Source organism: Streptomyces sp. NPDC014870, from assembly GCF_043081505.1.
Classification (GTDB): Bacteria; Actinomycetota; Actinomycetes; order Streptomycetales; family Streptomycetaceae; genus Streptomyces.
In genome coordinates this window covers 333,610-388,742 of record NZ_JBIBWQ010000008.1, presented here as the reverse complement: position 1 = coordinate 388,742, position 55,133 = coordinate 333,610, and the positions used below count along the sequence as shown (strand labels likewise).

Genomic DNA, 55,133 nt, shown 5'->3' with positions numbered 1-55,133 from the left:
TTGGCCGACGAGCGGCGCACTCCGCTGGCTTTCGAGGAGGAAACGTTCCTCCGAGATCGGATAGGCATGGATCACACACCCATGCCGTACGTGATGGCGAAGATGGTGCCGAAGCTAGCCACGAGGAAGACGCAGGTCAGACCGCCGACCATCATCCCCTTGCCGCGCGAGCTGTCCATCGTGGAGTGGCCCTCGCCGAACCAGCCCTTCGACTTGCCGACACCGGCCAGGAAGGCGCCGGCGCCGACGACGAGGACGACGGCCGCGATGACGCCGAGGATCACCTTCGCCGTGCCGCCGAGCTTCCCGAAGGGGCCCCAGTCCGGCTTCACACCGGACACGACATCGGCACCGGCGGCGAGGGTCGCGTGCAGGGAAGGATCGGCAGCGGCAGACAGGAGGTTGTGCATTTTCGGCCCCTTGGTGCTGTAGGTGTTTGTTTGGGATGTTTTGGCGTGATTAGCCGACGTGCCGCATCGCGATGATCTGCGGCTTCCAATAGCTGAGCGGCTTGATCCGCACCTGAGCCCCGGTGCGCGGGGCGTCGATGACCTGGCCGCCGCCGATGTACATGCCGACGTGCTCAGGCCCGGCGCTGCCGGGAACGGTGAACAGCAAGTCGCCCGGAACGAGTTGGGAGATGGCCTTGAGGGCGGTCCCTGCGTGGACCTGGTCGTACGTGGTGCGCGGCAGGTTTACTCCTGCCGCTGACCAGGCCATCTTGGTGAGCGAGGAGCAGTCGCAGCCGCCCGCGCCCTCGTACGGCATGACACAGCTGCCGCCCCAGCGGTACCAGGTGCCCAGGGCCGTCTTCGCGGCCGAGATCGCGCGGGCGGCACCCTTGCCGGTAGGTGCGTCCGGGCTGACGGCGTCGGCCCATTCCGAGGCCAGCGCGCGGATGTTGCGCACGTACTTACGGGTCTCGGAATACGGCGGGATGCCGCCGTACTTGATCACCGCGCCGCCGCCCGCGTTGTAAGCGGCCAGCATGTTGTCAGTCGAGTCGCCCGGCACCTTCTTGACCTCTTTGGCCAAGGTGCAGTCGTACGCGGCCTGCGCGGCGACGGCGTCGGCAGGGTTCCGGACGTCCTTGACCCCGTCGCCGTCGCCGTCCCTGCCGTGCTGAGCCCAGGTCCCTGGCATGAATTGCGCGATGCCGAGGGCGCCGACGGGTGACGTCGCACCGGAGTTGAATTTGCTTTCGATGTAGAGCTGAGCCGCCAGGAGCGAAGCTGTGACTTGTGGGCACTCTCCCGCGTGCTTGTTGATCAACTCGCGTACCCAGCCCGGTACGGGCGCGTTCGTCTTGATGCCCCCGCCCGGACCGGCTTCCTGCGCCGAGGCGCTGTCGGCCCCTCCGAACGTGGTCAGCATGGCGACACCAGTGATGAGTCCGGCCGAGACGAGTCCCAGGCCAGCTTGCGTGCCCTTGTTCATCGCGGCCCCGTCACGCCCAGGGCAAGGCGGTGACGCGCCAGCCCTCGGAGGTGTGCTCCAGGCGGAGCGCGAGCTGTTCGCTACTGCTGCGTGCGCGCCCGGACTTCGGGGTCGTCGTGAGGGTGTAGCTCACCCGGACGAGAGCGGAGGAGGCCGTGGCCGCAGGTGCACCGTCGGGGACGGCGGCTGACGTGATCCTTGCTGTCTGATGTGCCTTCTCGGCCCGCAGGGCGGCCCAGGCGGTGTCCTGGCTCGGCCGCTTCTGGGCAAGCACGCCAGCGAGTTCTCCCGAGGCGAGCCGGGCAGCCCGAGCGCCGGCATCCGCGTACGAATGGTCGCCTCCGTCGCGGGCGTCGTGTTCCGCGTAGGCCGTAGCGAAGGCCCGAGCCGTCCGCTCAACCTCTGTCGGCAGACGGGTTGTTGACGGGGAGGCGGTGGTGCCGCTGTGCGGCGGAGCCGTATCGGGGATGCCCGCCGAAACGGAGCGCGGCTGCGGGGACGCGGTCGAGGCCGCGGACGTGCCGCTGTTCGAGCTGGAGCAGCCGGCCGACAGGAGAACCAGGGAGCCAGCCAAGCCTATTGTGGCTGAAATAGGTATGAAACGGGTGTATCGAGGCATGCGGGATCCACAACCTTGGTGCAAGAGATTTCGGAAGTGCGAGCGGCGCGGCCCCGCGGGGGCTGGGGGTCGCGCCGCTCCTTCGCAGGAAGAAGGGGATTCCTCCTGCGGGCTTTACCGGCGAATGCCGGGGAAATCGCAAAGCAGGCCGGAGCGTATAGCTCTATCTGCCTGTCTCATCTGCGGAAGAGGTCGATCGTGTTTCGCGTCTGCGAAACGGTTGAGCTGCCGGGCGCGTTACTCATATCAAGGCCATCAGCCCCTTCCGCGATTCGGACGAGATCGTGAACAGACCTCCACGGCCGAAAAATGCCTCGTGGCGTTGGCCGTGCCTGAATCCTTGCAGGGGTTCGCGGACAACTCGAATCACGAAAAAAGCCGGAACTCAATTCCTGGAATTAAGTTCCGGCTTTCGCTTGGCGGGAGGCTTGTGGGCCCTATGCGGCCCCGTGGCGCAGGTGCTCGATCGCCACGCCGAGCCACGGCGCGGCCGGGCCGGCCAGGAGCAGGGGCGCGCACGTGCTGTACGAGAGCACGACGGTGGGCGGTTCAGCGGTGACTCCGGTCAGGAGGGCGTGGTCGAAGGGCATCCACTCGTGAGCTCCCAGCGGCAGGAGCCGTACCCCGGCCGAGGTGAGGACCACCCGGGCGCCGGTGTGATCGCGCCACTGGGGAAGGGCGGCGTCCTCCGCTTCCTGCCGTCGACGGGCGTCGAGGCGACCGTTGCTTACCCACCGCCGGCCGAAGGTCGGGTGGTTCTCGAAATAGCCGGTGGCCGAGGTCGGGTAGTCGACCTCTGCCCCGTAGAAGCGGGCGGCGGAGCACGCCACGTCCGCGAAGGCGACCTCACCAGCCGCCAGGACAAGGCCGTCCGCCTGGATCGGCACAAGACCGCCCCCGCCCTGGAGGTGAGCCGCGAGGGCGGACGCTGCCTGCACGGCATCGGCGCGGGCGGCGTCCTCCGCCCGGTCGCGTGGGCGAGACCACATCGTCTTTCCTTCCTGATCAAGCTGACCGGCCGGGGTCTGTACGGCGTGAGCCGCAGAGGCCCCGGGCCCGTCATGAGATGAGATCACCACAGGGCGCTGGAGGCGGCAGCGGGTGCCTTCGCCGCCTCTTCATCCTCTTCCTTCAGCCGGGCCAGCAGCACGCCAAGACGGTCGTTGCTGATCGCCTGGTGCTTGCGGACGGCGTCCCCGACAACCTCACGACTGGTCCGTCCGGCCCGCTCGGTGGCGGCCCGCGCAATCGGCAGCAGCTCTGCCAACCAGTCGTCGTCCGCCTCCCGATCCTGGGGGCAATCCGCATCGTCCGGGACGGACGGCTTTTCCCCGTCCGCGGGGGTGCGGACCGCCGTGGGCGCAGCGGATTCCTTGCTCTCCGGAGCTGCCGTGGACGGCGCGCCGTCCGCAGGGCCGCCGTCCGGTCCGCCCGCGCTCTTGCCCTCGCTCACCGCTCCGTCCGCTTCCGCGGACGGGTGGGCGGCAGCGTCATCGGCACGCGGTTCTTGCTTGGGTCGGGGCTCGGCTTTCCGCAGGTCAACGGGTGCTGCGGCGGCGTCCTGCTGAGCGGACGGACCGCCCGTCAGCGGCCGTGGAGGCATTGACGCCGGTGCTTCCACCGGACGAGGACCGGGCTGGACTGGGACGCGTTCGAGCGTCGGAGACGTCTCGCGGACTGGTCCGGGACGGGTTTCAGCCCGGTCCGGGACCGATCGCTCAGCCGTCCGCGCCATCAGGATGTAGAGGTGGACCGATCCCGCCAGCGCGAGCGGCGCGAGCATCGACAACACCCCGACGACGCTGTCCGTGAGGTGCAGCGCGGACCGTCCGGCCTGCGGAGAATCGTTCAACGTGATGGCGTGCAGAGCGTTCGCGCCGAGGCTCGCCCCGGTCGCCGCGAGGAACAGGAACCAGGCGTAGAGCCGCGCGGCGAACCGCTGGTGCCGAAGGAGCACGATCGCCCGCACGCCGTAGGCAATGAACCCGTCGATGAACACCGGGAACAGGTAGGACAAGGTCTCCCTGGCGTGGATCGCGAGGGCGATCTGACGCAGTGCGTCGTACGAGAAGGCGAAGCCGGCCGCGCCGAGCAGGATGATCGCACTGCGGTCCCAGGCCGTCATTTCGTGCAGGCTGTAGCTCTCCTGCCGGTCGGTTCCCGCTGCCGTGTCTATGTGCGCGTATGACATCAGAGGGTGCCACCGTCACGCGGGCTGATGTCCTGCCATGCCGGGGTCTGCGAGAGCAACTGCCCGAGCTGCTCCAGGGAGGTCACCTGGTGCACGTGCTGGCTGGGGCAGCTCATGCAGGACACCCGTAGCGTGATGGACTCCGTGCCGCCCTGGTCGGAGTAGTACAGCTCCAGGTGCTGGCCGCCGGTGGTGTCGAGCGGGGCGAACGCCTGGAGGTGCTCTTCGAAGGACAAGAGACCCAGCGTCTGCCACTCCAGCGTGACCGCCTCCGCGCCGAGGAGCTGGTGGGCGAAGTGGGCCGCCGCCTTGGTGGACCGGGGACCCCAGTTGCGGAAGGCGTCTTCCCGAGCAGCGGTGCGCCGCTTCTCGCCGGCCGTGAGGTGTTCGGCCGCAGAGACCATGATCGGGTGGGGCATCGCGGGGCCTTCCATGGAGTTGCTGGTGGAGATCGTGTCGCCGTCGCCGGGGGCGTCGGCGAGACGGAGCAGGACGTCCGCGTGGCACGGCACGTCGAGGGGGCAGGTGCACATGAGGTCCAGGCCGCGGAGCGCGCGGGCGAACTCGTCCGCGTAGCAGCGGCCGACCGGCCCCCGGAGCGTCGCGGCGAACAGGTCCACCGCTTCCTCCGCGCCCATCGGGGGCCCGGCCGATGACGGGCTTCGGTCCCCTGCCGTGAACGGGTTCGCGTACGGGCTGAGGGGCCCGACGTATGCACAGGCTGTGGACAGGGCGGCGTCCGGTGCCGCTCCTTGCAGACGAACGGGCATCAGGCCGCCCTCCCGCCGCGCCGACGGTCCGCACCGACCATCGGGACCAGGCTGGTCACCATCTCGGCCAGTCGGCTCGCCACACGGGCCCCGACGAAGTCGGTCACGTCCGGCCCGCTCTCGTCCCGCGCGGGCAGGTTGGACGTGATGACGGTCGGGAGGCAGTGGTTGTACCGGTAATTGATGAGGCGGTACGTCACCTCCTCCACCCATTCCGACGCCTTCGCCGTGCCGAGGTCGTCCAGCAGCAGGTACTGCACCTCGCTGAGCCGCCGAAGCTCCCGCTCGGCCGCACCCATAACCTGCGAGGGCCGCAGCCTGCCGTACATGTCGGCGCTGTTCACGGTGATCACTTCGAACCGGTCCGGGCCGCCGGCCGCGATCCTCCTCAGCGCGCCGTACGCCTCGTGCGTCTTGCCCGTGCCGGTCTGGCCGGTCAGGAGCAGGGCCCCGGCGGAGGCGTTGTCGGCCAGAGCCCGATCGGCCCAAGCCTGTACCTCCGGGAGGCTCGCGTCGGCGTCGCGGTACCGGGGCGGCGTCGCGGCGCTCCAGCGGCCCAAGGCGTAATCCGCGCGGGCCCGGTGGTGCCACTGCCGGTGTCCCGGGTTCTCCTCCGCCGAGTCGTCGTCAATCGCTTGCGGCACGGCCTGTAGCCCTCTCGCTGCGAGTATCCGTTCCATGGCCCGCAGGGATGCGGCGCTGCCCGCGCGCTCTAGGTTGGGGGCCATGATCAAAATCCGTTCTGGTAGGCGCTGGGCTGGGCGGTGTTCTGGAAGGGGACCCACGTTCCGGGCTGCCGCCGCAGCGGGACGACGTTGGTCCGGGCCGCCGGTTCCGGGGCCTGGTTGGGGAGATCCGCCCAGATGCGGAGCAGGTAGCGGGCGGACAGCGGCGGGCGCTCGGAGTTCCAGCGGCGGGCGACCATCTCGACCAGCTGGTCGTGGCCCCATCGGGCCGCGAGGGCTGTTACCCGGTCCCATTCCGCTCGGGTCAGCCGCCAGCCGACGATCATCCCGGCCCCGGTCATCGCCGCCACCAGCTCCCGGGCGCCTTCCGGGACCTCGACCGAATCTTGTCCAGCCGGAACTTCCCGGAGATTTGAATCAGAAAAGCTAGCTTGCTTGTTGGTGGTAATACTCCCGTAGGGAGTATTACCACCACGTGCGCGCGAGGAAGTAACTTCCGGATCGCCGTGAAGAGACTTCCAGCTTGAAGGGTCCACAGGGGATTTCGGGGAATAATCCTCTTGGAAGTCCCTTCCGGATTGAGGTACACCTGAGCCCGAAGAAGGAAGTTCCGTCCCCTCGTGCGCCGCCGTACCGCCGGCCTGGCCGACGAGGAGGATCGAGTACCTGCTGGGGTTGGACGCCCCTCCTCCGCGTTCGCGGCTCAGCTCCCCGAGCGACGTCAGGTCACCGAGGCACGTCGTGATCGAGCGGACCGTCAGCCCGGTCAGCCGCGATATCTCCTCCAGGGTCAGGGTCGCTTGCCCCTGATCGTCCGCCTCCCGGGCGAGAGCGAGCAGGACGAGCCGCGAGCCCCTGCATGCCTTGGACTCCGACCACACCAGCTCCGTGGCTATCTGGCTCATCCGAAATTCCCGTCTGATATCTCTATTCGCCGTGCCGGTACGAGGCCGAAGGACTGGTCGTCCTCCGGGATGTACCCCTTCTGATGCGGCTCCGGGGTGAGGTAGAGATCCCCGGTCGGAAGGTAGAAGTCATGGGCGACCCGCCAGTCCGCGAGGTTGCCGAAAGTCCGTCGGACCAGCCGCGCCACACCCTCTTCGGTCTTGTGGTCGAGAAATGTGCGGTAGAAATCAGGCTCGAACAGGTAGGTGAAGCCCCGCCGCACCGGAAAGATGCGGACAAGCACCGCATTGGGTGCAACCATCTTGATTTCATCCCCGAGACTTCTCCGCGTCGCGGCAGTGAGATTGTTCTGAGACATGGTTAAGCTCCAGGTCGCAAGGAATTCCTTGCGGGAAGAATCGTTTCCTCGCGGCCGTCAGGCGGCGTCAGCGCTTCGAGCCGGCGGCGGCGCCATTTCGGTCCTGCGCTTCTGCCGGTGGGCCCGTGCCAGTTTCAACAGGTACTCGTGGGTGATTCCGAGTCCCCGAGCCACAGCGGCGGCGTCCATCGCGCGGTCCGCCGAGAACCGGGCGATCACCTCGTTGCGCTCGGCCTTGCTCAACGCTGCGGTTGAGCCGCGCAGAGCCCGCCCCACAGCGTTCGCGTCCATGCGCTTTTGCCAACTGGCACGCAGGGCGGAGCGTTCCGAGGCGATCAGGCCCCCGCGAATCCCGAATTCCTCGTCGTTGCGCAAGGACTCGACCAGGCAGCGGGCGGCGGTCGTCAGCGGGCAGGCCGCGCACAGGTTCAGTGGCCTGACCAGGGAGAGGCCCAGTCGTTCCACCGTTTCCATCGGTTCGGACTGCGGGCCGTCCCCGAGGGGAAAGAACATGTCGGTATCCCGCCCGGAACAGCGGGCATTCTCCGCCCAATGCTTCCCCCGGGCCTTCTCGGATTCCCTGATGAGGGGGCTCCAATCGCCCCGCAAAGCCGCCTCAGAGAGGTCGGATATTGTGGTTCTCATTTCGCCTCATGGTGCTAGCGGCACGCAGCGCCGTATTCGGCCCGGTGCGAGAAAAGGAATCGAGAGCTGTTGGAACTCTCGTTAACGGGGAGGCGCAAGTTACGCGGCTTCGCGGTCGACCGAGATGTCGGTAACAGGCTTAGCGAAGTTGTAGACGCGCGATTCACCGGGGATCGAGAATTCGACGTCGAGGATTTTCCCCAGCGTCTCCCACTTCTCGTGGTCCCAGTCCGGAGAGGCGTCGAGTTGTGCGCTCACCCAGGCGTCAATGGAGGCGTCGAGGTCGTCCGCGTCAGCCACGGCCGCCCTCACGCTTCCAGCCCGCGAAGGGTGGCCGTCCGGAGGTCGAACGCATGGCCCGTCGCCGCCCACGGCGCGTGGGGGAAGGACCTGATGATCCACCGCGCGAGCGTCAGGGCCCGGGCGCGGGGGACTCGGAGGGTTCGGCCGCGGTCGTCCACGGCGGTCAGTCGCAGGTGGGGCCACAGGGTCCGAGGACCCTGGAGCCGGACGTGGACGACGACGGCGCCGGGCAGTATGGCGGCGAGCCGGACGGCGAGCCGCTCAGCCGGCCCCGAAGCGATGTCCTGCTCCGGGTTGCGCTCCGTAGTGGGGGTCATGCGACACTCCTCTATGTGGTACGCCACTCCGTTGATGCCGTGCTAGGAGCACGGAGTGGCTGTGCGTGACCACGCGCCCTCGCGAAGGGAGCAGGTCACAGGCTGTCTGGCGTCCGGGAGGTGCGAACTCACGGGCGCCGATGGCGTTTTGAGGGGAGGGCGCGCACGCCAGCGGCGTGCGGGTTCCTCCCCTCAAACACGCCGGACCCGGACGGGATCGGCGTGTTGGCGACGACGAGGGGGTGCGAATCCCCTCGTTTTTCGCTAAACTGAAGCTATCGCAGTTCCCTGAAAAAGTCAACGTGCCGAGGTTTCTTCGGCTCAGGCAAAAAATGAGGTCAGATGCCAGCCCGTCACTTCGATCGACTCCGGGTGCGCTCGGTGCGTCGAGCTGCCGAGATCCCGCAGTCCGACGTGGCCCAGGGTGTCGGGGTCGGGGACTCGACGGTGGCGGGATGGGAGCTGGGCAGCTCGGTTCCCGACCAGGAGAAGCTGCCGGCCCTCGCGCGGGTGCTCGGGCAGCCGCTCGACGAACTCTTCCCTCGCAGTGGTCCGCCGGACCTCACGGACCTGCGGTGCGACGCCGGCCTCTACCGGAAGGAGACGGCGGCGGTCATCGGCATGAAGAGTGACGGCCCTGTGGCCGGGGCGGAGGGGGGCGTTCGGCGTCTCAAGGACCGCTACGTCCCCCCGCTGGCGGACGCCTACGGCGTGACCGCCGATGAGTTGCTGCGGGCACAGGAACGTTCGTTTGCGAAGCGTTCGGGCGGCGAAGAGGCCAGCGTCGAGGCCGCTCCCGAGGAGGCGCCTCGCACGCTGGCCGAGAAGATCACGCTGATGCTGGAGCGCTCCTACCCGGCGGGGACTGCACCGGGGGACGCGGAGATCGCGGCGGCGGTGAACGCCCACGCGGGGGCCGAGGTCACGTCGGTCGCTGAGATCGAGAAGCTGCGGACCGGCCGGAGCGAGGACGCGGCACCAGTGGTCCTTGAGGGACTGGCCGGGTTCTTCGGCGTCACGCGCATGTACTTCGAGCCGGACGAGGAGGTCGCCCGCCAGGTCTACGAAGGACTCCGGCTGATGGGCGCCGCCAAGCAAGGGAAAGTGGGCCGGGTCCGGGCCCGAGGTATCGGCGCAGAGGGACTGCCGGCTGGGGTCCTGTCGATCCTGAACAACCTCGCCACCGAGTTGGAGAAGGCCGACCCGGACACCGGCACGAAGTAGTGCCTGCCCCGCAGCCGCCAGGGCCGGGGGACAGGCACTAACAACGGTGTGCTTCCTACTCAGCCGCGTCCGGCTGGTAGCGCTGCCCGGCCGCGAGCACGGCCTTGATGCTCCTCAGCGCGGCGAGATCAGCGAGCGGATCGCCCTCGACCAGCAGGAGGTCCGCGCGGAACCCGGGGGCGATGCGCCCGGTCACCGATCCCAGGCCGAGGGCTGCTGCTGCCTCGCTCGTCGCCATGTCGATGATCGAGCTGTTCGTCAGGCCCAGGTGGGAGTAGAACGCCAGGGCCGGGACCAAGCCGTCGAACCCGGCGCGCTGCACGCCGGCGTCAGTTCCGGCCACCAGGCGCACGCCCGCGTCGGCCATCTGCCGAACCAGGTCGAACATCGCGGCGGCCCGTTCCTCACCGAAGATCCGGGGGAGCATCTGCCAGTGCGGGCTGACCGCCGGGCAGACGGCAATCCGCCGGTCGATGATCTCCGCCAGCACATCCTGTCGGAGGTCGAGGCCGCGGTCCGTCATCCACGTGCAGTGCTCGATCGTGTCCACACCCGCCGTGACGGCCGCGGCGATGCCATCCGACCCATGGGCATGCGCGGCCACCGGCACGCCCGCCTGGTGAGCTTCGTCCACCAGGGCGGCGAGTTCGTCAGCTGTGAACTGGCTTTCGTGGCTGGCCGGGCCGCCCTTGGTCAGGCCCCCGCCGGTGACCATGGCCTTGATGACCCCGGCGCCGGCCGCGACGTTGCGGCGGACCAAGTCGCGCACCTCAGACTCGCCAGAGACCTCGCCGCCGAGGAAGTGGCAGTGACCGCCCACCGTCGTCAGCGGGGTGCCCGCAGACACGATCCGCGGCCCGGGAACGTGGCCCTCGCTGATCGCCGCAGCCAGTCGCAGCGCGAGGCCGTTGCGGTCGCCGAGGTCACGGGCGGTCGTGACGCCGCTGTGCAGAAGCTGCTCGGCCCGGCGGCACATGTCCTCGAAAAGGATCTCGTCCGTCGAGCTCTCCAGCGTCGACACCGGGTCCGGGCTGCCGTCGAACGCGAGGTGAACGTGGGCGTCGATCAGCCCCGGCAGCACCGTCCCGTCGAAGGCGAAGCGGGCTACGTCGGCGCCGGCCTGCTGCTCGATCTCCTCGCGTGGGCCGACCGCGGTGATCGAGTCGCCCTCGATGAGCACCGCGCCGTCCTCCAGGTACCGCCCCGAAGCGATCAGCACCCGCTTGCTGGTGATCAGCATTCCGTCTCCTTGATCCTTGCGGGTCACGCCGCATCTCGCAGTGCGTCGGACACCGCAATCAGCTGTTTCACATCCGACTGCCGGTCGCTGCCCAGCGCCATGGCCAGGGGCACGGGCGGCCGCTTTTCGGGGGTACCCTTCCCGATCCGGGCCGAGGCCCGGCGAAGGCGCGCGGCCAGCTCCTTCGCGTCGATGTCCAGAAGACTGCCGTCCTCCCCCTCATCGAGCAGGTGCGGGCTGATGTCCACCAGGCCGTCTCGGCACTCCACGATGCGGCGGTGGTAGCGCCGGTGGGTGCCGCGAGCCCGCCAGCGGTCCAGCGCCGCGGGCGAGGCCGGCCGCAGTACGTTTTCGGGGTACGCCTCGCTCAGCAACTCCCACAGCGGGGCGAGCCGCCTGTGGTCGCGCCGGTGCCGGAGCCAGAGGCGAAGGGAGGAGATCCGGGCCCGCGCTGCCGAGTACGTGATCCCGGTCGCGAACAGCAGGATCGAGGCCACCAGGAGGAAGGCCACGGGTGCCATCACCGGCTTGGGGATGCCGACGCCGGTCCAGCGGACCGCGACGATGACGGCACGAATCGCGCAGGCTGCGGCCATCGCGCCCAGACCCACCGCCGCCATCCACAGGCCGGTGGAGTGCGGGCGCCGAGACATCCGGGCATAGCGGCGCGTCCACCGGGCCGCCATCGCGAGGGCGTACATCAGGTACAGACCGGCACCGCTGTAGAAGAAGGCGATCTGCGGAATCGTCATGTCGGCCGTGCTGAACGAACCGGCGAAGACCTCGTGGGGCACCGACAGGGCCGCCACCGTGATCGCGACGATGACGACCGAGACGAGCACTCCTTCGTTCCGGGCCCGGACGCGGCTCGCTTCGCCGTCGGAGGCCGAGTGGAGGTAGAAGCACATGAGGTAGTAGACCGCCAGGAGCAGCAGCACGTTCTGGATCAGCTTTGCCGTCCCGTGGCCGGCGACCATGTCGACGCCGGAACTCCCGCCGGGCATTGTCACCGGGTACGACAGTGCGGCGCAGGCCAGGCAGAGCGTCACCGCTCGCAGCGGTCGGTCGCCGGGGGAGCGCTTGAGCTGGTAGAGCTTCCACAGGAGAGCAGCCAGCAGCACCAGGAGTAGCGGTTCCACGGTTACAGCCACCCCCGCCGGTCAGCGAGCGCCGCTTCCACGCGGCGCACCTCGGGGTCGTCCGACAGCGGAGTGGTGCCGTCCAGTACGGACGACCACTCCAGGATGATCGTGGCCACCAGCTCGACAGAGCACTCCTCGCCATCGTCGTACGAGCACCGGCGGCGCGCGACGCGCTTGATCGCCTCAGGGGTGAACCACGGCAGCATGCTGGCCCAGCCCTCGACGTAGACGGCCATCTCCTCGGCCGTCTCCTCAGCCGCCTCTGCGACAGGTGCGTCCTCGGTCGGTTCCCCAGCCGCGGCTTTCGCTGCGGCCTCCTCGTGCTCCGCGACGAGGATGTGCCCGATCTCGTGCAGGCGGATGTGGTCTTGGTGCAGGCGGGTCGTCTCCGACTGGTAGAGGATCACGTCGTGGTCGTCGTACTCGACCCAGAGCCCCGACGGCCCCGGCTTCTCCAGGGGAGCCTCCAGCATGTAAAGCGGCCGTCCCCGCCGCTTGCTGAGCGCCTCGCAGAGCTTGTCCACGTCGAGCGGAGGCGTGATCCCGAGGTCCTGGAGCTCGCGCCGGATCAGCCGGTGCAGATCCCTCTCCACCGTCCGGCTCGCCGCCGGAAGCCAGCGGCCGAGACCCCAGCCCCGGCCCGCTCTGCCCTTCGCTGGCACCTCGCCAAGGCCCGTCGCTCGAAGGCGGCCCTTCCCTGACCACATGTGAGTAATACCTTCCGACATGCGAGTGATGGCTCCCCCCGAGCCGGGCGACACCGCACCTCGTGAAGACGCTGTTCAGGTCCCCCGAGGCCGGCGGCGGCAGCGCCGCCCACCCGTACGTCCCGCGGCTACTGGTCAGGCGCACAGCCTGACCCTCCAGAGCGCATCGCAGCAGGTGACGAGGCTCAATGGAGCTTCCGGGGACCTCCATGGACATTACGTGACGTCCCAGCCAAGCCATGGCTGAAAACCATGATCGACTTGAATGCCTCACGGGTGATCATGGAGTGGCAAACCGTGTTAAATCACCCCATGACTCATTCGCTCAAGGCGTTGAGCTGCGCGTTTGGTGGACGGTCCGGGCGCGCCAAGGTGCGCGATCATGGAGCCATCCTGTTGCTGATCCGTAACCTTCCGGCCGGGGGCTTGTCTACGACTCCGGGTCGTAGAAACCGCAGTTCAGGCGGGTTGTGGCCATACTCACTTCGGTGCAGTCCCGGTAAAAGCCGCTATACGCTCAAGTCATGCCAAACGCGATATCAAGCCAACCCGACAGCTATGCCGAGTTCTGGTCCGAGTACCACCTGTGCACCCTGACCACGCTCCGCCCGGACGGCCGGCCCCACGTCGTGCCCGTCGGCGTGACCCTCGACGCCGCCGCCGGTGTGGCCCGAGTTATCACACGCAAGTCCAGCAAGAAGGTGGCCAACATCCTCGCGGCCGATGGGCCCGCCCGAGTCGCGATCTGCCAGGTCGAGGGTGGCCGGTGGGCGACCCTCGAAGGCACCGCGGAGGTCTGCACGGACGCCGCAGCCGTCGAAGACGCCGTCGAGCGCTACGGGCAGCGGTACAACCGCACGCCGGCCCCCGATCCGGAGCGGGTGGTCATCCGGATCTCGATCGCGCGGGCGATGGGCCACACGGCACCGCCCGCCCGGCGGCCGTCCGCAGCTTGAGCGATCAGCCGAGCGTCCAGCGGTGCGGACCAGCCCGCTGTTCGCCGCCCAATGGGATGAGGGGCGGGGCCGCCCCTGGGTGTCGGCCCCGCCCCTCCTCCATGCTGCTCGACCGCTGTCGAGCGCCGGACTGCTACTTCCACACAGGGATGAGCCGCTTAGGGTTCGGCGTCTTGTTCCCCTTCTGCCCTGGAAGAACCTGGACGGCGGAGAAGATTTCGAAGAGCACGTGACGCTTCTGTGAAAGGTCGTACTCGCCAGCAAGCCACTTCTTGGCAACGTCGTTAGGTGCCTCGTTCTGCACGTCTGCGGCCAGTTCAAATTGGGCCCGCTCGCGACGCAGGTTCTTGACTTCCTTCTCCAGCGGAATAGCCAAGCGATAGAACATGTCGGCGGGGACTTCGTCCTCCTGCCACCTCTTTTCCAGTTCGGCGAGCTTGTCCGCCTTCTGCTGAAGTTTCTGTTCGTGGGGCCATGCGATCTTGACCGGAACGAAAGTTGCCTGGGCCTTCTTAAGTTTCGCCAGTACCAGGCGCTGGAGCTGCTTGTCGACCATGGGGCCAGAGATCGAGTTGTGCGAGCACGTCGAGCACGTGTAAACGTACGGGCTCCGCTTGCTCGTGGTCTTCGAGCCGCCCATGGCCTCGTTGCAGACGCGCGTCGTGACCGTCCCGTTGGTCTCTTCCTGGATGCGGTACTGGCAGCGAAGGAGCGTGGAACCCAGGTACTTGATGGTCTTCGGGATGCCGGTGATCCTGGGCGTGCCGGAGCCACGGGCAAGGTAAGTGCTGCCCGGTCCGAAGGTGGCGCACACCGCACGCCATTTCTCCGGCGTGGTCACGGTTTCCCAAACTCCCACGATCGGGGAGTCGTCGTCATCCAGCACGAGTTCGCCGCGGTTCGCGCGATATCCGCACACGCGCGGCGCGGTCATCATCTGTGTGAGGGTCTGCGGAACGATATCGCCTCCGCGACTGCCCTTCAATCCTCGCCGCCGCGATTCGGCGCAAAGGGTACTCATGGCTTTTCCCTTGATGCGCTCGTCAATCGCCCACGCGAGAAAGTCTGACTCGACCCGCCGAAGCGTCGTCCGGTCTTCCTCCCAGCCGAACGGCCTCGGGCCGCTGTGAGGCAAGCCGTCGAGTATTCGGTCCTGGTGCCAATCGCGGATTCGACGCTTCTTCTTCATGGCCTCGGCCTTGTTGACCACCGCCATGATGCCGGTCTTGATGATCTCGCTTTCCTCGGTGAGATCCATCGGGCCCGACGGGGTGTAGAACCGCCGGCTCGGGTCGAGCGTGATCGCCTCGACAAAGTCCTCCCAGTCCCGGTCCGTGCGCTGCACGCGGTCCTGGTCCACGCAGATGACCCCGTGGACCGGGTAGCCCTCCGAGGTCTGCCCCCGGCGGAGGTCCCGGAGCATCGCCTGGAAGTCTGGCCGGACCACGTCGCGCTTCGAGGCCGACAGGTCGTTGTCGGTGTACCGGTGAACGATCACGGCATTGTGGCGAGCCGCGTTCCTGTCGTTGCGACGGTGCTGGTTGGCCACACCCTTACCCGCCGACCACGCGGATGTGGCGGCCTTCTTCTTGTTGTGCTTGCGCCAGTCGTCCGAGATCCGGGAGTACGCGATCAAGAACGGCGTATCGGGGTGCAGCCGGGCAAGCTCCTCCGGCGGAGCGAGCCCGGCGGGCCTGCCGCGCAGCTCAAGATCGTCCGGCCCGGTCTCGTCGGGTGGAACGGTGGACATGGCGTGTTGGTGACTGGTTGCGCTCAAGGGGTTACTCCTATGCCACTCCGTTGATGCCGTGCCGGGAGCGCGGAGTGGCTGTGCGTGACCACGCGCCCTCGCGAAAGGGAGCAGATTGCAGGCTGTCTGGCGTCGGGGAGGTGCGAACTCACGGGCCCCGATGGCGTTTTGAGGGGAGGGCGCGCACGCCGACGGCGGGCGGACCCCTGCCTTCCGCCGCGCCGGGGACCCCGGACGGGATCGGCGCGGTGGCGAAGGTGAGGGGCGCGAATCCCCTCGTTTTTCGCTAAACTGAAGCTATCCCAGGTCCGCAAAAAGGTCAACGCGCCGAGGTTTCTTCGGTTCAGCCCAAAAGGGCCTCGTGTCAACCCGCCGCTTCGATCGACTCCGGTTGCGCTAGGTGCGGCGAGCTGCCGAGATCCCGCAGTCCGACGTGGCCCAAGGCGTCGGGGTCGGGTACTCGACGGTGGTGCGATGGGAGCTGGGCAGCTCGGGTTCTGACCAGGAGTACAGGAGAAGCTGCCGGGCCCCGCGCGGGTGCTTGGGCTGCCGCTCAGCGAACTCTTCCCCGCGACGGCCCGGCTGCCCGAAATCTGCGCCGGGCGGTCCGGATCATGGGACGATGCCGGTATGAACCGACTGGCTAACGAGCAGTCGCCCTACCTACTCCAGCACGCTTCCAATCCGGTGGATTGGTGGCCATGGGGAGAGGAGGCGATGAATGAAGCTAAGCGGCGGGACGTGCCCATCCTCTTGAGTGTGGGCTATGCGTCCTGCCACTTATGCTTCTACGAATTCACTGGTGCCATGTGATGGCCCACGAGTCCTTCGAGGACGAGGTGACCGCGGCCCAGGTCAACGCGCACTTCGTCGCCGTCAAGGTCGACCGCGAGGAGCGGCCCGACGTCGACGCCGTCTATATGGAGGCCGTGCAGGCGGCGACCGGCCAGGGTGGCTGGCCGATGACCGTCTTCCTCACCCCGGACGCGGAGCCCTTCTACTTCGGTACGTACTTCCCGCCCGAGGCCCGGCACGGCATGCCCTCCTTCGGCGACGTCCTCGACGGGGTGTCCCGGGCCTGGACCGAGCGGCGCGACGAGGTCGGCGAGGTCGCCGGGAAGATCGTCAAGGACCTGTCGTCCCGCTCGCTCGCCTACGGCGGCGACGGTGTGCCCGGCGAGGAGGAGCTGGCCCAGGCCCTGCTCGGCCTGGTCCGCGAGTACGACAGCCGCAGCGGCGGGTTCGGCGGTGCGCCCAAGTTCCCGCCGTCGATGGCGCTGGAGTTCCTGCTCCGCCACCACGCCCGTACGGGAGCGGAGGGCGCGCTGCAGATGGCCGCCGACACGTGCGAGGCGATGGCCAGGGGCGGGATCTACGACCAGCTCGCCGGCGGCTTCGCCCGCTACTCCGTGGATCGGGACTGGGTGGTTCCGCACTTCGAGAAGATGCTCTACGACAACGCCCTGCTCTGCCGGGTGTACGCCCATCTGTGGCGGACCACCGGCAGCGACCTGGCCCGGCGGGTCGCGCTGGAGACGGCCGACTTCATGGTCAGGGAACTGCGCACCCCCGAGGGCGGTTTCGCCTCCGCGCTCGACGCCGACAGTGACGACGGGAGCGGGAAGCACGTCGAAGGGGCGTACTACGTCTGGACGCCGGCGCAGCTGACCGCAGTGCTCGGCGAGGAGGACGGCGAGTACGCCGCGCGGTACTACGGGGTGACGATCGAGGGCACCTTCGAGGAGGGCGCCTCCGTGCTCCAGCTCCCGCAGGACGCGGGGGTCGCCGACGCGGAGAGGATCCTCTCGATCAAGGAGCGGCTGCTCGCCGCCCGCGACGGGCGGGAGCGCCCGGGGCGCGACGACAAGATCGTCGCCGCCTGGAACGGCCTCGCGATCGCGGCGCTCGCCGAGACCGGCGCCTTCTTCGACCGGCCCGATCTCGTCGAGCGCGCCACCGAGGCCGCCGACCTGCTCGTACGGCTCCACATGGGTGAGGGCGCCCGGCTCTCCCGCACCTCCAAGGACGGCCGCGCCGGGACGAACGCGGGTGTCCTGGAGGACTACGCCGATGTCGCCGAGGGCTTCCTCGCTCTTGCGGGGGTGACCGGCGAGGGCGTCTGGCTGGAGTTCGCGGGCTTCCTCCTCGACATCGTGCTCGACCAGTTCGTCGCCGAGGGCGGCGCGCTCTACGACACCGCCCATGACGCCGAGGCCCTGATCCGCCGCCCCCAGGACCCCACCGACAACGCGGCCCCGTCCGGCTGGACGGCCGCCGCGGGCGCCCTCCTGTCGTACGCCGCGCACACCGGTTCCGCGGCCCACCGCACCGCCGCCGAGGGCGCGCTCGGCGTGGTCAAGGCGCTCGGTCCGCGCGCGCCCCGGTTCATCGGCTGGGGGCTCGCCACGGCGGAGGCCCTGCTCGACGGGCCGCGCGAGATCGCGGTGGTCGGCGGTCCCGGCGACGAGGACCTGGCCCGGTCGCTGCACCGCACCGCGCTGCTCGGCCCGGCGCCCGGCGCCGTGGTCGCCTTCGGCGCCCCGGACAGCGAGGAGTTCCCGCTGCTCAAGGACCGCCCGCTGGTGGGCGGGGGCGCGGCCGCGTACGTCTGCCGGCACTTCACCTGCGACGCGCCGACGACGGACCCGGCCGATCTGGCCCGCTCGCTCGCCCGCTAGACCCTGCGGCTAGAGGCAGACGAGAGAGGTGCCTCCGGTCGGCCGGTAGTCGCCCAGGCCCAGGGGGATGGTGCTCGTCGAGGTGGGGCGGGCCGCCGGCAGCGGCCGGTCGGAGCGCAGCGCCTCGAACACCTCTGCCGCGTGCTCCTCGTCCACGGCGAGGGAGGATCCGACGCCCTCGATGGTGGGGTTGAAGTGGCTGATCGGTACGGTCGCGAACTCCATGTCGGACGTACGGAGGTGGCCGAGGCGGGCGGCGAGCCGGACCATCTCCGGTACGGAGAAGGAACGTTCCGCCGACGGCGCTGCGGCCCGCAGGGTGGTGGCGATGTGCCACAGCCGGACCGGGTCGTGGCGCAGGCTGTTCCTGACCGTCCGCCAGGTGTTGAGCACGAACTTCTGCTGCTTCAGGACGCGCCCGAAGTCCATCTTCCCGTCGCGCCGTGACCGTACGTACTGCAGCGCCTCGCCGCCCCGGACCCGCTTCGTCCCCGGGGCCAGGTCGATCCCGGTGACCGGGTCCTTGAGCGGGTCCTTGGTGCAGATCGGCACCCCGCCGTCGACCCGGTCGACGCCGTCGACGAAGTGCCGGAAGTCGATCTCCAGGTACCGGTGGACGGGTGTTCCCGTCATCCGCTCGACGGCCTCGATCGTGAACGAGGGTCCGCCTTCCGAGTGGGCCGCGTTGATCTTCGCCAGGTGCGGTCCGTGCTTCCTGCCCGACCGCTGGTCGACGTGCGGATCGGGGAACTTCGTGAGCGAGTCCCTGGGCATGCTGACCACGCTGACCCGGTCGCGCGCGGCGGAGACGTGCACCAGCATCATCGCGTCGGTGCAGTCGCAGCCCTTGCCGCCGGCCTTGAACCGCTTCAGCTCGTCGGCGGTCAGCCCCGCCCGGCTGTCCACCCCGACCAGCAGGATGTTGAGACCGTCCGGCGGGGACGGCAGGGCGGGTGCGGCCCCGGCGAGCGCACCGGAGCCGAGGACGACGAAGAGCGCCGAGACGAGCGCGATCCGGCGTGGACGGGAGGAGCTGACGGTCTTCACGGGCTCACCACCGAGGTGCGGGGACGGATTGCCCCGCACCGTAAGTCGCACGTCGTCGCACACAGGTTCGCGACGCGACATGGTCCGGTCGAATCACTCTCCTGCGGGCACTGTGTAATGATGCGGGAACCGCCGTGGAGGGGAGGGAAGATGGCAGCCGATCCCGGGAAATGGGAGCGGATGGCCTTCATTCCGAAGAGCCGTTATGTGGCCGACCCGCCACCTGTCGACCGGGGGCCCTTCCCCGTCTATTCCTCGCTGGTCCAGCAGTGGGCGCTGGCCGGGCGGACCGTCCCCGGCATGCCGGACCGCGAGTGGGAGCGGCTGGTCGCGATGCCCGTCTGGCCGCGCTGACCCCCGCCGAAGCCTCCGCCGTCCGCGCCCCGGTGGGGCTCAATGGAGTGAATGCGGCGCTGCCTGCGATAAGCCGGTTTCCTTTTCCGGGCATGGTCGTTGTGATGTGTGCGGCGGAGGCCGGGGGCTGCATTGCACCGGCGATTCGCGAAATCCGCGAAATTCCGTCCGCCGCGGAAAGGACCTAAGAAAATGAAGTGCAAGAAGGCCGCGGTCGTCGTCGCCGGACTGTTCATGGCCCTGGGTGCGGCCACCCCCGCGATGGCGGACGCCGACGCGTACGGCGCGGCCATCGGCTCGCCGGGTGTCCTCTCGGGCAACCTCGTCCAGGTCCCGGTCCACGTGCCGATCAACGTCTGCGGCAACTCCGTGAACGTCATCGGCGCCCTGAACCCGGCTGCCTTCAACACCTGCGTCAACGCCTGACGTACCCCCAGGGCCGGCCTCCGGAGCTTCCTTCGACGCTCCGGAGGCCGGCCCTTCGTCATGCCCGCGCGGCCGGCTTCCGCTCCTCGCCGGTACGGGGACGGGTCACCGTGCCGCGGGCCGTGGCCCGCAGCCGCTGCCGCACCCCGCGCACGAGCCGGCCGGCCGTGTAGCCCGCGCCGAACACGAACCGCATCGACGGACCGTACGAAGGAGCCGTGAGGAGTCCCGCGAGGAACAGGCCCGGCCAGGACGACTCGAAGCGCGCCCCCACCTCGGGCGCCCCGCCGGCGCCCACCGTGCGCAGCGCACCCCGGAGCGCGGGCGAGAGCACCCCGGCCCGGTCCAGGCTCGGGGTGAACCCGGTCGCGGCGACGACGTGGTCGGTGGTCAGGACCTCGCGACCCGAGGGCCCCGACACCTCCAGCCGCAGCCGCTCGTCGCCTGTCGGCTCCGCCGCCACGACATGCGTCCCGAGGCGTACGTCGGTCACGGCGGCGAACCGTTCGCGCAGCCACCAGGCGCCCGCGGGGCCGAGGGCCGAGTCGAAGATCCGCTCACGGGTGGGCGCGGGCAGGCGCCGGAAGAGCCCGGGGGTGTCCGCGTACAGCCGGTTGTGCCAGCCGCAGCCGAGGCCCGTGTGCGGGGCGCGCAGCGACGGCCAGAGGCCGCGGTCGAGGGCCGGCGGGAGGGTGTTCCAGTGCAGTCGGTCCGAGCGGGCCAGGATCCGGGCGCGGGCGCCCTGTTCGGTGAGGATCGCCGCCGTCTCCAGGGCCGCCTGGCCGGCGCCGACGACGGTGACGTCCCGCCCGGCGAAGCCGTCGAGCTCGCCGTGGTGGCTGCTGTGGGTGACGTACGCGCGCGGAAGTCCGCGCAGCGGGCCGGGGATCTCCATGAACGGCAGGACACCGACGGCCAGCGCCACCGTCCGCGTACGGAGCGTCTCGCCGTCCTCCGCGACCACCTCGAAGCCGGCCGAGCGCGGGGCGACCGACGCGATCAGGCGTTCGTCGAGCGCCGGGACCGCTTGGCGGGCGAACCAGTCGCCGTAGTCGGCGAAGAAGCCGACCGGCAGCGGGACGCCGTGCTCGGCGCGGACCCCCCGGGTCGTCGCGTAGGCGTCGAGCCCGTACGCGCCGCGCGGGTCGGAGAGATGGGAGGCCCAGGGCTCGGACTTCAGGAACATCCCCGAGGGCATGGCGTGCCACGACTCCATCGGGCGCCCGAAGGTCCGGCAGTTCAGGCCGTGGGCCGCCGCGTGGGCGGCCACCGAGAGCCCGTAGGGTCCGGCTCCCACAATCACCAGGTCGTACATGGTGCCTTCCGTTGTCATCGTCGGATCATGCGGTCGGAGGCGGAGCGGGCCGTCGGCTGCGACGGCACGTCCGGCGCCTTCCGTTGCGGGCCCGGCGCGAGAATCCGGCGCAGCGCCACCAGGCCCTTGCGCAGGACGTGGACGAGCCAGGTCCCGGCCATCGCGAGCGCAGGCGCCAGGTCGTCGGCGGCGAACCAGGCGGTCTCCGTCCGCCCGCGCGGGCCGTCCGCGCGCCGACGGCCGGGCGAGGTGAGCACGGACAGCGCCGCGTAGTTCTCGACCACGAACCGGCGGCCGTACGCGGGGGAGTGCGCCGGGACCGTACGGCCCGTCAGGTCCAGGTGCATCGCGCGGACGACGTCGAGCCCGTCGGGGTCGGCGAAGAGCCGGAACTGCGCGCCGGGCCGCGGATTGAAGTCGAGCAGGTGGTACGCGCCCGTCGCCCGGTCGAGCCGGAAGTCCAGGTCGAAGACGCCCCGGTAGCCGAGCGCGGCGAGCAGTTCGCGCGCCGTCCGCTCGACCGCCGGGTTGGCCGTCCAGCGCCCGACCGCGGTGAGCCCCGCCCCCTCCGGCCACGAACGCTCCTTGCGCCCGGCGGCCCCGGCCGCGACGCGCCCGGTGGCGTCGGCGTATCCGTGGAAGAACCAGTCAAGTTCGCGGCCCGGCGGCAGCAGGCGCTGGAGCAGCAGCCGGCTGCCCGCCTCGGGCGTCCGGGTGTACAGCGACCGGACCTCGGGGAGCGACCGCACGATCGAGGTGCTGCGCAGCCCGCTGCCCGGCGGGAGCAGCCAGGGGCGGCTCCACTTGGCGACCACGGGCAGTCCGAGCGTCCACGCCATGGCCGCGGCCTCGTCGGCGCTCTCCGGGAGTTCGGTCGGCGGGTGGGGCAGCGACAGGGCGCGGCAGGTCTCGGCGAGCTCGGCCTTGTCGGCCACCCGGGCAAGCCGGTCCGCCGACTGGTCGGGCAGCAGGTAGCGGTCCGCCAGCTCGGCGCGGTGCTCGGCCAGGGCGAGGGCGCCCAGATCGTCGAGGGGGACCAGGAGCGCGGGGGTCGCCAGGTCGGCGGAGAGGCGGAGCAGGAGGTCGGCCAGGGCGGCGGGGAGGGCGGACGGGGAGCGGGGCGCGGGACGGGTGTGGACGGACCGGACGTAGCGGGAGCGGGCGGCGGGGCTGGTCCGGGACTCCAGGACCGCGTGGACCGGGACACCGGCTCTGCCCAGGGAGCGCGCGGCGCCGAGCGTGCCGTGGTGGAAGGGATTCCGGTCGAGTCGCACGAGGACTGCGGGGACACGGGTGTCAAAACTCGGCACGGCTTTCCTTCGTCTCGGGTGCCCCAACTGGGCGATGAAATACACCAATGGACTACTGATCAGATCGGCGCGGAGTTCACGGTCGGCTTATTAGGAATACTTTCTGAGAATCCGACTGACGGACCATCAAGCGGCGTGATGTGCGAAGGAGCGGCCATGACAAATCGGAAGCGGAAGGTGTCGAGTGTGTGGTTGGGGGTGTTCACCGCAGGTCTCCTCGCCTCAGGTTCCGTCGTGCTGTCCTCGCCCGCCCACGCCGCCGAATCCGTAACGACACGAGACCCCGAACCGACTCTCTCCACCGCACTGGGCGCGTTCCTCGAATCGGGGCCGCACGGCGTCAACCGGATCGGCCAGCTGGAGCGCTGGCTCGGCGGCCGGGAACTCCGGGTCGGCCACACCTACCTCCCCGGCGACCTCTGGTCGAACATCGAGAGCCCCCCGGGCTTCCTGGACGCCTGGGCCAAGTGGCGCAACGAGCAGGCAGACCGGCTGTTCGTCCTGAACGTACCGATGTTGGAGCGGAACGAAGCCGGGGTCTCCGACTACGAGGTGCGCCGGCAGCTCCAGCTCGGCGCGTCGGGGTACTACGACCACCACTTCAAGAAACTGGCCGAGCGGCTCGTCGCACTGAAGGCCACGGACACCGTCATCGTCCTCGGCTGGGAGATGAACGGGACGACGTACACCCACCGGTGCGCGCCGGATCCCACGGCGTGGAAGAAGTACTGGACGCGGATCGTCACGGCGATGCGCTCCGTACCGGGGCAGCAGTTCCGGTTCGACTTCAATCCGAGCCGGGGCACGGACGCCATTCCGTGGACGCAGTGCTATCCGGGTGACGACGTGGTCGACATCATCGGAATGGACTCGTACGACCAGCCGCCGGGGTCGAGTTTCGACCAGCACGTGAGCGAGCCGTACGGGCTGCAGAAGCAGGTGGATTTCGCGGCCGAGCACGGCAAGGAGATCTCGTACCCGGAATGGGGTCTCTTCCGGAACGGCGACAATCCCGAGTACATGCGGCGCATGCTCGAATGGATGGCCGAACACCAGCCGCTGTACCACACGATCACGGACTACTGCCCGCACGGCGTCTGGCAGTGCGACGACAACCCGCGTTCGTCGCAGGTCTTCCGGCAGATGCTGTCGGGTGCGGAGCCGGAGGTCCCCGAGGTTCCGGAGGTGCCTGAGGTTCCAGAGGAGCCGGAGGTACCTGAGGTGCCTGAGGTGCCCGAGGTGCCTGAGGTGCCTGAGGTCCCGGAGGTGCCTGAGTTCCCGGAGGCACCCGAAGTACCGGAGGTGCCTGAGGTTCCCGAGGTGCCGGAAGTCCCCGAGGTGCCCGCGGAGCCCGAGGTTCCGACGATCCCTGTACCCAAGCCGGAACCGAAGCCCGAGCAGCCTGAGCCCAAGCCCGAGCAGCCGGAACCGAAGCCCGAGCAGCCGGAACCGAAGCCCGAGCAGCCGGAACCGAAGCCCGAGCCGAAGCCGGAACCGAAGCCGGAACCCAAGCCCGAGCCCAAGCCGGAACCCAAGCCCGAGCCCAAGCCCGAGCCGAAGCCGGAACCCAAGCCCGAGCCCAAGCCCGAGCCGAAGCCGGAACCCAAGCCCGAGCCGAAGCCTGAGCCCAAGCCCGAGCCCAAGCCGGAACCCAAGCCTCAGCCCGCGCCCGAGGAGGCCTGCTGGACCCTGAACCTCGGTTCGTGGGTGGAGAGCTGGACCGGCGGCAAGGTCTGCGTCCCCAAGGTCGACATGAACTGGAAGGACGAGGTCGAGGCGGAGGTCAACGACGCCTGGGAGGACGTCCTGGACAGCGACAGCTGGCCCTTCTGACGTCCACCCCCACCCGCACGGCGGCGGAGGAGATCATCCTCCGCCGCCGTCGGCGCGTCCCGGCAGCAGTGTCGACAGCCGTCCCGGCAGCCGCTCCCGCAGCCGCCCGAGCGCCTGCCCGACCCAGGCCCGCTCCCGCGCCTGCCGGGCCGCCCAGCGCCTGCCGTCCGCCGCGCCCGCGCGCAGCCACAGCAGCGGGGCCGTACCGCCGCCGGCCAGCATCAGCCGCTGGTTGCGCACGGTCTCCGGCCGCCAGTGCTGCTTGTACGGCTCCGTGCCGCGCAGCATGCTCAGCGTCGCCCGCCCGCTCGCGCTGGTCTCGCGGGCCCCGTGCCGCAGCAGCATCGTCGCCACGTCCACCTTCCGCTCGCGCAGCAGGGGATCGACGCCGTACAGATAGCCGCCCGCGAGGCGCGGCGACATCAGCGTGAGGTCGGCCGCCACGACGTCTCCGTCGAGCCGGAACTCCGTCACCCGCGCGTCCCCGTGCCCGACCATCGGCCGCACGGCCCGGGCCAGGTGCTGGGCGAACCGGTCGCTGGTGTGCTCGACGGTCACGCCCCGGCCCCGCCACTGGAGCTGATGCAGCTTCAGCAGGCGCTCCAGCGCGTCCGGCACCTCCTCCTCGGGCACGATCCGCTCGTCGATGCCGAGCGCGTCCAGTTTCCGCAGCTTCGCCCGCACCCGCTGGGCCCTGCTCGACGGGATCCGTTCCAGGAGGGCGTCCATGGGCACGGCGGGCAGCTCCAGGCAGAGCGAGTCGGGCAGTCGCCGCCTCGGCCCCCGCCAGCGGGCGAAGACCTGCTCGGCCGCCGCCCCCGGCCGGACCTCGCGCAGATCGATCACCGCGCCCCGCGCCGCCCTGGCCAGCGCCCCGGCCAGCGCGGGCGCCGCCTCGGGGCACGCGTCGTCGAGCAGCACGTCCGTGAAGTCGGTGATCGCACCGCCGAGCTGGGTGAGGACGGGGAGCGGACCCCGGGCGCGCATCAGGGGCGCCGCCGCGACCAGTTCGCCGTCCGCACGGCGTACGAGCACCACCCGCAGCGCGCCCGGGGTGCCGTACGACACCCACCAGGAGTGCAGCCAGGAGTGCGACTGGAACGGGGTGGCCGTGGAGCAGCGGGCGTACAGCGACGCCCACCGCTCGGCGAGCCGCCCGAACTCCGCGCCGTCCCGACAGACCTCCGCCCGCAGCCCTCTGCCCGGGACGCCGGCCCCCGTCACACCGCCTCCCGTTCCGGCTGCGGCTGCTGCTGGGCCGCCGTCGGGCCGGGCACGGCGGCCGTGGCCGTGGCCTGCCGGGAGTGCCGGGCGTCCGTGCGCGCCGCGCGCTGCGGCCGTACGAGCAGGGCGAGGCCGCCGAGGAGGCCGCCCGCGCAGCCGCCGACCAGCGCGGAGAGCGGGGCGGACGGTGAGACGGGCGCCACGGGCTTGGTGGCGCGGGAGAACTGCACGACCTTCACGCCCGTGCTGCCCGACACGTGCGTGCTGTTGGTGACCAGGGCGCGGGCCACGCCGTCCGCCATGGAGACGGCCTTGGCGGGGGTGGCGGAGCGCGCGGTGATGGAGATCATCGGCGCGTCGGGGGAGGTCGCCGCCTGCACGCTCGCGCGCAGGGTCGCCGCGGAGACGCCCGCCCACACCTGCGCGTCGCCGGTCACCGCGATGTCGGTGGCGACCCGCCCGTACGCCTGGGCGAAGCCGAGCGCGGCGGCCGGGTCGGACTTCTCGCCCGGAACCACGATCACATAGCTGGTGGCCGCGTACTGCGGGGCCTTCACGACGCCGTAGCCCGCGCCGAGGGCCGCGCCGAGCAGTACGGACGCGGGCAGCACCAGGAGGCGGCGGGGGGTGCGCAGGGCGGCGGCGGTGAACCGGGCGCGGCGGGGACTCGGGGGACTCATCGGGGACTTCGGTGACATCGGTGGACTCACTTCGGGAGGGGAGGGGTGCCGTGGACGGCCTGTTCGTAGAGGGACAGCAACTGCTGTGCGCTGTGCGCGATGTCGTAGCGGCGCGCGGCGGCGGGCTGCGGCAGCCGGGCGAGCCGCGCGTCGCGGATGCCGCGCAGCGCGGAGACGAGTTCGGGTACGGACCGGCCGACGCGCCGGGCCCCCGGGGCCTCGTCCGGCGCCAGGTCGTCGACGGCCGGGCAGGCCACGTACAGCGCCGGGAGACCGGCGGCAAGCGCCTCGACGACCGCGAGGCCGAAGGTCTCGTCGGGGGATGTGGAGACGGCGACGTCCATCGCCGCGAGCAGCGACGGCAGGTCGGGTCCGGCCGAGTCCGCCGGCGGCGGGTCCTCGCAGGCGCCCGTGAGCAGCACCCGGTCGGCGGCCCCGAGCTCACGGGCGAGCGCCGTGAGCCGCGCGCGCTCGGGGCCCTCGCCGACGAGCAGCAGCCGCGCCTCCGGCAGCTCGGCCACCGCCCGTACGAGCCGGTCGAAGCGCTTGCCGGGCGCGAGCCGGCCGACCCCGCCGACGACGAACGCGTCCTCCGGCAGGTCGAGCAGCTTCCGTGTCATGCGGCGCGCGTCCGCGTCGAAGCCGAAGCGCGCCCGGTCGATGCCGTTCGGCACGACCTCGATCCGGGCGCTCGGCACCCCCCAGGCGGCCAGCCGGCGGGCGACGCTCGGCGAGACGGCGACCGTGGTCGTGCCGAGCCGTTCGGTCGCCAGGTAGAGCGCGCGGGTGCCGGCGGAGAGCGGGCGGCCCTCGATCTGCGTGTCGCCGAGGGAGTGCTCGGTCGCCAGGACCGTACGGACCCCGCCGAGCCGTGCGGCGAGCCTGCCGTAGACGCACGCCCGGTACAGGTGCGTGTGGACGAGGTCGTACCCGCCCCGCCGGACGATCCCCGCCAGCCGGGGCAGCGCGCCCAGGTCCCGGTTGCCGGCCATGCCGAGGTGGGTGACCGGCACCCCGTCGGACTCGATGCCGCGGGCCACCGGGCCCGGGTTGGTGAGGGTGACGACCTCGCTGTCCACCGGCAGGTGTCGCAGCATCAGCCGCAGCTGCTGCTCGGCGCCGCCGATGCCGAGACCGGTGATGATGTGCAGGACCTTCATGACGTCTCCTGGAGGGCGGCGCGCCCGAGATCGGCCGGGTGGCGGCGGCGCAGCGGGTGGAGCAGCCGCTTGGCGGTGAGCCGCCACGGGGTGTCCTGTTCGCCGATGTGGACGCGGGGCAGCGCGTGCGCGCAGGTCAGCGGGCCGGGGTCGATGGCGCACCCGTACCGGTAGCCGGCCTCCCGTACAGCCCTGACCGCACGCTCGTCGACGTCTCCGTACGGGTAGCAGAAGCCGTCCACCGGCGTTCCCGTGATCTCCCGCAGGAGCTCCCGGCTGCGCGCGGTCTCCCGGGTGAGGGCCGCCGCGTCCAGGGTGGGCAGCGAGACGTGCCGCAGGCCGTGCGAACCGATCTCCATGCCCGCCTGGGCCACCCGCAGGATCCCGTCCTCCGACAGCAGCGGCTTGCGCGGCCCGTCGCCGTCCCAGGCGTTCTCGCCGCCGATCCGGCCGGGCAGGACGTACACGGTGGCGGTGAAGCCGTGCCGGCGCAGCAGCGGCAGCGCCGAGTCGACGAAGTCGGCGTACCCGTCGTCGAAGGTGAGCCCGACGAGCCCCTTCGCGCGCCCCTCGGCGCGCGCGGCGAGCAGCTCGCGCACGGAGACCCCGCGCAGCCCCCGGTCGCGCAGCCAGTGCAGCTGCCGGGCGAACCGCACGGGCGAGACGGTCACCCGGTACGGGTCATCCGCGTTGTCGGCGATCGAGTGGTACATCACCACCCACGGTGGTGTCCTGGGCAGCAGTCGACGGATCGCGGCGGTGGGGGGCGCCGTGGCAGCGGGCATGGGCGAGCCTTCGTGATGCGGTGCGGGTGAGGGGTGGGATGTCCGGCGCACGGGCGGCGCAGGCGAGGAAGAGCAGGAAGACGGCGACGCAGACCCCGCTCGCTACGGTCACGGAGAGCACCGCGTGGGCGATCAGGGCCGAGGCGAGCCAGCCCGCGGCGGTGGCCCAGGCGGCGGCGGTCGCGAGCCGCAGCAGGCCCTCGCCGAGGTAGCGGACCCGGACCGGGATGGCCTGGCGGTGCGCGCCGCGCAGCATGAGCACCGCGGTCAGGGTGATCCCGAGGGCGTTGGCGGCGGCGATGCCGACGGCGCCCCACCACCCGGCGCAGACGACCCCGGCGACGGCGGTCAGGGCGAGCCCGGCGGCCATGGCGGCGGCCGGGTACCAGAGCGGGCGGGCCGCGGAGAAGTAGCAGCGCACCAGCGTGCCGACGGTGGTCTGGCCGAGCAGCCCGAGGGCGTACACGCGCATCACGGCGGCGGTCGCGTCGGTGTCGCCTCGGTCGAAGGCGCCGCGCTGGAAGAGGACTTCGACGATCTGCGGGGCGGCGGCGATCACGATCGAGGTGCCGATGAGGACGACGACGGCGGCGAGCAGCAGGTCGCGCTCGACGCGGCGCCGGGCGCCGTCCGTGTCGCCCGCCGCCATGGCGCGGGCGACGACGGGGAAGCTGACCGTGCACAGCATCAGCGAGAGGATCATCGGCATCTGCGCGACCTTCTGCGCGTAGTTCAGATGCGAGATGGCCCCGGAGGGGAGCGGCGAGGCGAGGAAGCGCTCGATGAGGATCTGCGACTGGCGGGAGACCGTGAAGGCGATGACGGGGGCGATGAGCCCGAGCATCAGGAGCCGTCCGTCGCCGCCCGCGCGCTCGCCCCGCGGCAGCGCCTGCCGGCCGCGCAACTCCCGGATCAGGTACGGCGCCTGGACCGCCACCATCAGCGCCCCGCCGACGGCGACGCCGGCCGCCGCCGCCCGTACGCCGAAGGGTTCGCGGAGCACCACGATCGTGCCGATGATGCCGACGTTGTACGCGACGTAGATGGCGGCCGGCGGCAGGAACGAGCCGTGGGCGCGCAGGGCGGCGGAGCAGTACCCGGCGAGCGCGAAGGTCAGCACACAGGTCGCGGTCAGCCGGGTGCAGTCGACCGCGAGCTGCGGGTCGGGCAGGCCCGGCGCGAGCGCGGCCACGAGCAGCGGCGCGGCGAGGACCAGGACCCCGGCGAGCGCGGACATGGCGAGCACGAGCCGGGGCAGCGTGGACCGTACGAGCGCACGGACGGCGCCGCCCCTGCGGGTCAGGGCGCGGCTGAACGCGGGCACGAGGATGAGCGCCATCGCGTCCTCGATGAGCAGCGTCGACGCGAACTCGGGCACGGTCCAGGCGACCAGGAACGCGTCGGTCTCGGCCCCGGCGCCGAAGTAGTGCGCGAGGCTCTGGTCCCGTACGAGTCCGAGCAGGGCCCCGGCGGCCGTCAGCCCCGCGGTCACGGCCGCGGCCCGCCGCAGGAACCCGCCGCCCCCGGCGGCCTTCGGCGCGGCGTGCCGGGCCCGCTCGGGCGGGCGCGACGGCGCGGGGGGAGCGGTGGTCGACACCGCGGCAGCGGTCGTCGAGGCGGGGGCGGCGGCCACGCGCGAGGGGCCGTCGCCGCGCAGGCCGCGCGGCCGCCAGTCCTCCGGGTACGTCACGGCGGGCGGCAGCGGCCCGGCGGTCCCGGCGACCGGGGCGAGCCCCGCACCGCCGTGCGGGACCTGGGCCGTCGTGCCCGCCCAGCGCCGGACGCCCGGGGACCACGGGTCCGCCCAGACGGGCGTACCGGGCTCCCCGGGCGTCTCCGGAGGCGGCACCCGGTCCGTGGACTCGGGCTCACCGCCCCACGGATCACGCACGTTTCACCTCCGCCGGCGACCACCAGGCCGCGAGCCCGAGCACCACCGACATCAGGACCGTCGAAGGCCCACCGATGTCCGCGTAGAAGAAGTCGATGAGCTGCCACGACAGCAGCCCGATCGCGATCAGGCCCATCCGCCGCACCGCGCCCACGAGCAGCGCCAGCCAGCTCCCCGCGAGCGCAAGGAGCCCGATGAGGCCCTGCTCGCTCAGCACGAGCAGGTACATGTTGTGCGGGGAGAGCAGCGGCTGCTTGCGGAACGCCGCACCGGCCCCCGCCGTGTCACTGCCCGAGGACAGCGCGAGCGAGGCGTGCGAGTCGCGGTACGCGGGGAAGCCCTTCAGCCCCACCCCCGTCAGCGGATCCGACGCCCACATCCGCCCCGCCGCCGCCCACATCGTGTACCGGTCGGTCACCGACTGGTCCGGCGCGCCCGCCACCTGCGTGATGCTGGCGACCCGCTCCTTCACCATCGCCGAGCCCACCCCGAGTCCGCCGACCAGGACCACCCCGAGCGCGCCCACGACGAGCGCCACCCGCCCGGCCCGTCGCAGCCCCGACACCGCCAGCTGGATCGCCAGTGCCAGCACCGTCGCGATCCACGCGCCCCGGCTGAACGACAGGACCAGCGGCAGGAAGAGCAGACCGGCGCAGACCAGGGCCACGGTCCTGGCCCGCCCCCGCCCGCTCCCCAGCGCGATCCCGACGACGACGACCAGGCCGTACGAGACGACGGTCGCCATGCCCATCACGTCCGTCGGCCCGAACGTCCCGACCGCCCGGATGTCCTCGCCCTGGTACGACGCGCCCGTCCCGGTCAGGTACTGGGTGACCCCGACCGCGCCCTGCAGCAGCGCCAGACCGACCAGCGCCCACGCGACCACCGCGAAGTCCCGGCGGTCGCGGATCATCAGGAGCACGGCCGCCGGCACGAGCACGAAGATCTGCACGTACCGGGCCACGCCCGGCAGGCTCGCCGCCGGGTCGCCCGACGTGATCGCCGCCAGGCAGATCCCGCACACCGGCAGCCCGAGCACCACCGCCGCCGCACGGCTCAACGGCCGCGCCCCGGACCGCAGCACGCGCACCAGGCAGACCAGCACGAGCAGCCCGGACGCCGCGTCCGCGATCGTCCCCGTCCCGCCCGTGCCGCCCTCCGCGCCGCCCCCGCCGGGGACGAGCAGCAGCGCGATCACGGCGAGCACCGGAGAGAGCGCCCAGACCCGGCGCGCCCAGTCCCGTACCTCGGTGGTCCCGGCCGCCGCCGGCAGCACCCCGGGCATCGCCGCCGTCGTCATCATCAGCTCCCCGTCGGCCGGACCAGACCCGCCGCGGTACGCAGCAGAATCCTGACGTCCTGCCAGAGCGACCAGTGGTCGATGTAGTGGTTGTCGAAGCGGCAGCGGTCCTCGATGGACGTGTCGCCGCGCAGCCCGTGCACCTGCGCCAGACCGGTCAGCCCGACCGGCATCCGGTGCCGGTCCGCGTATCCGGCGTGGATGCGGCTGAACTGGGCCACGAAGTACGGCCGTTCGGGCCGCGGCCCGACCAGGCTCATGTCGCCGCGCAGCACGTTCCACAGCTGCGGCAGCTCGTCGAGCGAGGACTTCCGCAGGAAGCCGCCGACCGGGCTCATCCGCCCGTCGTTGGCCACGCTCCACCGGGTCGCCGACTCGGTCTCGTCGGCCGGGCGCAGCGTACGGAACTTCAGCAGCGTGAACAGCCGCCCGTTCTGCCCCACCCGCTCCTGCCGGAAGAGCACCCCGGGCCCGTCGGAGAGCCGGACCGCCAGTGCGCACAGCAGCAACACCGGCAGGGCCAGCGCCAGCGCGGGACCGGCCAGGACCACGTCGAGCGCGCGCTTCGCGGTCAGCCCGGGCCGCTCGCCCAGCGGGACCACACGACGGCAGGCGTACCCCCAGAGGTGGTCGCCCATGGCCCCGTCCTGGCCCTCGCCGCCCACCCGCCAGGTGGCACAGCCGTAGTGCTGGAACAACGTCACCATGCTCGGGTCGTCGGTCAGGAAGACCGCGTCGCGCACCGTGTTCTGGATGACCGCCCGGTGGATCTCCTCGGCCGAGGACAGGACCGGGAACCCGGGCTCGCCGTCCGGCCGCGCACCGACGATCCCGACCGGCCGGATGCCGTACTCCGGGTGCTGCGCCAGCGCCGACGCGAACCCGCGGGCGGCGGCCGGATCGCCGACGACCAGCGCGGAGCGCGGATGCGCCCGGGCCGCGCGCCGCCGTAGGGCGTGCACCGCGGCGCGCGCCGCGCAGACCGCCACGAGCTGCGTCGCGTACGCCGTGCAGAGCGCGCCCGGGCCGATGACGCGCTCGGGCGTGAACGCGGCGACGGCCGCGGCCGTCACGGACCAGGCGACCCCGGCCCGCGCGGCGAGCGCGGGCAGTTCGTCCAGGACGGCCGCCCGGGCACCGCCCGGCCGGTGCAGCCCCGCGGCCGCGTCCAGGACCAGGACGCACCCGCCGACCAGCAGGAACAGCCAGAGTCCGCGCTGCGGTTCGGGCAGCAGCCCGACCGCGAGGAGCACGGCCAGGACATCCGCCGTGATCAGCGGCACGGCGGCGAACCGCAGTGGCGCGGGACGGCGCGGCGGCAGCGCGAGCCGGTCGGAACCGGCGCGCTGCGGCGCGAGGGAGGCGAGACCGGGGAGCTTGCCCCGGCCCGCCGAGGGCCAGGGGCCCGGCGAAGGAGGAACGCTGGTGCTTTCCGTTGTCACGACGAAATCGGCTCTCTGTGCTCGGTGCACCGCACTCCGGCCAGCTCGCGGTACACGTCCGCGACGGCCGCGCCGGTGCGCCGCACATCGAATCTGCTGAGTACGTGTTCGTGGGCCTCGCGGCCCATGGCCCGCCGCCGCTCGGGACCGCCCAGCAGGCGGCCGACGGCGGTGGCGAGGGCGGCCGGGTCCTCGGGCGGGACCAGGCACAGGGGTTCATGGCCGGGCGGGAGGCTCTCCCGGGCCCCGTCCACATCGGTGACCACGACGGGCCGTCCGCTCGCCATCGCTTCGAGCGGTGCGAGCGCCATGCCCTCCCAGCGGGACGGCAGGACGACGAGATCGGCCGCCCGGTACCAGGGCGCGGTGTCGTCGACGTTCCCGGTGAACCGCACGGACGGCGGAGCGGAGGCCCGCAGCCGCTCCCCGTCGGGCCCGTCGCCGACAAGGACGAGACATGCGGTGGGCACCTGTTCCAGGACCGCCGGCCAGGCGGAGAGCAGGACGTCCTGCCCCTTCTGCCGGCACAGCCGCCCGACACAGACGACGGTGGGCCCGCCGTCGTTCCCTGTCTCCGCGGGACCGTCCGGCGCGAACCGCGCCACGTCGACCCCGTTGTGGATGACCGACCACGGCGCCCGGACACCGGCCGTCTCGCCGGTACGGCGTTCTGCCTCGCTGACGCACACGATCCGGTGCGTCCAGCGCGCCGCCCACACCTCCCAGCGGCGGGCCAGCGCGCCGACCGTGCCGTCGACCGCCTCGAACGACCAGGCGTGCGGCTGGTACACCGTCGGGACCCGCCCGCGCAGGGCGAGCCGGGCGCACAGGCCGGCCTTCGCGCTGTGCGCGTGGACCAGCTCGGGGCGGACCGTACGGATCACCGCCGCGAGGTCCCGGGTCTCCCGGACCAGACGGGGCCCGGGGTCGCGCCCGGCCCGCCAGTCGAACAGCGCGGCTCCCTCGGCCCGTACGGCCTCGGCGAGCGCGCTGCCCGGCGGGCAGGCGACGGCCACCCGAAGACCCGCGCCGAGCTGGGCGCGCACCAGGTCGACGACGACCCGCGCGACCCCGCCCTCGCCGGGCTGGACCGCGTGCAGCACGGAGACCGGCGGCACGTCAGCGCCGGACGTCCGCCTGGAGGAAGAGCGCGCCGAGCCAGACGGTGTCCTTGCGGGCGCCGAAGCGGACGTGGAATCGGTCGGCCCCATGGCGCAGCGCTCCCCCCAGATCGAAGACGTCGGAGTCGTACCCCAGGGTGTTCTGATGAGCCGGAAGCCGGTCCGTCCGACCGGCGCCGAAATCGGTGATGCTGGAGTTCATCACGTCGTCGGCGGAATTGGCGTAATCCGAGATCAGGACACTCCGCGTCCCGCTCGTTTCCACCGCGAGATAATCCCCGGAAGTGCCCCTGTCGCCGTCATAGGCGACCACTCCGAGTTGTCCCGAAGCACCCTTCGGAACAGCCGTTTCCGCAAGTCCGACGCGCAGTGCGCCGGTCTGCGGGCCGATCGTTTCGAAACCGTCCCAGAGGGCCAGCCGGCGGAGCGGTTCCGCCGCGTTCTCGTACGCGACGACCAGCGTCCAGCCACCCCATCCGCCGACCGCCGACCGCCCCATGGCGACGTTCACCTGGGCCACCGTCCACATCCCCGGCTCCGCCGAGCGGACGAGTTCGGTGACGTCCGCCGAGGCCTGGAAGGCGTCGGCGCCGTCCGCCGTGCGGTGGCCGATCGTGGTGTCGGCGAGGACCGCCTTGTACTGGCCCCCGGGCTCGGCGATCAGGACCCGGCCGTTGTCCTTGTGCGGCTTCTGCTCGCCGACCCGAAGGTTGCCGCCCCAGTAGAGCCGCGCGTAGCTGACCCGTGAGCCCGCCGGGACCCGGAGCTCGGCCCTGCTGGAGTTGTACGTGTTGGGGTCGCTGTCCACGTCGACGTAGCCGATGGCGAAGCCGTCGTTGCGCGTGCCCGCGCTCGTGGCGTCCTTGGCCGTGGCCGAGGTGTTGGCGGCGCGGACGATCCCGCCGTGCTGGACCGCCTGGTAGCGCTGGGCGAAGGGGACGCGGGGGGCTTCCTTGGGCTGGGGCGTGGCGACCGCCGGCAGCGCGGCGGACAGGGCCGCACACGACAGCGCGCACAACAGGCCGCGGCGCACAGCATGAACCGCTGAATTCCGCATAGAGGTTCTCCGCTTTGATGAGAGAAGCAAGGGAACACCCGTGAAGACCGGGGGAGAGGGAGATGTCGACCGCGTGTAAAGCGTCAACGCGCGGCTGGACCGGAAGCAACGTTCGGGAACGTTATAACCCCGACGCCGGGTGATAGTAAGCATTAGATGCTCGGAAACGCTAACTCCCGCACCCAGTCGGCAGTTTCCTCGTTGAGCGTGTTGCGCCGTTTCTCGGCCACACGCTCGAACGACCCTCCTATGGCCCAAAGATCGGTTGAACGTCACCCGTTCGGGAGAGCAACCGATGAATTGCCGGAGCGTTGTTGAAGGAGCCGGGCGATTCCGTCCGTGCCGTCTCACTGGTCTGTCAACAATCGAGGAGCGCTTCTCCATGTCCCGTATCGCGAAGGCTGTAGTCCTGTCCGTGGGTGTCGCCGCGTCCGTCGCGGGTGCCTCCGGTGTCGCCCTTGCCGACGCCGGCGCCGAGGGCGCGGCCGTGAAGTCCCCGGGCGTGCTGTCCGGCAACCTCGTCCAGGTCCCGGTGCACGTGCCGGTCAACCTGTGCGGCAACACCGTCAGCGTCATCGGCGCCCTGAACCCGGCCTTCGGCAACACCTGCGTCAACGCCTGATCTCGCACGCCGGATCGTGGTCCTTCCGAGGCCGGCGCGCCGCCCCATTCCCGGGCGGCGCGCCGGCCTTCTGCTCGTTCGGACGCACCCTCGTGCGCCGTCCGGTGCAACGGCGTACGCCCCTCGGAGGAGCAGGTCAGCGCAGTGGATTCACCCGAACGGAGGGGGTGGCGCTCCGTAGTCCTCCGGTTGCTGAGCGCTATGTCGGCAGGACACGGTGGTGGCGTTGTTGTCCGACGCATACGGAAAAGGAACAAATATGCGTCCCCTGGCTCTCAGCCGCATCACCGCCCTGGCGATATCCGCCGCCATCGCCCTCGGCACGGCGGGACCCGCCCTCGCCGACGACCACCGCCCCTCCCGCGTCACCGCCCCGGCCGTGCAGGCGCCCCTGCCGAACGCTGCCGCGCTCCTCGCCCAGGCCGAGGCCCTGGGCTCCATGAGCTCGGTGACCGCCCCGGTCACGGAGCTCCTCGAGGCCGTCCTCAAGGCCGACAACGGCCAGCTCCCGGCCGCCGACGCGGAGGCCCTCAAGACCAAGATCGCGGCGGCCGTCGCCGAAGCGAAGGGCACCGTCCCGGCCCCGCTGCCCGAGACCCCGGCGGTCGAGGCCCCGGCCGTGCAGGCCCCGGCCGTGCCGGCACCCGCCGTCCAGACCCCGACCCTCCCGGTCGGCGCCGCCGGCGCGAGGTACGTGAAGGCCGCTCCGGCCGACATCGTCGCCGACGCCCTCGCCACCGTGGAGAAGGCCGTCGCCGCGCTGCTCGCCGCGGTCACCTCCGGCGACGCCGCCGGTGTCGTCCCGCAGGTCACCGCGACCCTGACCGCGCTGGTCAACGTCGTCGTCGCCACGGTCCTCGGCAGCGGGCTGCCCGCCCCGGACCTGGCCGGCCTGCCGACGCTGCCGACCCTCCCGGTCGAGGTGCCCGAGCTCCCGGTCGACCCGCCCGTCGAACTGCCGGTCACGCCGCCCTCGCTGCCCGTCAGGTAGGCGCGGCCCCCGGCCGTACCACCCACGCCGTGCCGCCCGGCCTCCCGCCGGACGGCACGGCGTTCGGCTGTTCGGCCCCGCCCGGTCCGCAAATAGGACCGCGCCCAGTCATTCGAGTGCAGTGAGCAGAAATCCCTCCTCCCGGAGTTTCCGGGGCGCGCACCTCTCGTTACAGAAGACACAACCACGTGCAGGAATCGGCCAAGAGGCCTGTACGGCAAGCGACTTGCTTGCGCCATGACGCCCCAGAGGAAGGACTCGCATTCATGAAGCCCACCAAGGTCGCCGCGGTCGTAGCCGGTTCTGTGATGGCCCTGGGTGCCGCCGCGCCCGCCATGGCCGCCGAGGCGATGACCCCCACCAACCTGAACGGTGGCCTCTCGACCCTCGCCAGCGAGGGCCTGAAGTCGGACGCGCTGAGCAGCACGACGGACGGCTCTGTGGTCAAGACCGTGGGGGACACCGCGGACCAGCTGAACAAGACGACCCAGAGCGCGCCCCTGCTCGGCGGACTCCCCATCGGTGGCTGACGCCTCCTCAGCGGCAGTGCCGCACCGCGCACTTCCCTAGCGCGGCGGACCCCTCGTCCCCCGGCCCGGGTGGCTGTTCGCGCCGAGCGCACACCCCTATCCATAGCGATCATCCGATTGAATGACATTCGGATCGACTGTCGTGTGGGCGTCAACCAAGGTCCCCACCCTCACCGGTGGGGACCTTCGCGTTGCTGCACACAGGGGAATTTCGCGACGTTCGCTCCGTCGGGCTCGTTCTCAGGGCGCAGTACCTCTGTACCGTCGACACCTGCTCTGAAGGGCCTACGCAGCCATGAATCTGCGCTCTCACGCCGGCTTGGGAATCCTCGTGACCGCTCTCGCCTCCGCAGCCATGGCCTCCCCGGCCGTCGCCGCCGACGCGCCGGTCGTCGTCCCGCTCCAGGGACTGGAGCCGGTGATCCCGATGGACGCCCCCACGGTGGCCACCGGGGTTCCGCTGCCGGTTCCGGGCGGACCGACCGGCTTCCAGGAGGGGCAGGCCGGGCTGCTGCCGGACGTCAGCCTGCCGCGGGTGCCGTTCACCAGCACGCTCCCGGAGACCGTCCTCGCCGCGCAGCTGCCCGAGGTCGTCGAGGGCAGCGAGCCGGGCAAGGCCCTGTTCACCACCCCGCGCTCGGAGATGGCGGCCGCGACCCCCGGTGCCACCGTCGGCAACCCGGTCGTCGCGCCGCGCGGTGACCGGCTCGGGCTGCCGGACCTCGCCGTGCCGGAGGTCGGGGTCGTCGCGCCGGCACTGCGCGGAGCGCTGGGCTCGCAGTTGGGTCTGGCGCAGCCGACGGCCTGACCGCGTTCGTTTGTACGACCAATGACCCGGCGGGTGAAGACACGATTCTTCCCCGCCACCCGAGGGGTCGTTGTTCGTTACAACTGAAGGCTGGTCGCATGGCCGTGGCCCGCAGTTCCCCGGGCTCGTTCCGTCGTATCCGACGGCGGGCGGTCCACCGGTTCTGCGGGCCTTCCCCCACCCCTTCCGCCGTTCTTTCGTCCCGTACGGCCTACAGGCCGTGACCCGTGCGCCATTTCGGCGTTGAACGGGAATGTCGGCCGTGATTCTCGCGGCTGTCTTTCCACGTCCAAGGAGTTCTTGATGTCTCGCATCGCGAAGGCTGCCGCTGTTCTCGCCGGCACGGGTGCCGTTGCCCTCAGCGGAGCCGGGCTGGCCGTCGCCGACTCGGGCGCCCAGGGCGTCGCCGCCCACTCGCCCGGCGTCGCCTCGGGCAACGCCGTCCAGGTCCCGGTCCACGTTCCGGTCAACCTGTGCGGCAACACCGTCACGGTCATCGGCCTGATCAACCCGGCGTTCGGCAACTCCTGCGCCAACGTCGACGGCCACGGTGACGGCGGCTACGGCGGCTGAGGTTTCCGTACCAGGACCTGACGTCCCCCCGGCCGCTCGGCCGGGGGGACGTCCGCGTCATGCGTACCGGTAGATCGCGCTGTGCTCGAGCATCGAGGCGGGCGTGACACCCCAGGGGCCCATCTTCTCGTCGCGGGCCGCGATCCGGCGGTACTGCGACTCGCCCAACTGCGGCGGCTCCGTCGGCAGATAGCCGGCCCGCGGGTTGCGTGCCTGCCAGCGCGACCAGACCAGGTCGACGAAGGAGTGGTGGAGCCAGAAGACCGGATCGTTGACGGAGGCGCCGCCGAGCATCAGACCGCCGACCCAGCGGTGCACCCGGTTGTGGATCCGGAACCGTTCGTTGCCACGGCCCGGGGCCCAGCCCTCCAGCGTGTTGCGGAACCCCGAGCGGCTCGTGGAGTTCCACGGCTCAACGTCGTACACCGTCTCCCGCATCACCGCGTCGAGCTGCGCGCGCGTCGGCAGCGTGATCGGATCCTGGGGTCGGCCGAAGTCCCTGGTCAGAAAGGCGCCTTCGGTCATCGCGTGCTTGATCGTCCAGCGCCCGCCCGCGTAGGCGAAGGGGCCGGTGGTCACCTGGAGGTCGGAACGGCGGCCGTTGCCGCCCATGAAGTCCTCGCCCCACAGGGAGGCGGCCGGGGTGTTGTCCTCGGTCCAGTCCCAGTACGGGACGGTGACGCTCGGGTCGATCCGGCGCAGCGCGCGCTCGAACTCCAGCAGGAACTTGCGGTGCCAGGGCAGGAAGCTGGGCGTCATGTGGGCGACGCGGAGCTTGTTGTCGCCGTCGGCGACGTAGTAGTCGATGTGCGTCCGGACGAACTCGTCGTACACCCCGGTGCGCTTGAGCTCCAGGACGGCGGAGACGAACCGCTTCCGCTCGGCGCTCGTCAGATCGCGCTGGTTCTTACGTGTGTAGGCCACGCGGGCTCCCTCCCGGATGGACGCCGTGGGCGGCGGCGTAGCGGGTCAGCGGGGCGGACCCCAGCTCGTCCACGGCCGCGCGGGTGGCCGCCAGCGGTGTCGTATGGGACTCGTAGTGGTCGATGGGGGTCAGGAAACTGCCGTCGGCGCGGCGCATCACATGGAGCGGCCGACCGTCGACGAGGACGAGCGGCTCGCCCGATGGCCCGGCCAGTCCCCGGATGTGCCGCCCCCGATACGTCTCGTCGAAGCCGTCGAAGCCGTCGGGCGACGCTGCTCGGGTGGGGCGGTCGCCCGGGGTGGTGGCGATGCGGGCCAGGGCGCCGCCGGTGAAGGCGGCCACGGCCACGGTGAAGAGGGACCGCAGTGCGACACGGCGCGGGACGATCATGAATGGTCTCCAAACGGTCGGAGAATGCCCTCAGGGCACAACGATGGAATCCCGACTTTGTTTCGAGCGAAAAGCCGTGGGAGGGAATGTCGGCCGATCGAGTGAATTCGGCTCGGGCGGGCGGCCGTTCGCCCCTAGCATCCGGATGCATGACCACTCCAAACGTCGTTTCCGCGGCGCGCAGCGACAATCCGCTGGGAACGCTCACCGTCGTTCCGTGGACCATCGGTCCCACCGCCGACACCCCCGTCACCCCGTTTCTGATGGTGTATTCGCTCGGGGACGGCCGTGACGGCCCCGAGGCCGGCGAGGAGGGGATGCGGGCCGCCCTGGAGGGCATGGGCCTGCCGGTCGGGGGCCGGGTCGTCGACGCCTCGCAGGAGCGCGGGACCGGTGCCCATCTGCTCGTCGAGGCGCAGCGGGCGGTGCTCACGCTGCCGTTCATGAAGGCCCAGTGCCCGGTGCCCGCGGAGTGGGAGGCGGCCGTCAAGGAGAACGGGCACGCCTACCTGATCGTCTCCGTGCGCCCCTGGCCGGAGGCCGTGCCCGGTGAGGTGCTCACCGAGCAGAAGCTGAAGTCCTTCGTCACCGACGACCAGGTCGTGGCGGCCGCCGCGCACGTCCTGCTGCCGGTGCGGAGCCTGCAGGGCTGAGCCCGGAGCGAAGGAGAAGGGGGTGGCGGCATGGCGACGGTGAACGTACGGGGCTCGGTGCCCGGGCAGCGCCAGGAGGAGTCGCGGGAGACGCCGGGGACGGTCGGCGCGAGCCGGGCGCTCGGTGTGCTCCTGATGATCACCGGGGCGGCCGGGGTGCTGGCCGGCTGGGTGATCACGCTCGACAAGTTCAAGCTCCTGGAGGACCCGAACTTCCAGCCGGGCTGCAGTCTGAACCCGGTCGTGTCCTGCGGCAACATCATGAAGAGCGAGCAGGCGGCGGTCTTCGGCTTCCCCAACCCGATGCTCGGCCTCGTGACGTACGCGATGGTCGTCGCGATCGGGGCCGGGGTGCTCGCGGGGGCGCGCTACCGCGGCTGGTTCTGGCTCGGGCTCAACGCCGGGATGCTGTTCGGCGTCGGGTTCTGTACCTGGCTGATGTACCAGTCGCTGTACGAGATCAACGCCCTCTGTCTCTGGTGCTGCCTGGCCTGGGTCGCCACTCTCGTCATGTTCTGGTACGTGACCTCGCACAACGTCCGTACGGGCGTGCTGCCGGCGCCCGCGGCGGTGAAGGGGTTCTTCGAGGAGTTCACCTTCGCCCTGCCGGTGCTGCACGTCGGGATCATCGGCATGCTGATCCTGACGCGCTGGTGGGACTTCTGGACCAGCTGACGTGACCTTCTTCTCCTGGCCGCGGGCCGCACTGACCGTGCTGCTCGCGGCCGTTCTCGCGCTCGTCGTCCTGCCCGCCGGGCGGATCGCGCCGCCCGGTCCCGCGCCGGACGCCGGGTCGGGGGCCGAGCCCGGGGCCGTACCGGAGCGGTGGAACGTTCCCTCCGGGTTCTTCACCGGTTCCGACGCGGCCGGGGTGGCGCGGATCGCCGAGGTGCAGCGCTGGCTCGGCGGCGACGCGTCGCTGACCGTCGGGCACACCTACCTCCCGGGCGACCGGTGGTCCAACATCGAGGGCCACGCGGAGCTCTTCGAGCCGTGGGCGCGGTGGAAGGAGGAGGGGCCGGGGCGGCTCTTCGTCCTGAACGTGCCGCTGCTCGACCGCAGCGAGGCCGGGCTGCCGGACGCCGAGGTGAGGGCGGGGCTGCGGAGCGGGGCGGCGGGCGCGTTCGACGCCCACTTCCGCACGCTGGGGGAGCGGCTCGTCGCGCACCGGCTTGCGGACGCGGTCCTGGTCCTCGGCTGGGAGATGAACGGCACCACCTACAGCCATCGCTGCGGCCCCGACCCCGAGGCGTGGAAGGCGTACTGGAAGCGGGTCGTGGGGGTGCTGCGGGCGGTGCCGGGGCAGCGGTTCCGGTTCGACTTCACGGCGAGCCGGGGGCGGGACGCGGTGGAGTGGCCGCGCTGCTATCCCGGCGACGCGTACGTCGACATCATCGGGCTCGACGCCTACGACCAGCCCGAGGGGCTCGGCTTCGAGGAGCAGGTGACGGAGGAGTTCGGGCTCGCGCACCATGTGCGGTTCGCGGCGGCGCACGGCAAGCCCGTCTCTTATCCGGAGTGGGGGCTCTTCCGCAACGGGGACAACCCTGCGTACGTGCGCGGGATGCTCGACTGGTTCGCGCGGTACCGGCCGGTCTACCAGACGTTCACGGACTACTGCCCCCACGGGGTGTGGGGGTGCGCGGACAATCCGGAGTCGGGGGAGGTCGTCAGAGGTGTGCTGGGGCCGACGCCCTAGGCGTTGTAGGCGACCAGCGAGATGCCGACGTAGTGGACGATGAAGGCGGCGAGGGTGAAGGAGTGGAAGACCTCGTGGAAGCCGAACCAGCGCGGGGACGGGTTCGGGCGCTTGATGCCGTAGATGACCCCGCCCGCGCTGTAGAGCAGCCCGCCGACGATGACGAGGACGAGGACGGCGATGCCGCCGGCCCGCATGAAGTCGGGCAGGAAGAAGACGGCGGCCCAGCCCATCGCGATGTAGCAGGGCGTGTACAGCCAGCGAGGGGCGCCGACCCAGAAGACCCGGAAGGCGATGCCCGCCGCCGCGGCCACCCAGACCGCCCACATGAGCGGGCGGCCGGTCGAGTCGGGCAGGAGCAGCAGGGTCAGCGGGGTGTAGGTGCCCGCGATGATCAGGAAGATGTTGGCGTGGTCCAGGCGCCGCAGGACGGCCTCGCCGCGCGGGCCCCAGTTGCCCCGGTGGTAGAGCGCGCTGATGCCGAAGAGCAGGCAGGCGGTGAGGACGTAGACCCCGCAGGCGATCCGCGCGCGGGGCGAGTCGGAGAGGGCGACGAGGGTCAGGCCCGCGATGATCACCGCGGGGAACATGCCGGCGTGCAGCCAGCCCCTCAGCCGCGGCTTCAGGCCGTGCGGCGAAGGGGACGTGGTGGGCTCTGTCCGGGTCGCGTCCGGCGCGGCTGAAGTCATGGGTCGATGCTACCTACGCCTCCGTAGGTCTCCGATATGAGTGGCGATGCTCACGTGTGCGGCCCTCTGGACATATGGGCGCATGCGTCGGATGATCAAATGAGTGTGGTCGGCACCGGATGAGCAGCTACGACGCATCCGGGTCGCAGCCCCCACGGGGCAGACAACTTAAACCCCTCATCAAGGAGCAATCGTGGCGCGCGACAACGCGGCTCCCACCACCGCAGTCCCCACCCGGCACCAGGAACTGGTCGCCTGGGTGAACGAGATCGCCGGGATCACCCAGCCGGACAGCATCGTCTGGTGCGACGGATCCGAGGCCGAGTACGAGCGCCTGTGCGAGGAGCTCGTCGCCAAGGGCACCTTCAAGAAGCTCGACCCGACGCTCCGCCCGAACTCGTACTACGCCGCCTCCGACCCGTCCGACGTCGCGCGCGTCGAGGACCGGACCTTCATCTGCTCCGAGAAGGAGGAGGACGCGGGCCCGACCAACCACTGGAAGGCCCCGGCGGAGATGAAGGCCATCTTCGCGGGCGAGAAGGGCATCTTCCGCGGCTCCATGAAGGGCCGCACGATGTACGTCGTGCCCTTCTGCATGGGCCCCGTCGGCTCGCCGCTCTCCGCGATCGGCGTCGAGATCACCGACTCCGCGTACGTCGCCGTCTCCATGCGCACCATGACCCGCATGGGACAGGCCGTCCTGGACGAGCTCGGCACCGACGGCTTCTTCGTCAAGGCCGTCCACACGCTCGGCGCCCCCCTGGAAGAGGGCCAGGAGGACGTGCCGTGGCCCTGCAACTCCACCAAGTACATCTCGCACTTCCCCGAGACCCGCGAGATCTGGTCCTACGGCTCCGGCTACGGCGGCAACGCCCTGCTCGGCAAGAAGTGCTACGCGCTGCGCATCGCCTCCGTCATGGCGCGTGACGAGGGCTGGCTCGCCGAGCACATGCTCGTCCTCAAGCTGACCCCGCCGCAGGGCGAGGCCAAGTACGTCGCCGCCGCCTTCCCGTCCGCCTGCGGCAAGACCAACCTCGCCATGCTGGAGCCCACGATCTCCGGCTGGACGGTCGAGACCATCGGCGACGACATCGCCTGGATGCGCTTCGGCGAGGACGGCCGCCTCTACGCGATCAACCCCGAGGCCGGCTTCTTCGGCGTCGCGCCCGGCACCGGCGAGCACACCAACGCCAACGCCATGAAGACCCTGTGGGGCAACTCCGTCTTCACCAACGTCGCGCTCACCGACGACGGCGACGTGTGGTGGGAGGGCATGACCGAGAAGGAGCCCGCCCACCTCACCGACTGGAAGGGCAACGACTGGACGCCGGGATCCGAGACCCCGGCCGCCCACCCGAACGCCCGTTTCACCGTCCCGGCCGGCCAGTGCCCGACCATCGCCCCGGAGTGGGAGGACCCGAAGGGCGTGCCGATCTCGGCGATCCTGTTCGGCGGCCGCCGCGCCTCCGCGGTCCCGCTGGTCACCGAGTCCTTCAGCTGGCAGCACGGTGTCTTCCTCGGTGCGAACGTCGCCTCCGAGAAGACCGCCGCCGCCGAGGGCAAGGTCGGCGAGCTGCGCCGCGACCCGTTCGCCATGCTGCCGTTCTGCGGCTACAACATGGGCGACTACATGGCGCACTGGATCAAGGTCGGCGCGGAGGCGGACCAGTCCAAGCTCCCGAAGATCTACTACGTCAACTGGTTCCGCAAGAACGAGGCCGGGAAGTTCGTCTGGCCCGGCTTCGGCGAGAACAGCCGCGTCCTGAAGTGGATCGTGGAGCGCCTGGAGGGCAAGGCCGAGGGCGTCGAGACCCCGATCGGCATCCTGCCGACCGCCGACGCGCTCGACACCGAGGGCCTGGACCTGCCCGCGGCGGACCTGGACTTCCTGCTCAAGGTCGACCGCGAGGTCTGGCGCGAGGAGGCCGCCCTGGTCCCCGAGCACCTGAACACCTTCGGTGACCACACGCCCAAGGAGCTGTGGGACGAGTACCGCGCGCTGGTCGAGCGCCTCGGCTAGTCGCCCCGCGCCGGCCACCGCGCCGGCCTCGGAACTCGTGCCGGGTCGCCCCGAAACGCCGCCCTGACCAGTGGGGTCACGAACGGCTCGGCACGATGCACACCGGCCCCCGGAGCCCCCTCACGGCTCCGGGGGCCGGTGCAGTCTCGCCCCTACAGCAGCGGCTGACCCGCCTCGACCGTCTCGATGGCGCGGCGGCAGGCGTCGCGGAACTTCACGAACTCCCCGTTCTTGTCCCAGGTGGCCGCCCGGCCGCCCCGGCTGTCGGGGTCGGTGAACAGGCTCTTGCGCAGCTCGGTCGTGAGCTCCAGCTGCGCGCCCATGCCGAGCATCGTGCGGTTGCAGGGGTTGTTGGTGTGGTCGCCGTTGTACTCCGACAGGAGCGAGGCCCAGGCGGGGGCGAGGGAGTCGATCGCCGGGAAGCCCGCCGCGTTCAGCTCCGTCACGAGCGCGGTACGGAAGGCCTTGTTGAGGCCGCCGACGACGGCCACCCGGCGGTCGCCCGCCGACGGGTAGCTGCCGGCGGGCAGCCGCAGCTGGTCGAACGTACAGCCGTGCAGGCTGAGGACGTTGAGGTGGCTCGCGGCCGTCGCGAGCGCGACGTGGTCGTCGCAGTTCTTCGAGGTGACGTGCAGGTCCTTGTTGCCGGCGGAGAGCAGGCCCTCGAACATCCAGTAGTCGTGCACGGTCGGCAGGATCGGGGCGCCCGCGGCGTCGCCCGGGCTGTACCCGGCGATGCCCAGGCAGAGTTCGCTGGTGCCGATCTCGATGCCGCCGCCGTGCAGCGCGAGGATCGCGGTCCGCCGGAACGGGGCGACGGCGGTCATCGAGGTGTCGAACTGCTCGTGGCGGCGGAAGCGGCGGCTGAAGGTGGTGCCTTCCTGGCCGGCGAGCTCCCGGTACAGGACGGTGTTCGAGGCGTACTCGACATCGGCCGCCGCCGCTGCCGTCGCCGCGTGCGCGGGCGTGGCGGAGCCCAGCTGGGCCAGGAGCGGCGTGCCCGCCGTGGCCGCGGCGGCGAAGGCGGTGAGCACCGTGCGGCGGGAGGCGGTGCGGGGGGTGGAAGGGTGATCCGTGGTCATGATTCGAACGTAACCGATCATGATGGTTCGATGTGGATCTTTCCCTGACCGACCGCCCCGCCCCGTCAGGTCGGGCCTGGGGGCGCCGTCAGGACCTCCCGCGTTCCTCCAGGTAGCGGGTGTGCGCCTCCTGCCGGATCGCCTCCGCGTCCTGCAGGGCGGCCGCGATCTGCCCCGCCTCCTCCTGGAGCGCCGCCAGCTGCCGCTCCAGATGGCGCTCGGGCGGCACCGCCCCCGGGGCGACCCGGCTCCACCACCGGGTCCGTACGAAGGTGTCCACCGCCTCCGGGATGTCCTGGCGCACCGCGCGCGCCAGCACGTGCAGGTGCTCCGGGTCGCTGACCCAGCCCGGTTCCAGGAGCGCCTCGACGAGCGTGTCCAGCTCGGCGAGGTGGCCGGCCGCGCCCTGGGGCAGCTCGATCTCGGCCAGATAGCCGCGCAGAGTCGTGAAGTCCGCGCGCAGCGCGTCGAGTTGCTCCGCCGCGTTCGGGAACGGCGGGGGCGGAGTGCGCTCGGGCGGGGCGATCAACGCCCCCGCCGCGTACAGGGCCACCACGACCAGTGGCCAGAGCGATCCGGCCGCGCCCGTGAAGGAGAGGGCGATGCCCGCGATGCCGCACGCGCTGCCGGTGAGGTTCTTGCGGGACTCCAGGTACCGCACGACCGGATTACTGGTAGCCACGGATCTCCTCGAAGGCGCCGTCCAGCGAACCCGTGGTGGCGTCGAAGAGCCGGCCGCCGGTGAGGTCCGCGATGTGGTCGAGGGCGGCGCGGTCGGAGTCCCCGAAGACGATCGGGAACACCGGCGTCCGCTTCTGCGCGGGCGGCAGGTCCCGGTAGAAGGCGTCGAACGCCGGCGCCGGGGCTCCGTCGGTGTTCTCGCCGTCCGTCATCAGCACGATCGAGGTGAACGCGTCGCCCGCTGCCGGGCCGCCGCCGAGGTGCTCGTACGCCTCCCGCAGGCTGGAGTAGATCGCCGTGCCGCCCGAGGCGGACAGCCCGTTCGCCTGGGCGCGCATCGCGCCGATGGCCTTCTTCGGAGCCGCCGGATCGACCGTGTACGTACGGACCTCGCCCTGCTTCACCGACGTGCCGAAGGGCATCAGCGTGACCGTCTCACGGTCCCGGAAGTCCTCGGTCAGCTCGGCGAGCGCCGACCTGAGCCGGGCGAGCCGTTCGCCCTCCATGGAGCCCGAGGTGTCCAGGACGTACACCGTCCGCGAGGGACGGCGGAGCTTGTTCTCGTACGCGTCCAGGAGGCCGTCGGCGACGGCGCGGCTGCCGGGGAAGGGCAGTTCGCGGCGCTGGTCGGCGGTGAGCGGCTTCGCGAGCTCCACACCCGGGACGACCGGGCGGCGCAGCGTCCGGCTCGTGATCAGCCGCTGGGCGTCGGGCGTGCGCAGATGCGCGGTGAGGCGCGCCGCGGCCTGCTTGGCCTCCGGGCCCGCCGCCGTGAACAGCGTGAACGGGTAGTCGGCGGTGACGACCCCGTCGGCCGGGCGGACGACCGTGAGCTCCTTGCCCGTGCTGAGCAGCACGGACTCGTAGTTGATCAGCGCGTCGACGTCCGTACGGCGCGACCAGGCGGCCGCCAGCCAGCCGGACGAGCCGGACGTCAGCTTCTGCCCGGCGAAGAACTCCGTCAGCTTCGGCGTGGCCTCGGCGACGTTCTGCTGGGTGAGCGCCGACTGCGCGCCCGACAGCCCGGAGGCGATCGAGACCAGGGCGGAGAAACCGGAGTTGGAGCGGGCCGGGTCCGTCATGCCGTAGCCGAGCTTCTGCTCGACGACGGCCTGGTGGATCTGCGACCAGGTGACCTTCGCCGGATCCCAGCCGAGCGCCCGCACCTTCTCCGGGCGCAGGCCGAGCGCGACCGGAGAGGTCATGATCGGCGTCTCGGCGGTGATCCGCTTCCCGGCCCCGGGGCGCAGCCGCAGGTAGTCGTTGGACGAGAGCCAGACCGCGTCGTACGACTGCTCTGCCGCACCGGACGCGATCTGCTCGACGGCGTCCAGCGTGCCGACGTAGGTCGGCCTGACGGTGACCCCGGTCTTCTTCCGTGCCTCTTCGAGGATGGGCTCCATGTCGGAGAGCTCGGAGGAGGCCAGCACCCGGAGCGTGTACGGGGCGCCGGTGTCCCCCTTGCCGCCGCTCTCCCCGCCGGTCGTCCCGCCGGAACCGCCCACGCTGTCGCAGGCCGCGAGGGTCAGGGCGGCGAGCAGGGCGAGCACGGAGGCCGCGCGGCGCCGCGCCGGGCGCGCGCCGCGCCGGAGTGATCTCATTCGAGGCCGCCTTCCAGCGCGCTCGCGCGGCGGGTACGGGCCAGATGGGCGCTCGCCGTCCGGAGTTCGGCGGTCAGCGACTCGACCGTCGCCGCCATCGACTCGGTCGCCTGGACCTTGTACGTGTCGATCGCGTCGAGCGTCCGGTAGATCTGCTGGAACGCCGTGCGCAGCGTCTCCGCGCCCACCGCCGGATCGGCCGCGATGCGCTGGATCTCACCGCTCTGCGTGGCCAGCATCTCCGCGTTGCCCCGGATGAGGTCCTCCGTCGTCGAGCGGAGCACGTTCACCTGCTCGGCCACCTTGCGCTGGTTCTCCAACGCGGAGGAGAGCATGACCGCGATGCGCAGCGCCGACACCGTGGTGGTCGCCGCCCGCTCGACCCCCTTGATCAGCTCGTCGTTGTTGCGCCGCACCACGTCCATCGCCAGGTATCCCTGTGCGCAGACGGCGAGTTGGGTCAGCAGGTCCTGGTGCTTCTGGCGGACCGGGAAGAGCACGTCGGAGCGGAGCGCGTCCGCCGCCACCGGGTCCGGGGTCAGCGCGATCCGCTCCTCGACGGCCGCGTCGAGGGCCTCCGTGAGCACCGCGTACTCCTGGAGCTTGCCCATGGTCTCCCAGAGCCGGGCCCGCTCCGTCTGCAACGCCGCGTTGTCGCGGCGCAGTTCGTCCTGGCCGCCGCGGAGCGTACCGACGATCTTCGTCAACGTGCCCTGCGAGGAGGCGTACTTGGCGACATGGTCGCGCAGCTTGTTGCCGCCGGGCAGCCTGGACAGGAACTTCTTCGCGCCCTTGGCGGGCGTGTCACGAGGGTCGAGGTCCTCGACCGTGCGGCGCAGCTCCACGAGCGAGGAACCGACCCGGGACTGCGCGTCGCCGCCGCCCTCGCCCAGCGAGCGGACCGTGCGCTCCAGCATCCGGTTCGACTGGGCGGCCGCGCTGCGCATCTCGCCGGCGCCGAGGGCCGCGATCTCCCCGATACGGCCCGCGAACTCGGGCGAGCGGGTGTCGAGCCCGGCGAGCGAGTCGACGTACTCGACCGCGCGCCGGCTCATCTCCGTGCGGACGGACTCCTCCAGCGGCACGAGACCCGAGGCCTGCTCGGCGCGGACCGGGGGCACCGGCTCCGGCGGCGTCAGGACCAGCTGGGCGGTGGCGGGGTCGTGGGGCGGGCTGATGCGAGGGTCGGGCGTGGTCATGCGGTGTCCCCCTGGTTGCGGGCCCGGCGCGCCATGTCGTGCAGCACCTCGCTGGTGGGCACGGGCGCCTGGCGGACCCCGGTCAGATTCTGGTTGAGGCGGTCCGCGAGCTGCGCGGTCGCGGCCGTGAACTCGGCGGCGGCGCCCTGCGGGCGGAAGCCGTGGCGGACCGCGAGCTCGCGCAACTCCTTGTCTTTGGTGAGGAGTTCGCCGAGCTCACGGCCGGCGTCGGAGAGCGGTACGACCGTGTGGTCGCTGATCACCGTGGTGTCCGGGTAGAGCACCACCAGGTCGCCCATCTGCCGCTTCGCGAGGAGCTGGGAGGCGACCTGGGACTCGTAGACGAGCACCAGCTGGTTGCCGACGCCGCTGATGAAGTCACGGAACGGGGCGTCGGAGCTGGACTGCTGCGCCCCCTGGACCTCGATCAGCTTGCGCATCAGCGGCGCCGTGCGGCGCACGGCCGCCTTGTCCCCGGCCACCTTGCCGCCGTCGGCGACGAAGCTCGCGGCGGCGAGGTAGAGCGCGCCGGAGTTGGAGGCGACGGGGTCGGTCGAGGTGATGAACACCGTGCCGCTCAGCTCCGGACGCCCGGCCGATCCCTTGAGCTGCTGCCAGGTCCGGTCGGCCTTCGCGGCCTTCAGGTACGGCTCCATGCGCAGGGTGCCGGTCTGGCCCCCCGGGCTGAAGGACACCAGGCCGTTGTCGGCGAGGACCTCGGCGGCGCCCCGGTGGGCGACGACGACCAGCGGCGAGTAGAAGGGCCGCAGCGGGGCGGCCTTCACCCCGTTCCTGGCGCGCAGCTCGTCGGCGGGTGCCTTGGAGGACGGGAACGCGAAGTCGTAGCCCTTGAGCGGCAGTTCCTCCATGTCCCAGGACCCGGAGGTCTCCGTCCGCACGGTGAAGCCCTCGTCGGCCAGGGCCTTCACGACCTTGGGGTCGGCGAAGAACTCCGCCTTCTCCGACCCGATCACTCCTCGCACGGTCTTCGTTGCCGTGCCCTTGTCCTTGTCGCCGCCCACTACGAGGACGGCGGCCACACCGCCCAGGAGCAGGACGGCGAGGACGATTCCCAGGATGCGTCTCACGGAGGGGAGGTTGCTCGCGGAGGCCCACATTCCAGGGGGAGTTGGGTGTACGGAGGGTGAAGGGGTGATCCCGGTACGGAACCGGAGGACGGGGAACTGCTGCGGGGCCGGGGCGCCCGGAACGCCCGATGTACGGTGAGCGCCTCTGGGGAGGGGGTGGCTCCGTGCCGCGTTGGGCGATCGTTCTGCTGGTGGTCGTGGGGTCGACGGTGGTGCTGGTGCCGATCGCCGTGATGGTCGGCTTCGTCTACGTGTACGGGGAGAACCACAAGAACATGCGGTTCCCGTCGGACGACGTGACGGTGGCCCGCTGCGCGGTGGATCCCGTGTCGCGGCGCCCGGTCGCGGAGCTGACGGTCACCAGTCAGGCGGCCGTCAAGGGCACGTACACCGTGATGGTGGACTTCCAGGGCCGGGAAGGCCGATTCGTCGAGACCGGTCACTCGGTCGTCGAGGACCTGGCGCCGGGCGCGACGGGACGGGCCGTCGTCGTGGGTGTGCGGCCGTTCGATGACGGTGAGCCGCGGTGCGAGGTGATGGACGCGCAGTTCGAGGCGACGGAGTCCGTGGAGGCTGAGCCCGGGGAGACAGAGACGGAGGAGACCGTCTCGCCGTAGCGCGAGGGCGGGCCGTGGTGGCGCCCGGTCCGCGCGGCCCTGGCGCGCGCGGACCGGGGCCGTCAGGGGGTGGTGACCAGCGGCTCGGCGGGCGCGGACAGTGCCTCGGAGTGCGCGTCCATGCGCTCGGCGGCGAGGATCGCGGCGGCCGTGTCGGCCCGGGAGGCGGCCACGACCAGGGCGCGGCCCGCGAGGGCGTGGGCGCGCTCGTGCAGCGACGGCGCGTTCGAGCCGCTCAGCCCCGCGTGCCGGGCCGGCGGTGCGCCGCGCAGGCGGGCGACCTGGCGGGCGATGAGGTCGCCGGCCTCCGTGTCGCCGAGCTCGTCGGTGACGGCGAGCAGGGCGGCGAGGTGCCCGGCGAGCTGGATGTCCAGCTCCTCCTCGCGGGAGCGGTGCGGGTACGCGTTCTGGTCGTCGTCGGCCATCCGGTGGACCGACTTCGTGCGGATCGGTTCGTACATGGGGATGGCCTCCTGAGTAGCTCGGGATCCATCCTAGCTTAGATTCAATCTAAAGTTGAGTGTGGTCCGGTTACTGGGGAGGTGTCCGGGGCCCGGTTCGCTACGGCTGGCTGTAACCGTCCAGGAACGTGCCGATGCGCGTCACCGCGTCCGCCAGGTCGATCGCGTTCGGCAGCGTGACGATCCGGAAGTGGTCCGGCTCGTGCCAGTTGAACCCGGTGCCGTGGACCACCATGATCTTCTCGGCCCGCAGCAGGTCGAGGACCATCTGACGGTCGTCCTTGACCTTGTAGACGCTCGGGTCGAGCCGCGGGAAGAGATACAGCGCGCCCTTCGGCTTCACACAGGTCACGCCGGGGATCTGCGTCAGCAGGTCGTACGCCACGTCCCGCTGCTCCAGCAGCCGCCCGCCCGGCAGCACCAGATCCTCGATCGACTGCCTGCCCTGCAGGGCGGCGGCCACCGCGTGCTGCGCCGGCATGTTCGCGCACAACCGCATGTTGGCGAGGATGGTGAGGCCCTCGATGTACGAGGAGGCGTGCGCCTTCGGGCCGCAGACCGCGAGCCAGCCGGAGCGGAAGCCGGCCACCCGGTAGTTCTTGCTCATCCCGTTGAAGGTGAGGACGAGCAGGTCGGGGGCGATGGCGGCGGTCGGGGTGTGGGTGGCGCCGTCGTAGAGGATCTTGTCGTAGATCTCGTCCGAGCAGACGACCAGGTTGTGACGGCGGGCGATCTCCGTGAGGGAACGGAGCATCTCGTCGTCGTAGACGGCGCCCGTCGGGTTGTTCGGGTTGATGATCACGATCGCCTTGGTGCGGTCGGTGATCTTCCGCTCGATGTCCGCGAGGTCCGGCATCCAGTCCGACTGCTCGTCGCAGCGGTAGTGCACGGCCGTGCCGCCGGCCAGCGATACCGACGCCGTCCACAGCGGGTAGTCGGGGGCCGGGACCAGCACCTCGTCACCGTCGTCGAGCAGCGCCTGCATCGACATCTGGATCAGCTCGGAGACACCGTTGCCGAGGTAGATGTCCTCGACGGAGAGCGGGATGCCCTTGGTCTCGTAGTGGCTCATCACCGCGCGGCGGGCGGACAGCAGGCCCTTCGCGTCGCCGTAACCGTGCGCGTCGGCCAGGTTGCGCAGGACGTCCTCGAGGATCGCCGGCGGGCACTCGAAGCCGAAGGCGGCCGGGTTTCCGGTGTTCAGCTTGAGGATGCGATGACCGGCAGCCTCAAGCCGCATCGCCTCTTCGAGCACCGGGCCCCGGATTTCGTAACAGACGTTGGCGAGCTTCGTGGACTGGATCACCTGCATGTCGAGAGCTTACGGCGGGCTCGCGCGAGGCGCCTCGTGTTTTGGGACACGTCGGGCAGAACGGAGCACCCCGTGGCGGGGGACGTGCGCTCCGGAGCCGGTGCCCCCGATGGTGTCCGGGTGGGTGCCCTGATGGTGTCCGGAAGGGTGCCCCGGCTGTGTCCGGGCGGGTGCCCCCGGCGGTGTCCGGGTGGGTGCCCCCGGCTGTGTCCGGGCGGGTGCCCGGGAGGTGACCTGGCGCGACCCGGCTCGCGGTGCGCTCCGTAGAATGCGCGGCCATGAGCCACCAGCACGACCGAGCCGCAGCCGCCCCGGGCAGACGCCGTCATGCCACGAAGCGGCGGACGCCGGGGCCGCGCCGACTGCCGGCGGGCGCCGGTGTCGTCGGCATCGGGCTGCTGGTCGCGGTCGTCTCCGGGGCGTTCCGGTCGGCGCAGACCGGCGGTGCGCCGACGGGCGACGCGACCGGGGGTTCCGGGAGCGACGGGCCCGGGAAGTCGGGCGTGGCTCCCGGGCAGACGAAGCGTCCGCGGTGAGGTCGGCGGTCGTGGCGTGGTGGAACCGCGCGGGCAGCGGTCCGTGGGCCCGTCCGTGGACCCGTCTGTGGAGCGCCGCCGGGTGTCGGTGGCTGGGGGCGCTCGGCGCGCTCGCCGTCGCCGTGGGCGGCTACGCCGCCGGGACGCTGCCGAAGCAGCCGGAGCCCTGGGGCCTGTGGGCCGTCCGGGGCACGGCGACGACGGTGACCGGGGCGGTCCTGGCGTACCTGGGCCTCACGGTGCTGGTCGCGGCCTGGCTGCGGTACGGGACGCTGCTCGCGCGCGGGGAGCGGGAGGCCCGCGACCGGGTGCTCGCGACCCTCGTCCTGTGGACCACGCCCCTGGCGCTCGCGCCGCCGCTCCACAGCGCGGACGTCTACAGCTACATCGCCCAGGGCGCCATGGTCCTGGAGGGGTACGACGTGTACGGGGCCGGTCCGTCGGTCCTGGGTCCCGGGGACCTCGGGGCGGACGCGGCGGCGAGCGTCGGCGGGCACTGGACGGACACGCCCGCGCCGTACGGGCCGGTCTTCCTGGTCCTGGCACAGGCCGTGGTGAAGGCGACCGGCGGCGAGATCGTCCCGGCCGTGCTCGGGATGCGCCTGCTCGCGCTCGGCGCGCTGGCGCTGATCGTGTGGGCGGTACGGGGGCTGGCGGGAGCGGCCGCTGGTTCCGGCAGGGTCGGGGGAGCGCTCTGGCTGGCCGTGCTCAACCCGCTGCTGCTCATCCACGTCGTCGGCGGGATGCACAACGACGGGCTGATGATCGGCCTCATGCTGAGCGGCGTGCTGCTGGCCGGCCGGGGGCGGTGGGTGCTCGGGAGCGTGCTGGCCGGGCTCGCGATGATGATCAAGTCGCCTGCGGTGGTGGCGCTGCTCTTCATCGGGGTCATGGTGGCGCGGCGGCACGGCGGCGTGCGGGGCGTGGTGAAGGGTCTGACGTTGCCCGGGCTCGTCGCCGGAGCGGTCGCGGCCGGTGCCACGCTCCTGGCCGGGACGGGCTTCGGCTGGCTGCGTACCCAGAGCGTCGCCGGGGCCATCCACACCGCGCTGTCGCTGACGAGCGACGTGGGCCTCGGGCTCGGGCTGCTGCTCGGGGACGGCCCGGAGCCCGTGAAGGGCGTGGTGCAGAAGCTCGGGCTCGTGCTGGCCGTGGGGATCATCCTGGAGCTCGCCCGGCGGGCGTGGAAGGGCCGGATCGACCCGGTCCTCGGCCTCGGGCTCTCGCTGGTGGCGCTCGTCGCCCTCTCGCCGATGGTGCAGCCCTGGTACCTGCTGTGGGGCACCTGCGCGGTGGCGGCCGTGGCCTGGGACGCCAGGGCCGGGCAGGTGCTCGCCGTGCTGTCGGCCGCGCTCGTCTACGAGACGGCGCCGTCGGGGGCGACGCCCTGGTACGGCTTCGTGGCCGGCGGGGTCGTCCTGGCGGCGGGGCTCGTGTGGGTGCGGCGGTCGCCGTGGGAGCGTCCCCTGGAGGGCGGCGCGGTGCCCGTGGCGGGCGGTGACCTGGAGCGGACGCGCCCGTAGGGCGCGGCGCGCTCCGTGTCCGGGGATCCGGGGACCCCGGCGGGACGAGTGGGACGCCTCTGCCCCGCCACCCGCCCCCCCGGCCGACCCGTCGCCCCCTGGCGTCAGCCCGTCGTCGGTGTCCTGCGTATCGCCCGGCCCGCCAGGGCGTCCGTGCGCCTGCCGTCCTCCATCACGAACCGGCCGTCGATCAGGACGTGCGGGATGCCCACCGGGAGCGTGCGCGGGGAGTCGTACGTCGAGCCCGCCGCGACCGTCG

55 protein-coding genes and 2 pseudogenes (1 of these 57 running past the window's edge) are annotated in these 55,133 nt (G+C 71.4%); 18 read left to right on the top strand and 39 right to left on the bottom strand.

The window, feature by feature from the left end; translation table 11 throughout:
* Window positions 1-71: 71 nt before the first annotated feature.
* The 12 genes from ACF09C_RS24465 to ACF09C_RS24410 form a co-directional block, all read right to left on the bottom strand.
* Window positions 72-410, bottom strand: a complete 339-nt coding sequence (locus ACF09C_RS24465; protein WP_392094236.1) for a hypothetical protein — start codon at window positions 408-410, stop codon at window positions 72-74.
* A 49-nt stretch (window positions 411-459) separates the two neighbouring features.
* Entirely contained in the window at window positions 460-1,437 is a 978-nt protein-coding gene (locus tag ACF09C_RS24460; RefSeq protein WP_392094234.1) for an NlpC/P60 family protein, read from the bottom strand.
* A gap of 10 nt (window positions 1,438-1,447) precedes the next feature.
* The gene (locus tag ACF09C_RS24455) at window positions 1,448-1,711 is read right to left on the bottom strand and encodes a hypothetical protein (protein WP_392094232.1); all 264 of its coding nucleotides are present in this window, start codon (window positions 1,709-1,711) and stop codon (window positions 1,448-1,450) included.
* 782 nt (window positions 1,712-2,493) lie between these two features.
* On the bottom strand, window positions 2,494-3,045 hold the full coding sequence (locus ACF09C_RS24450) for a hypothetical protein (RefSeq protein WP_392094230.1): 552 nt from the start codon (window positions 3,043-3,045) through the stop codon (window positions 2,494-2,496).
* Window positions 3,046-3,128: 83 nt separating this feature from the next.
* Window positions 3,129-4,247 carry a DUF2637 domain-containing protein gene (locus tag ACF09C_RS24445; protein WP_392094228.1) on the bottom strand — a complete coding sequence of 373 codons (1,119 nt, stop codon included), beginning with the start codon at window positions 4,245-4,247 and terminating at the stop codon, window positions 3,129-3,131.
* Entirely contained in the window at window positions 4,247-5,017 is a 771-nt protein-coding gene (locus ACF09C_RS24440; RefSeq protein WP_392094226.1) for a DUF6195 family protein, read from the bottom strand. Before ACF09C_RS24440 ends, ACF09C_RS24445 begins: the two co-directional genes overlap by 1 nt.
* Window positions 5,017-5,661, bottom strand: a complete 645-nt coding sequence (locus ACF09C_RS24435) for an ATP-binding protein (RefSeq protein WP_392094224.1) — start codon at window positions 5,659-5,661, stop codon at window positions 5,017-5,019. The genes ACF09C_RS24440 and ACF09C_RS24435 overlap by 1 nt, the downstream gene beginning before the upstream one ends.
* 86 nt (window positions 5,662-5,747) lie before the next feature.
* Window positions 5,748-6,053 (bottom strand): hypothetical protein, encoded by a 306-nt coding sequence (locus tag ACF09C_RS24430; protein ID WP_392094222.1) that lies wholly within the window; start codon window positions 6,051-6,053, stop codon window positions 5,748-5,750.
* A gap of 551 nt (window positions 6,054-6,604) precedes the next feature.
* Window positions 6,605-6,967: a hypothetical protein gene (locus ACF09C_RS24425; RefSeq protein WP_392094221.1), complete on the bottom strand. Its 363-nt coding sequence runs from the start codon at window positions 6,965-6,967 to the stop codon at window positions 6,605-6,607.
* Window positions 6,968-7,024: 57 nt separating this feature from the next.
* Window positions 7,025-7,612 carry a WhiB family transcriptional regulator gene (locus tag ACF09C_RS24420; RefSeq protein ID WP_392094219.1) on the bottom strand — a complete coding sequence of 196 codons (588 nt, stop codon included), beginning with the start codon at window positions 7,610-7,612 and terminating at the stop codon, window positions 7,025-7,027.
* Between the two features lie 99 nt (window positions 7,613-7,711).
* Window positions 7,712-7,912 carry a hypothetical protein gene (locus tag ACF09C_RS24415; protein WP_392094218.1) on the bottom strand — a complete coding sequence of 67 codons (201 nt, stop codon included), beginning with the start codon at window positions 7,910-7,912 and terminating at the stop codon, window positions 7,712-7,714.
* 8 nt (window positions 7,913-7,920) lie between these two features.
* Window positions 7,921-8,232 carry a transcriptional regulator gene (locus ACF09C_RS24410; protein WP_392094217.1) on the bottom strand — a complete coding sequence of 104 codons (312 nt, stop codon included), beginning with the start codon at window positions 8,230-8,232 and terminating at the stop codon, window positions 7,921-7,923.
* A gap of 381 nt (window positions 8,233-8,613) precedes the next feature.
* Between ACF09C_RS24410 and ACF09C_RS24405 the strand changes: the two genes are divergently transcribed.
* Window positions 8,614-9,456, top strand: a complete 843-nt coding sequence (locus ACF09C_RS24405) for a helix-turn-helix domain-containing protein (protein WP_392094215.1) — start codon at window positions 8,614-8,616, stop codon at window positions 9,454-9,456.
* A 55-nt stretch (window positions 9,457-9,511) separates the two neighbouring features.
* Here the strand turns inward: ACF09C_RS24405 and ACF09C_RS24400 are convergent, their stop codons facing one another.
* The 3 genes from ACF09C_RS24400 to ACF09C_RS24390 are packed head-to-tail and all read right to left on the bottom strand — an operon-like array spanning window position 9,512 to window position 12,431.
* The gene (locus ACF09C_RS24400) at window positions 9,512-10,696 is read right to left on the bottom strand and encodes an amidohydrolase family protein (protein WP_392094214.1); all 1,185 of its coding nucleotides are present in this window, start codon (window positions 10,694-10,696) and stop codon (window positions 9,512-9,514) included.
* Between the two features lie 23 nt (window positions 10,697-10,719).
* Window positions 10,720-11,835, bottom strand: a complete 1,116-nt coding sequence (locus ACF09C_RS24395) for an MAB_1171c family putative transporter (protein ID WP_392094212.1) — start codon at window positions 11,833-11,835, stop codon at window positions 10,720-10,722.
* Window positions 11,836-11,837: 2 nt separating this feature from the next.
* Window positions 11,838-12,431 carry a hypothetical protein gene (locus ACF09C_RS24390; RefSeq protein WP_392094211.1) on the bottom strand — a complete coding sequence of 198 codons (594 nt, stop codon included), beginning with the start codon at window positions 12,429-12,431 and terminating at the stop codon, window positions 11,838-11,840.
* Between the two features lie 638 nt (window positions 12,432-13,069).
* Here ACF09C_RS24390 and ACF09C_RS24385 point away from each other — a divergent pair.
* On the top strand, window positions 13,070-13,501 hold the full coding sequence (locus tag ACF09C_RS24385; protein ID WP_392094210.1) for a pyridoxamine 5'-phosphate oxidase family protein: 432 nt from the start codon (window positions 13,070-13,072) through the stop codon (window positions 13,499-13,501).
* A 133-nt stretch (window positions 13,502-13,634) separates the two neighbouring features.
* Here ACF09C_RS24385 and ACF09C_RS24380 read toward each other — a convergent pair whose 3' ends face one another.
* Window positions 13,635-15,278, bottom strand: coding sequence for a recombinase family protein (locus ACF09C_RS24380; RefSeq protein WP_392094209.1), 1,644 nt, complete (start codon window positions 15,276-15,278; stop codon window positions 13,635-13,637).
* A 603-nt stretch (window positions 15,279-15,881) separates the two neighbouring features.
* Here ACF09C_RS24380 and ACF09C_RS24375 point away from each other — a divergent pair.
* Window positions 15,882-17,929, top strand: a pseudogene (locus tag ACF09C_RS24375) (thioredoxin domain-containing protein).
* A 9-nt stretch (window positions 17,930-17,938) separates the two neighbouring features.
* Here the strand turns inward: ACF09C_RS24375 and ACF09C_RS24370 are convergent.
* Window positions 17,939-18,976 carry an LCP family protein gene (locus ACF09C_RS24370; RefSeq protein WP_392094207.1) on the bottom strand — a complete coding sequence of 346 codons (1,038 nt, stop codon included), beginning with the start codon at window positions 18,974-18,976 and terminating at the stop codon, window positions 17,939-17,941.
* A 150-nt stretch (window positions 18,977-19,126) separates the two neighbouring features.
* On the opposite strand from ACF09C_RS24370, the gene ACF09C_RS24365 reads away from it, so the two are divergent.
* Together ACF09C_RS24365 and ACF09C_RS24360 are read left to right on the top strand one after the other, a co-directional pair.
* Window positions 19,127-19,330 (top strand): hypothetical protein, encoded by a 204-nt coding sequence (locus ACF09C_RS24365; RefSeq protein ID WP_315896413.1) that lies wholly within the window; start codon window positions 19,127-19,129, stop codon window positions 19,328-19,330.
* A gap of 192 nt (window positions 19,331-19,522) precedes the next feature.
* Window positions 19,523-19,756 carry a chaplin gene (locus ACF09C_RS24360; protein WP_392094205.1) on the top strand — a complete coding sequence of 78 codons (234 nt, stop codon included), beginning with the start codon at window positions 19,523-19,525 and terminating at the stop codon, window positions 19,754-19,756.
* A 58-nt stretch (window positions 19,757-19,814) separates the two neighbouring features.
* Here ACF09C_RS24360 and ACF09C_RS24355 read toward each other — a convergent pair whose 3' ends face one another.
* A complete protein-coding gene (locus ACF09C_RS24355; RefSeq protein WP_392094204.1) occupies window positions 19,815-21,089 on the bottom strand; it encodes an FAD-dependent oxidoreductase in 1,275 nt (424 codons plus the stop codon).
* Window positions 21,086-22,381, bottom strand: a complete 1,296-nt coding sequence (locus ACF09C_RS24350) for an ATP-grasp domain-containing protein (protein WP_392094203.1) — start codon at window positions 22,379-22,381, stop codon at window positions 21,086-21,088. Before ACF09C_RS24350 ends, ACF09C_RS24355 begins: the two co-directional genes overlap by 4 nt.
* Window positions 22,382-22,537: 156 nt before the next feature.
* On the opposite strand from ACF09C_RS24350, the pseudogene ACF09C_RS24345 reads away from it, so the two are divergent.
* Window positions 22,538-23,536 (top strand): annotated as a pseudogene (locus ACF09C_RS24345) (glycoside hydrolase family 26 protein); the annotation flags it as partial.
* A gap of 711 nt (window positions 23,537-24,247) precedes the next feature.
* Here the strand turns inward: ACF09C_RS24345 and ACF09C_RS24340 are convergent.
* The 9 genes from ACF09C_RS24340 to ACF09C_RS24300 form a co-directional block, all read right to left on the bottom strand.
* Window positions 24,248-25,438 (bottom strand): GNAT family N-acetyltransferase, encoded by a 1,191-nt coding sequence (locus ACF09C_RS24340; protein WP_392094202.1) that lies wholly within the window; start codon window positions 25,436-25,438, stop codon window positions 24,248-24,250.
* Window positions 25,435-26,118 (bottom strand): lipopolysaccharide biosynthesis protein, encoded by a 684-nt coding sequence (locus ACF09C_RS24335; RefSeq protein ID WP_392094200.1) that lies wholly within the window; start codon window positions 26,116-26,118, stop codon window positions 25,435-25,437. Before ACF09C_RS24335 ends, ACF09C_RS24340 begins: the two co-directional genes overlap by 4 nt.
* A gap of 26 nt (window positions 26,119-26,144) precedes the next feature.
* Complete coding sequence (locus ACF09C_RS24330; protein ID WP_392094198.1) at window positions 26,145-27,278, bottom strand: glycosyltransferase; 1,134 nt, start codon at window positions 27,276-27,278, stop codon at window positions 26,145-26,147.
* The gene (locus ACF09C_RS24325) at window positions 27,275-28,063 is read right to left on the bottom strand and encodes a polysaccharide deacetylase family protein (RefSeq protein WP_392094197.1); all 789 of its coding nucleotides are present in this window, start codon (window positions 28,061-28,063) and stop codon (window positions 27,275-27,277) included. Before ACF09C_RS24325 ends, ACF09C_RS24330 begins: the two co-directional genes overlap by 4 nt.
* Entirely contained in the window at window positions 27,960-29,696 is a 1,737-nt protein-coding gene (locus tag ACF09C_RS24320; protein WP_392094370.1) for a lipid II flippase MurJ, read from the bottom strand. The genes ACF09C_RS24325 and ACF09C_RS24320 overlap by 104 nt, the downstream gene beginning before the upstream one ends.
* A 250-nt stretch (window positions 29,697-29,946) precedes the next feature.
* The gene (locus ACF09C_RS24315; RefSeq protein ID WP_392094196.1) at window positions 29,947-31,254 is read right to left on the bottom strand and encodes an O-antigen ligase family protein; all 1,308 of its coding nucleotides are present in this window, start codon (window positions 31,252-31,254) and stop codon (window positions 29,947-29,949) included.
* Between the two features lie 2 nt (window positions 31,255-31,256).
* Entirely contained in the window at window positions 31,257-32,696 is a 1,440-nt protein-coding gene (locus tag ACF09C_RS24310) for a sugar transferase (protein ID WP_392094194.1), read from the bottom strand.
* On the bottom strand, window positions 32,693-33,907 hold the full coding sequence (locus ACF09C_RS24305) for a glycosyltransferase (protein WP_392094192.1): 1,215 nt from the start codon (window positions 33,905-33,907) through the stop codon (window positions 32,693-32,695). The genes ACF09C_RS24310 and ACF09C_RS24305 overlap by 4 nt, the downstream gene beginning before the upstream one ends.
* Window positions 33,816-34,874 (bottom strand): DUF3344 domain-containing protein, encoded by a 1,059-nt coding sequence (locus tag ACF09C_RS24300; protein ID WP_392094191.1) that lies wholly within the window; start codon window positions 34,872-34,874, stop codon window positions 33,816-33,818. Before ACF09C_RS24300 ends, ACF09C_RS24305 begins: the two co-directional genes overlap by 92 nt.
* A gap of 382 nt (window positions 34,875-35,256) precedes the next feature.
* Between ACF09C_RS24300 and ACF09C_RS24295 the strand changes: the two genes are divergently transcribed.
* The 5 genes from ACF09C_RS24295 (at window position 35,257) to ACF09C_RS24275 (ending at window position 38,398) form a co-directional block, all read left to right on the top strand.
* A complete protein-coding gene (locus ACF09C_RS24295) occupies window positions 35,257-35,496 on the top strand; it encodes a chaplin (RefSeq protein ID WP_362423506.1) in 240 nt (79 codons plus the stop codon).
* A gap of 259 nt (window positions 35,497-35,755) precedes the next feature.
* Entirely contained in the window at window positions 35,756-36,487 is a 732-nt protein-coding gene (locus ACF09C_RS24290; RefSeq protein ID WP_392094189.1) for a hypothetical protein, read from the top strand.
* Window positions 36,488-36,753: 266 nt separating this feature from the next.
* The gene (locus tag ACF09C_RS24285) at window positions 36,754-37,017 is read left to right on the top strand and encodes a hypothetical protein (RefSeq protein WP_392094188.1); all 264 of its coding nucleotides are present in this window, start codon (window positions 36,754-36,756) and stop codon (window positions 37,015-37,017) included.
* 331 nt (window positions 37,018-37,348) lie between these two features.
* Entirely contained in the window at window positions 37,349-37,825 is a 477-nt protein-coding gene (locus ACF09C_RS24280) for a hypothetical protein (RefSeq protein ID WP_392094187.1), read from the top strand.
* Window positions 37,826-38,128: 303 nt separating this feature from the next.
* Window positions 38,129-38,398 (top strand): chaplin, encoded by a 270-nt coding sequence (locus tag ACF09C_RS24275; RefSeq protein WP_392094185.1) that lies wholly within the window; start codon window positions 38,129-38,131, stop codon window positions 38,396-38,398.
* Between the two features lie 57 nt (window positions 38,399-38,455).
* Here ACF09C_RS24275 and ACF09C_RS24270 read toward each other — a convergent pair whose 3' ends face one another.
* Window positions 38,456-39,322 carry a tyrosinase family protein gene (locus tag ACF09C_RS24270; protein ID WP_392094184.1) on the bottom strand — a complete coding sequence of 289 codons (867 nt, stop codon included), beginning with the start codon at window positions 39,320-39,322 and terminating at the stop codon, window positions 38,456-38,458.
* Window positions 39,306-39,713 carry a tyrosinase family oxidase copper chaperone gene (locus ACF09C_RS24265; RefSeq protein WP_392094182.1) on the bottom strand — a complete coding sequence of 136 codons (408 nt, stop codon included), beginning with the start codon at window positions 39,711-39,713 and terminating at the stop codon, window positions 39,306-39,308. The genes ACF09C_RS24270 and ACF09C_RS24265 overlap by 17 nt, the downstream gene beginning before the upstream one ends.
* A gap of 149 nt (window positions 39,714-39,862) precedes the next feature.
* On the opposite strand from ACF09C_RS24265, the gene ACF09C_RS24260 reads away from it, so the two are divergent.
* From ACF09C_RS24260 to ACF09C_RS24250, 3 genes are read left to right on the top strand one after another with little or no spacing between them, the layout of a single operon-like run.
* Window positions 39,863-40,366 (top strand): DUF5949 family protein, encoded by a 504-nt coding sequence (locus tag ACF09C_RS24260; RefSeq protein WP_392094180.1) that lies wholly within the window; start codon window positions 39,863-39,865, stop codon window positions 40,364-40,366.
* A 30-nt stretch (window positions 40,367-40,396) separates the two neighbouring features.
* Window positions 40,397-41,041: a vitamin K epoxide reductase family protein gene (locus ACF09C_RS24255; RefSeq protein WP_392094178.1), complete on the top strand. Its 645-nt coding sequence runs from the start codon at window positions 40,397-40,399 to the stop codon at window positions 41,039-41,041.
* A gap of 1 nt (window position 41,042) precedes the next feature.
* Window positions 41,043-42,065, top strand: coding sequence for a glycoside hydrolase family 26 protein (locus ACF09C_RS24250; protein ID WP_392094176.1), 1,023 nt, complete (start codon window positions 41,043-41,045; stop codon window positions 42,063-42,065).
* Here ACF09C_RS24250 and ACF09C_RS24245 read toward each other — a convergent pair.
* Complete coding sequence (locus tag ACF09C_RS24245) at window positions 42,062-42,754, bottom strand: hemolysin III family protein (RefSeq protein WP_392094174.1); 693 nt, start codon at window positions 42,752-42,754, stop codon at window positions 42,062-42,064. The two genes, ACF09C_RS24250 and ACF09C_RS24245, sit on opposite strands and share 4 nt — an antisense overlap.
* A 193-nt stretch (window positions 42,755-42,947) precedes the next feature.
* Between ACF09C_RS24245 and ACF09C_RS24240 the strand changes: the two genes are divergently transcribed.
* Window positions 42,948-44,774, top strand: a complete 1,827-nt coding sequence (locus ACF09C_RS24240) for a phosphoenolpyruvate carboxykinase (GTP) (RefSeq protein ID WP_392094172.1) — start codon at window positions 42,948-42,950, stop codon at window positions 44,772-44,774.
* Window positions 44,775-44,926: 152 nt separating this feature from the next.
* Here ACF09C_RS24240 and ACF09C_RS24235 read toward each other — a convergent pair whose 3' ends face one another.
* The 5 genes from ACF09C_RS24235 to ACF09C_RS24215 all read right to left on the bottom strand — a co-directional run bounded on the left by ACF09C_RS24235 (window position 44,927) and on the right by ACF09C_RS24215 (window position 50,455).
* Window positions 44,927-45,856, bottom strand: coding sequence for a poly-gamma-glutamate hydrolase family protein (locus ACF09C_RS24235; protein WP_392094170.1), 930 nt, complete (start codon window positions 45,854-45,856; stop codon window positions 44,927-44,929).
* An 88-nt stretch (window positions 45,857-45,944) separates the two neighbouring features.
* Window positions 45,945-46,538, bottom strand: coding sequence for a hypothetical protein (locus ACF09C_RS24230; protein ID WP_392094168.1), 594 nt, complete (start codon window positions 46,536-46,538; stop codon window positions 45,945-45,947).
* Window positions 46,525-48,138: a substrate-binding domain-containing protein gene (locus ACF09C_RS24225; RefSeq protein WP_392094167.1), complete on the bottom strand. Its 1,614-nt coding sequence runs from the start codon at window positions 48,136-48,138 to the stop codon at window positions 46,525-46,527. The genes ACF09C_RS24230 and ACF09C_RS24225 overlap by 14 nt, the downstream gene beginning before the upstream one ends.
* Window positions 48,135-49,337 (bottom strand): toxic anion resistance protein, encoded by a 1,203-nt coding sequence (locus ACF09C_RS24220; RefSeq protein WP_392094165.1) that lies wholly within the window; start codon window positions 49,335-49,337, stop codon window positions 48,135-48,137. Before ACF09C_RS24220 ends, ACF09C_RS24225 begins: the two co-directional genes overlap by 4 nt.
* Window positions 49,334-50,455 carry a hypothetical protein gene (locus tag ACF09C_RS24215; protein WP_392094164.1) on the bottom strand — a complete coding sequence of 374 codons (1,122 nt, stop codon included), beginning with the start codon at window positions 50,453-50,455 and terminating at the stop codon, window positions 49,334-49,336. The genes ACF09C_RS24220 and ACF09C_RS24215 overlap by 4 nt, the downstream gene beginning before the upstream one ends.
* A gap of 134 nt (window positions 50,456-50,589) precedes the next feature.
* Here ACF09C_RS24215 and ACF09C_RS24210 point away from each other — a divergent pair, with 134 nt between their 5' ends.
* Window positions 50,590-51,042, top strand: a complete 453-nt coding sequence (locus ACF09C_RS24210; RefSeq protein ID WP_392094162.1) for a hypothetical protein — start codon at window positions 50,590-50,592, stop codon at window positions 51,040-51,042.
* Window positions 51,043-51,104: 62 nt separating this feature from the next.
* Here ACF09C_RS24210 and ACF09C_RS24205 read toward each other — a convergent pair whose 3' ends face one another.
* Together ACF09C_RS24205 and ACF09C_RS24200 are read right to left on the bottom strand one after the other, a co-directional pair.
* Window positions 51,105-51,503: a hypothetical protein gene (locus tag ACF09C_RS24205; protein WP_392094161.1), complete on the bottom strand. Its 399-nt coding sequence runs from the start codon at window positions 51,501-51,503 to the stop codon at window positions 51,105-51,107.
* Between the two features lie 100 nt (window positions 51,504-51,603).
* Window positions 51,604-52,815 (bottom strand): pyridoxal phosphate-dependent aminotransferase, encoded by a 1,212-nt coding sequence (locus ACF09C_RS24200; RefSeq protein ID WP_384515676.1) that lies wholly within the window; start codon window positions 52,813-52,815, stop codon window positions 51,604-51,606.
* Between the two features lie 278 nt (window positions 52,816-53,093).
* Between ACF09C_RS24200 and ACF09C_RS24195 the strand changes: the two genes are divergently transcribed.
* Window positions 53,094-53,351: a hypothetical protein gene (locus tag ACF09C_RS24195; protein ID WP_392094159.1), complete on the top strand. Its 258-nt coding sequence runs from the start codon at window positions 53,094-53,096 to the stop codon at window positions 53,349-53,351.
* 65 nt (window positions 53,352-53,416) lie between these two features.
* A complete protein-coding gene (mptB, locus tag ACF09C_RS24190; protein WP_392094368.1) occupies window positions 53,417-54,874 on the top strand; it encodes a polyprenol phosphomannose-dependent alpha 1,6 mannosyltransferase MptB in 1,458 nt (485 codons plus the stop codon).
* Between the two features lie 104 nt (window positions 54,875-54,978).
* Here the strand turns inward: mptB and ACF09C_RS24185 are convergent, their stop codons facing one another.
* Window positions 54,979-55,133, bottom strand: the 3' end of a protein-coding gene (locus ACF09C_RS24185) for an amidohydrolase family protein (protein WP_392094157.1). It continues 1,474 nt past the right edge of the window; the window shows 155 of its 1,629 coding nt (coding positions 1,475-1,629); its start codon lies off the right edge, out of view — the gene reads right to left on this strand; its stop codon occupies window positions 54,979-54,981.

What these genes read in the sequence shown, in the direction of transcription:
- ACF09C_RS24465 (WP_392094236.1), bottom strand. Translation starts at nt 410, where the DNA reads ATGCACAACCTCCTGTCTGCCGCTGCCGATCCTTCCCTGCACGCGACC.
- ACF09C_RS24460 (WP_392094234.1), bottom strand. Translation starts at nt 1,437, where the DNA reads ATGAACAAGGGCACGCAAGCTGGCCTGGGACTCGTCTCGGCCGGACTC.
- ACF09C_RS24450 (WP_392094230.1), bottom strand. Translation starts at nt 3,045, where the DNA reads ATGTGGTCTCGCCCACGCGACCGGGCGGAGGACGCCGCCCGCGCCGAT.
- ACF09C_RS24445 (WP_392094228.1), bottom strand. Translation starts at nt 4,247, where the DNA reads ATGTCATACGCGCACATAGACACGGCAGCGGGAACCGACCGGCAGGAG.
- ACF09C_RS24440 (WP_392094226.1), bottom strand. Translation starts at nt 5,017, where the DNA reads ATGCCCGTTCGTCTGCAAGGAGCGGCACCGGACGCCGCCCTGTCCACA.
- ACF09C_RS24425 (WP_392094221.1), bottom strand. Translation starts at nt 6,967, where the DNA reads ATGTCTCAGAACAATCTCACTGCCGCGACGCGGAGAAGTCTCGGGGAT.
- ACF09C_RS24420 (WP_392094219.1), bottom strand. Translation starts at nt 7,612, where the DNA reads ATGAGAACCACAATATCCGACCTCTCTGAGGCGGCTTTGCGGGGCGAT.
- ACF09C_RS24410 (WP_392094217.1), bottom strand. Translation starts at nt 8,232, where the DNA reads ATGACCCCCACTACGGAGCGCAACCCGGAGCAGGACATCGCTTCGGGG.
- ACF09C_RS24400 (WP_392094214.1), bottom strand. Translation starts at nt 10,696, where the DNA reads ATGCTGATCACCAGCAAGCGGGTGCTGATCGCTTCGGGGCGGTACCTG.
- ACF09C_RS24385 (WP_392094210.1), top strand. Translation starts at nt 13,070, where the DNA reads ATGCCAAACGCGATATCAAGCCAACCCGACAGCTATGCCGAGTTCTGG.
- ACF09C_RS24365 (WP_315896413.1), top strand. Translation starts at nt 19,127, where the DNA reads ATGGCAGCCGATCCCGGGAAATGGGAGCGGATGGCCTTCATTCCGAAG.
- ACF09C_RS24360 (WP_392094205.1), top strand. Translation starts at nt 19,523, where the DNA reads ATGAAGTGCAAGAAGGCCGCGGTCGTCGTCGCCGGACTGTTCATGGCC.
- ACF09C_RS24355 (WP_392094204.1), bottom strand. Translation starts at nt 21,089, where the DNA reads ATGACAACGGAAGGCACCATGTACGACCTGGTGATTGTGGGAGCCGGA.
- ACF09C_RS24335 (WP_392094200.1), bottom strand. Translation starts at nt 26,118, where the DNA reads ATGAGTCCCCCGAGTCCCCGCCGCGCCCGGTTCACCGCCGCCGCCCTG.
- ACF09C_RS24330 (WP_392094198.1), bottom strand. Translation starts at nt 27,278, where the DNA reads ATGAAGGTCCTGCACATCATCACCGGTCTCGGCATCGGCGGCGCCGAG.
- ACF09C_RS24325 (WP_392094197.1), bottom strand. Translation starts at nt 28,063, where the DNA reads ATGCCCGCTGCCACGGCGCCCCCCACCGCCGCGATCCGTCGACTGCTG.
- ACF09C_RS24315 (WP_392094196.1), bottom strand. Translation starts at nt 31,254, where the DNA reads ATGACGACGGCGGCGATGCCCGGGGTGCTGCCGGCGGCGGCCGGGACC.
- ACF09C_RS24305 (WP_392094192.1), bottom strand. Translation starts at nt 33,907, where the DNA reads ATGGGGCCGACCGATTCCACGTCCGCTTCGGCGCCCGCAAGGACACCG.
- ACF09C_RS24300 (WP_392094191.1), bottom strand. Translation starts at nt 34,874, where the DNA reads ATGCGGAATTCAGCGGTTCATGCTGTGCGCCGCGGCCTGTTGTGCGCG.
- ACF09C_RS24295 (WP_362423506.1), top strand. Translation starts at nt 35,257, where the DNA reads ATGTCCCGTATCGCGAAGGCTGTAGTCCTGTCCGTGGGTGTCGCCGCG.
- ACF09C_RS24290 (WP_392094189.1), top strand. Translation starts at nt 35,756, where the DNA reads ATGCGTCCCCTGGCTCTCAGCCGCATCACCGCCCTGGCGATATCCGCC.
- ACF09C_RS24285 (WP_392094188.1), top strand. Translation starts at nt 36,754, where the DNA reads ATGAAGCCCACCAAGGTCGCCGCGGTCGTAGCCGGTTCTGTGATGGCC.
- ACF09C_RS24275 (WP_392094185.1), top strand. Translation starts at nt 38,129, where the DNA reads ATGTCTCGCATCGCGAAGGCTGCCGCTGTTCTCGCCGGCACGGGTGCC.
- ACF09C_RS24265 (WP_392094182.1), bottom strand. Translation starts at nt 39,713, where the DNA reads ATGATCGTCCCGCGCCGTGTCGCACTGCGGTCCCTCTTCACCGTGGCC.
- ACF09C_RS24260 (WP_392094180.1), top strand. Translation starts at nt 39,863, where the DNA reads ATGACCACTCCAAACGTCGTTTCCGCGGCGCGCAGCGACAATCCGCTG.
- ACF09C_RS24255 (WP_392094178.1), top strand. Translation starts at nt 40,397, where the DNA reads ATGGCGACGGTGAACGTACGGGGCTCGGTGCCCGGGCAGCGCCAGGAG.
- ACF09C_RS24245 (WP_392094174.1), bottom strand. Translation starts at nt 42,754, where the DNA reads ATGACTTCAGCCGCGCCGGACGCGACCCGGACAGAGCCCACCACGTCC.
- ACF09C_RS24235 (WP_392094170.1), bottom strand. Translation starts at nt 45,856, where the DNA reads ATGACCACGGATCACCCTTCCACCCCCCGCACCGCCTCCCGCCGCACG.
- ACF09C_RS24225 (WP_392094167.1), bottom strand. Translation starts at nt 48,138, where the DNA reads ATGAGATCACTCCGGCGCGGCGCGCGCCCGGCGCGGCGCCGCGCGGCC.
- ACF09C_RS24220 (WP_392094165.1), bottom strand. Translation starts at nt 49,337, where the DNA reads ATGACCACGCCCGACCCTCGCATCAGCCCGCCCCACGACCCCGCCACC.
- ACF09C_RS24215 (WP_392094164.1), bottom strand. Translation starts at nt 50,455, where the DNA reads ATGTGGGCCTCCGCGAGCAACCTCCCCTCCGTGAGACGCATCCTGGGA.
- ACF09C_RS24205 (WP_392094161.1), bottom strand. Translation starts at nt 51,503, where the DNA reads ATGTACGAACCGATCCGCACGAAGTCGGTCCACCGGATGGCCGACGAC.
- ACF09C_RS24200 (WP_384515676.1), bottom strand. Translation starts at nt 52,815, where the DNA reads ATGCAGGTGATCCAGTCCACGAAGCTCGCCAACGTCTGTTACGAAATC.
- ACF09C_RS24195 (WP_392094159.1), top strand. Translation starts at nt 53,094, where the DNA reads ATGAGCCACCAGCACGACCGAGCCGCAGCCGCCCCGGGCAGACGCCGT.